Below are 56,970 nucleotides of genomic sequence, written 5' to 3' on the forward strand. Positions count from 1 at the left end.
AGGGTGTGGTCGTCGGGGGTGCGCAGCCGGTCCGGGGCGATGAGCGGGGCGAGGACGGCGGCCTGCGGGGAGGCTGTCTTCTTGTCGAGGATGTGCCGCAGGGTGTACGCGGCGTCGGCCGAGGTGAAGCTCCGCCCGTCGTGGAAGGTGACACCCCCGCGGAGGCGGAAGGTCCAGGTGCGGGCCTCGGCGTCGGACTCCCAGGACTCGGCGAGGTCGGGGGCGACGGCGCCGCCCTTGTCGACACGGACGAGCCGGTTGTAGAGGGCGCCCAGGTATTCGTACGCCGACAGCGCGCTGGCCGGATCCAGCGTCTCGGCGTCGGAGGCGGGAGGCCGGGCGATACGGAGGGTGCCGCCCCGGTCGGGCGCACCCTGCCGCGCGGCAACGGGCAGCACGGGTGCGGACGCGGCGCCCGTACAGCCGGTGAGCAGCCAGGAGGCGCCGAGCGACGCGGCACCGGCGGCGCCCGCGGCGAGGACCGACCGCCGTCCCGGGTGGTGGATGTCGGACATGACCGACCGCCCCTCCCCGCTATTCGTTCAGCGGAACGATTGAGTGAAGTCCGTGAACGATAACGAGGGGGCGGTTTCACGCCAACCCCTGGTACCGGGAGAACCAGCCAAGGGACACGTGGCCCTCACAAACACCTCGCCTCACTGACGCGTCACGCACACAGAACGCGCACAGAACGCCGTGCGCCCCGGCTGTTCGACCGGGGCGTACGGGTGAGGGATTCGGCGACGGCCGACGCGGCGGCGCGGCTAGCCGACGCGGTCCGATCGGGGCTGCTCCGGCTCCTGCGGGATCGCGTCGCCGCTCGCCGGCGTCTCCCGCCGCGTCTGCTGCTTCGTCGCCCACAGGCTGGTCACGGTCGTCACCGCGAGGACGAGGACGATGAAGCCCAGGGAGAACGGAATGCTGATCTCGGGGACGTGGACGCCGGACTCGTGCAGGGCGTGCAGCACCAGCTTGACGCCGATGAAGCCGAGGATGATCGACAGGCCGTAGGAGAGGTGGACCAGCTTCTTCAGCAGGCCGCCGATGAGGAAGTACAGCTGGCGCAGGCCCATCAGGGCGAAGGCGTTGGCCGTGAACACGATGTACGGGTCCTGGGTCAGACCGTAGATGGCGGGGATGGAGTCGAGCGCGAAGAGCACGTCCGTGGAGCCGATGGCGAGCATGACGACCAGCATCGGGGTCATGACGCGCTTGCCGTTCTGCTCGATCCACAGCTTGGTGCCGTGGTAGCGGTCGGCCACGCCGAAGCGCTTCTCGACCGCCTTGAGCAGCTTGTTCTCCTCGTACTCCTCGTCGTGGCCGCCCTTGCGCGCGTCCTGGACGAGCTTCCAGGCGGTGTAGATCAGGAAGGCTCCGAAGAGGTAGAAGACCCAGGAGAACGTGGAGATGATCGCCGCGCCGGCCGCGATGAAGATCGCCCGCAGCACGAGCGCCACGAGGACGCCGATCATCAGCACACGCTGCTGGTACTGCGAGGGCACCGCGAACTTCGCCATGATCAGCACGAAGACGAAGAGGTTGTCGACGCTGAGCGACTTCTCGGTGATGAAACCGGCGAAGAACTCACCCGCGGGCTTGCCGCCGGCGAAGGCCAGCACGCCGAGTCCGAACGCGATGGCGAGGGTGATCCAGACGGCCGACCAGATGCCGGCCTCCTTGATCGACACGTCATGGGGCTTGCGGCCGATGAAGAAGTCGACGGCGATGAGCACGCAGAGCACTGCGATGGTCAGCACCCAGACGGTAAGGGAGATGTTCACTGATCCTCCGGGGGCCTGTGGGGGCGCAGTCAGCCTTACGGCCACCCGGGGTCACTTCCACCCAGAAAAGGTAAACAACTCCTGTTGTCCTGTCATACGGCCTGTTGAGAAGTGGTGTGCGAGGTCGACATGGCGGACGGGCCGGTGGGCCGACACGCGTCGGTCGCCCTGCGCCGCACGGTGTGTGTGCGACAGGGCGACCGACTGGGCGTGCCCCTACTCGCCCGCGTACGCCTTCTCCAGGGCGGGGAGGTCGAGTTTGCCCATCGAGAGCATGGCCTTGGTCGCGCGGCCCGCCTTTTCCTGGTCCGGGTCGTTGACCATGTCGATGAGCCTGCCGGGGACGACCTGCCAGGACACCCCGTACCTGTCCTTGAGCCAACCGCAGGGGCCGCCCTCGCCGCCGCCTTCCGTGAGCTTGTTCCAGTAGTGGTCGATCTCGGCCTGGTCCTCGCAGAAGATCTGGAACGAGATCGCCTCGTTGAACTTGAACTGCGGGCCGCCGTTCAGCGCGACGAAGTGCTGGCCGTTCGCCACGAACTCCGCGGTCATCACCGATCCGGGCGTACCCATCCCGCCTTCGGTGTAGCGGCTGATCCGGCCGATGCTGGAGTTCTTGAAGACCGAGACGTAGAAGTGCGCGGCCTCCTCGGCCTGGCCGTCGAACCACAGACAGGTGGTGAATCCGTTCGCGGACATGGGTGCCTCCTCGGGCGCCAGAGTGTCGTCACCTGTGTCGACCGATCCTCGTCCGCGAACTCATCGGTGGCGCGGGCACGATTTTCCGGCGGCGCGGCGGAACTGAGGATCGTCGCGTGCCCGCCGGGCCGGCCGTGGCCGATATTCGTTCCGGGGCAGCGCCTGCCGGAACTAGCATCGCGGTACATGATCTCCATGAACGCAGACGGCACGGACACTCCGGACGGCTCCGACGCCATCCACCCGTTCCGCCTCGACATCCCCCAGGCCGATCTCGACGATCTGCACGCCCGGCTCGACCGCACCCGCTGGCCCGACGAGCTGCCCGGCGTGGGCTGGGCGTACGGCGTCCCCCGGGACCATCTGCGGGAGCTCGTACGGTACTGGCGGCACGACTACGACTGGCGGGCCGCGGAGGCACGGCTGAACGCGTGGCCGCAGTTCATGACGGAGATCGACGGCGCGACCGTGCACTTCGCCCACATCCGGTCGCCGGAGCCCGATGCGACACCCCTGGTGATCACGCACGGCTGGCCGGGCTCGATCGTCGAGTTCACGAATGTGGTGGGGCCGTTGACCGACCCTCGGGCGCACGGTGGCGACCCGGCCGACGCCTTCGACCTGGTGATCCCCAGCATCCCGGGCTTCGGTCTGTCCGGGCCGACACGGGAGCCGGGCTGGGAGTTCCGCCGGGTCGCCGCCGCGTGGGCCGAGCTGATGGAGCGGCTCGGCTACCGGCGGTACGGCACGCAGGGCGGGGACTGGGGCGCCGCGATCTCCCGCGAGCTGGGCCGGATACGGCCCGGCCACGTCATCGGCGTCCATCTCAACCTGCTCCCGGACTCCGCCGCCGTGACACCGCCCACCGAGGAGGAGTTGACGGCACTGAGCCCGAAGGAGCGCGAGCGCACGCTGGCCTCATGGGCGCGCACCGAGGAGTGGGTGCGCGAGAGGCAGGGATACGGCGTCGTCCAGTCCACCCGCCCGCAGACGCTGGCATACGCGCTGCACGATTCGCCGGTCGGTCAACTGGCCTGGATCGCCGAGAAGTTCGCGGAGTGGACCGACTCCGGGGACCGCCCCCAGGATGCCGTGGACCGCGACCTGCTGCTCACCAACGTGATGCTGTACTGGCTGACCGGCACGGCCGGCTCCTCGGCGCGCATCTACTACGAGCGCGCCCACGCGGGCGGCTGGGGCGCGCCCCCCGACCCCTCCACGACTCCGACGGCGTTGGCCGTCTTCCCGGAGGAGAACTTCATTCCGCTGCGGCACATCGCGGACCGTACGAACACCATCGTGCGGTGGACCGAGTTCGACCGGGGCGGGCACTTCGCGGCACTGGAGGTGCCGGAGCGGCTGGTGGACGATGTGCGGGCGTTCTTCCGGCAACTGCGGGAGGCCGCGTAGTCCGTTCGCCTCACCGGCGTCGGCTCACGGCGGAGCCGCGCGGGCGGCACGGTTGCCCTCGGGTCCCGCGCGGCCTGCTCCTCGTGCGACGCCTCCGTGCTCCTCTGCTCGTAGCGAATCTGCCGCGGGCAGAGAAATCCCATGTCAGGAGCCCTTCTTGGCGAGAGTGGAAGTGGCGGGTTCACCGCCGCGCACCCCTTCACGACAGGAGGACTCATGACGTCACTGATCACCGGCTGGGCGCCGGCTCTCGCTCCCCGGGCCGAGGAGGGGGACACTCCTCCGTCGCGGTTCGACGACCACCTTGCCGCGCAACTGCTCGCGCAGCGCATCGTGTTCCTCGGCACGCAGGTCGACGAGGTCTCCGCCAACCGGATCTGCTCCCAGTTGCTGATCCTGTCCGCGGAGGACCCGCGCACCGACATCAGCCTGTACATCAACAGCCCCGGCGGGTCCGTGACCGCGGGCCTCGCGATCTACGACACCATGCGGCTGATCCCGAACGACGTGTCCACGCTCGCGATGGGCTTCGCGGCGAGCATGGGCCAGTTCCTGCTCAGCGTGGGCGCGCACGGCAAGCGGTTCGCGCTGCCGAACACGCGGATCATGATGCACCAGCCGTCCGGGGGGATCGGCGGGACCACCGCCGACATCGAGATCCAGGCCGAGAACCTGGAGTTCGCGAAGCGGACCATCGAGCGGATCACCGCGGACCACACCGGCCAGACCCCGGAGACGATCTCCCGGGACGGCGACCGCGACCGCTGGTTCACGGCCGAGCAGGCGAAGGAGTACGGGATGGTCGACCAGGTGGTGGAGTCGCTCGCCGACGTCCGGCCGGCCACGACGCGACGCAGGATGGGGCTGTAGACATGGGTACGTACACGATTCCGAACGTCGTCGAGAGGACCCCGCAGGGCGAGCGGTCGTACGACGTCTTCAGCCGGCTGCTGAACGAGCGGATCATCTTCCTCGGCACCGAGATCGACGACGGCGTCGCCAATGTCGTCATCGCGCAGCTCCTCCACCTGGAGTCGTCGGCGCCGGGGAACGAGATCGCCATCTACATCAACTCGCCCGGCGGATCGTTCACCTCGCTCATGGCGATCTACGACACGATGTCGTACGTGCAGGCGCCGATCTCGACGTTCTGCGTCGGGCAGGCGGCCTCCACGGCCGCGGTGCTGCTGGCGGGCGGGAATCCGGGCCGGCGCTTCGTCCTCGAACACGCGCGGGTGCTGCTCGGCCAGCCCGCGAGCGGCGGCCGTCAGGGAACGGCCTCGGACCTGTCCCTCCAGGCCAAGGAGATGGTCCGGATCCGCTCCCAGGTCGAGGAGGTCCTCTCCCGGCACTCCCATCACGACGTCGCGACCCTCCGCGCGGACATGGACCGTGACAAGGTCTTCACCGCCGAGGAGGCCGTGGCGTACGGGCTCGCCGACGACGTGCTGAGCCGGCGGCTCGTGGAGGTCTGAGCCCTTCGAGCCGCCGGGCCACGGGGGTGTCAGGCGGCGAGGCAGAGTCCGTTGTGCTGCGATGTGGTGGCGGGCGCGGCTGCCGTCGTCGCACGCGTCGTCCGGGTGTGTCGCGCCAGTTCGCCGTGTGCCAGGGAGAGCAGGTCGCCGAGGCCCAGACCGAGGGCGTGGGCGGCGGCCGCGAGGACCTCCGAGGAGGCCTCCTTGCGGCCCCGCTCCAGCTCCGAGAGGTACGGCATCGAGATCCGCGCCGCCTCCGCGACGTCCTTCAGCGTCCGCTCCTGGGCGAGCCGTTGCCGCCTCAGCACGTCACCGACGAGGTCGCGCCAGAGGGGTTCCTTGACGGGGGCGGGTGCCTGGGGCTCTTGGAGGGGACGCGTCCGCGGGGCGAGCGCCGGGCGCTGTTGCCGCGGTGCGGCGGCCGGAGCGCGCGTGGGGGCCGGAGTGGCCGACCGCGCCGGAGTGGCCGGAGTGGCCGTCGCCGGGCGCAGCGGAATGACACGGGCTTCGTTCGACGCTTGTTTGGTCACCCCTTCAGGCTAGGAGCCGAGAGCTCCACGGGAAGGGATCGACGTTCCGCCCTCAGTGGAATCATGGCCCGATCGGGGAAGGTCTACGGCCATGCTGCGCGACACTTTCAACGAGGCGGCCGAGCTGTACGACCGGGCCCGCCCCCGCTATCCCCACGCGCTGGTGGCGGAGTTGGCCGGACAGGTGGGGCTGGATCCGGGCACCCGTGTCCTGGAGATCGGCCCGGGCACCGGCCAACTCACCGTCCCGCTCGCCGAGTCGGGCTGCGACCTCACGGCCGTCGAGCTCGGCCCGGCGCTGGCGCGGGTCGCCCGGCGCAATCTGCGCACCTTCCCGCGCGCCCACGTCGAGGTCGCGGACTTCGAGCTGTGGCCCCTGCCCGCCGAGCCGTTCGACCTCGTGGTGTGCGCCACCGCGTTCCACTGGCTCGATCCGGCCATGCGAGTCACCAAGGTGGGCCAAGCGCTTCGCCCCGGGGGCACCTTCGCGCGTGTCACCACGGAGCACGTCAAGGGCGGCACCCTCGACTTCTTCGCCCGCGCCCAGGAGTGCTACGAGCGCTGGGACCCGGCCACGCCGCCGGGCCTGCGCCTGCGGGACGAGTCGGACATCGCCACGGACACGGGCGAGTTGGCCCACTGGGACGACCTCCGCTCGCGCCGGTGGACGCGGGAGATCACGTACTCGACGCAGGAGTACATCGACGTGCTCCTGACCTACTCCGGCCACCTCGCGCTCGAAGCCTCCGCCCGGGAGGGGCTGTTGGGCTGCATCCGTGAACTGATCGACACGCGACACGGAGGCCGGGTGACCAAGTGCTGTCTGCACGAGCTGATCACGGCGCGGCGCCCCCTGACCGACGCCCGCTGACCATCGCCTACTGCCCGACCCGCCCGTCGATCCGCTCACGCAGGAAGTCCGCGTGGCCGTTGTGGCGGCCGTACTCCGCGATCATGTGGACGAGGACCTCGCGGAGGCTGATGGTCTCGTCGCCGTTGGTGCCCGTGACGCCCAGGTCGGGTGCCTCGTCCACGAAGCGTTCCGCGAAGGCGACTTCGGCGCGCCACGTCTCCCAGGCCTCGGCGACGACCTCGGGGTCGGCGACGGCGCCGTTGAAGTCGGCGTTGGGGTCCTCCTCGGTCCGGTAGTGCCGTTGGACGTCCTCGCCGGCCATGACCTTGCGGAACCAGGTTCGCTCCACGTCGGCGTGATGGCGCAGCAGCCCGAGGAGCGAGAGGTTGGACGGCGGCACCGACCGCCTGGCCATCGCCTCGGCGTCCAGTCCGGCGCACTTCAGCTCGAACGTCAGCCGCACGTCCCGCAGATAGCCGACGAGTCCGGCGCGCTCCCCCTCGTAGCCTCCGTCACTGCGTGGATCGTCGTCGGGGTGGACGAACATGTCCCACCACCCGAACGTCCGCTCCTGTGAGGTCTTCTCGTCCGCCCGCGGCTCACGGTTGTCGGTCATACCGACGAGCATCCGCGGTCGTCGCGCCGGTTCGCCACCGGTTTTCCCGCTCTGCGGGCCGTGGCGGCCCTCAACTCCTGCGGTTCGGACTGCGCGACAGCAACTGCTCCCGCAGCACGGTCAGTTGGTGCGAGGTGTCCACCGCCCGGGTCTCGTCCAGGGTCGTCAGGGCGAGGAGCGGCACGTCCGCCACGACGAGCGCGGTGAGCGCCTCCGAGGTGATGCCGGTCGGGGTGTGCGGCGCCGTGAGGACGGCGTCGACGCGGTCGCCGAACTCCTCCCCGAGTTCGTCGTTGACGAGGACGACCCGGGCGCCGACGGCCCGCGCGCTCGATGAGCACGGTGAGTTCGGTCAGCGCCCGCCAGGGCTGGAAGATCACCACGGCGTCGTCCCGGCTCAGTGCGAGGAGGTGGTCGGCGAGCGCGAAGCCGGTCGCGTCGACAAAACGGGAGCGGCGGCCGATGCGGCCCAGGGCGAGCGACAGGTGGCGGGCGGCGGGTTCGGAGGCGGCGATCCCGAAGCAGTGGATCTCCCCGGCGTCGGCCAGAGCCGTCACCGCGGCGCGCAGGGTGTCCGGCTCGGTCAGCCGTCGCGTCTGCTCCTGCCACCGGCGTCGCCCTCGTCTTCGTCAGCCACGACCTCGCCGTGGTTCAGCACGTCACCGACGAGGTGCTGGTCATGCGGCGCGGACGGGTCGTCGAGCAGGGGCCGACAGGGCAGGTGCTCAGTGAACCGGCGCACCCGTACACGCGGTTGCTGCCGGACGCCGTACCGAGGCAGGGCTGGGAACCGGACGACGCGCTCGCGGCGCGGGCGGCGCTCGCCGGCCACCAGCCCGTCCCCCGCGGCGGAAACACGCGTACAACCCTTGCACCCCACGCGGTGTCAAACAGGGCGCCGGACAAGGAACGGGCCCTTTTCCGGACACCCCCGCGCTGCCCGGCCGTTTCTCTCTGTCAGGAGCCGCCATGCGCAAGAATCGTTCGGCTGCCCTAGCGGCGGCAACTTTCCTTCTCGTCTCCGGCGCGGCCATCGCCGCCGCTCCCTCCGCGTACGCCGGTGTGCCCGGCGGAACGCGCGCGAGCGACCGCAACAGCGACTTCAACGGTGACGGTTACGAGGACGTGCTGGTGGGCGCGCCCGGTGCGACCGTCAGCGGCAAGAAGGGCGCCGGTCTCGTCACCGTGCAGTACGGCTCGTCGAGAGGCATCGGCACCTCCAACGTGGCGCGGTTCAGCCAGTCCACGGCCGGGGTCGCCGGTGCCGCCGAGACGGGTGACGGCTTCGGGAAGGCCGTCGCGACCGGCGACCTCGACGGGGACGGTTACGACGACGCCGTCGTCGGCATTCCCGGCGAGGACATCGGCACCGTCAAGGACGCGGGCGGGGTTGCCGTCCTCTGGGGGTCGAGGTCCGGGCTCACCGGAGCCGCCAGCGACTGGCTGCAGACCCAGGAGCCCACCGCGGGCGAGCAGTTCGGCGTCGGCCTGGCCGCCGCTCACTTCACGAACGACACGCCGGGTGACCTGCTGGCCGTCCTCGACGGGTACGACCTGGAACTCTTCGCGTACGACCCCGCCACGCAGAACTCGCTGAAGCAGCGCTCGACGCAGCGCCTGTCCGCGCAGGCCGCACCGCGGGACATCCTGGCCAAGTCACTGACCACGGGCGACTACGACAAGAACGGCTACGCCGACCTCGTCGTGTCCGGCGTGACGGTCGGCGACGAACCGGGCAACGGCTGGTCCGTCCTGCTGTCGGGCCACGCGGACGGTCTGTCGTACACGCGCGACTTCGAGGGCGGTCCGGTCGCCGCGTCCGGTGACATCAACAAGGACGGGTACGACGACCTGGTCACGGGTGAGCCGCACGGTCCGAACGACGTCTACGGAGAGGTGTGGGCAGGCGGTGTGATCGGCGTGCGCCTCGGCGGCCCCGACGGGCTCCTGGAGGACGCCGACTGGTGGACCCAGGACTCCACCGGCGTGCCTGGCAACGCAGAGGTCGGCGACGGCTGGGGCACGGACCTGTCGGTCGCGGACACCAACGGCGACGGGTACGCGGACGTGGCGATCGGCGCCTCGGGCGAGGACATCGGTACGGTCGCCGACGCGGGCGCGGTCTGGGTGCTGCGCGGATCCGCCGCCGGTCTCACGGCAACCGGCGCGAAGTCGTGGGACCAGAACTCGGCGAACGTGCCGGGCGTGCCCGAGAAGGGCGACAAGTGGGGCGCCCAGGTCCGTCTCACCGACCCGAACCGTGACGGCCGCTTCGGTCTGCTCGCCTCCGCACCCGGCGAGAACACCGGCGACGGCTACATCTGGGTGCTCTCGGCGGGCTCGGGGGGCGTCACGGCCTCCGGTTCGTGGACGTACGGCGCGGGGTCGCTGGGCGCTCCGTCCGCGGACGCCGCGTTCGGTGCGGCGATCGACGAGTAGGGGCAGCCCCCTGGAGGGGCTCAGACGGTTCCTCACATCCCGGGAGACGGTCCGGTTCCCGTGCCCGGGGTGCTGAGGCCGCCCGAGGCCGTTGTCGTGCCGGGTGAGCCCGCCGTGGGAGGCGACTGCTGCTGCGTCGTGGGCTTGGAGGGCGAGGTCTTCGGTGGCGAGGCGGACGGGGTGGTCGGCTTGGACGCCGAGGACGACGGCTTGGACGACGACGGGGAAGGCTTCGACGACGAAGGGGACGGCTTTGACGCCGAGGACGACGGCTTGGCGGACGAGGCGGACTCCGAGGGGGACTTACTGGTGGGTGAGCCGGTCGACGCCGACGGCGACACGATGTTCTTCGGCGGGCTCGTCTTCTTGTCCATGCCCGCGGTGTCGTCGCCCTTGTGGCGCTCGAACCACTCGCCGCTGTCGGGGTTGATGACGACGAACATGGTGACGACCGTCGCGGCCTGCTGGACGACCACGACGTTCTGCTTCCGGTACCCCGGCCACGGGTCGCCCTTCTCCTTGGGCGTGGTCTTCTGGGCGACGGGCGGGGTCAGCGGGTTGCCGCACGCGCAGCGCACCCGCGGCACCCCGCGGTCGTCGACGAGCACGGCCGTGCCGGTCTGGAGGACCGCCTGGTACGACGAGGCGCCGCCGTTCCGGAAGCCGTGGTTGGTGACACGGGTGTCGAACCGCAACTGGAGAGGGGTGAGCGAGCGGAGGTAGGCGGGAACCCCGGAGGCCTGGACGCCCGCGACGGAGGCGAACGCCCGGTTCTTGTCGGGGGCCGACTGGAGGAACCCGATCTGCTTCCCGACGTCGCAACTGGTCCTGCTGCGGGTCCCGCCGTAGAGGCCCGCCGCGTCACCGCGCGCCGAGCGCACGACGTTCGTGTCCTGTGTCTGGGTCTGCGTCCGTGTGGCCGACGGAGTCTCGGCGGGCGCTGAGCTCTCGGTGGCCGACGACGGGGTGAACGGGTCGGGGCCGGTCTCGGCGGCCGGCTGGAGGAACACCTCGCCGCTGGACGCGGTTCCGCCACCGGAGTCCGATCCGCCGCCCGAGCGACTGAAGACGACGGCCAGCACCACTGCCGCGACGACGACGGTGGTGATGACGGCGACGCGGGGCGCGGACCGCCACCAGGGCCCGGAGCCCTCACCTCCCGGGCCGGACGGGCCGCCGGGGCCGGACGGGCCGCCCGCGTCTCCTCCGCCGGGTCCGCCGGCGTCACCGCCCGACGGTCCCTGCGGGGAGCGGCCGTCCGGCTGTGTGGCGGGGGGCTGACCCGACAACGGGCCCGACGGTGGTCCTGTGGGGCTGCCGGACGAGGGCTCTTCGACGCTCACGAGCTCTTCTCCCCGCGGTAGGGGCCATTCGGAACTTTCATTAGCCTTCGGATGATTTACCACATCACGGACATGGCAGGCCTATTGTGTGCCCGGAATCCACACGGCTCGCAAGCGGACGCGCCCCGGCTTCCCGGGTGTCACTCGTCGTCCCACACGGTCGGACTGTCCCGGCGGGCGCACCGTCCTGGGCCTGCCTAGCGTGGGCACCGTGCGTCACCGGACCCTGCTCTTGCCCACCTCCTCCGACCAGGCGTCACGCGGTCGCGAGGCTGCCCGGCACGGCTGGGTGCAGGCACTGGTCACGGTCGTCGCCGGGCTGGTCGTGATGATGGTGGTCGCCGCGCTCGGGATGTGGGCAGCCGGCGCCACGGACCTCCCGGACAACGCCTACCCCCGGGTCGTCGCGGCCACCGTCACGGCGGCGGTCGGCGGCACGATCGAACTCTCGGGCAACGCCGGCGGCTTCGCCACGACCGAGGGCGGCCTGACCGTGATTCCCCTGTCGGTGACGCTCGCGGGAACCCTGGTGATCGCCACCGGGTTTCTACGGCCGCTCAGACACCGGGCGGTGGCGGGGGCACCCGAACTCGCCGGCTGGGCGGCACGCGTCGCCGCGCTGTGGCTGGTCGCTCTGGTCGTCCTGTCCCTCACGGCCCGCGAGACGTTCCCCATCTCGCTCGGCGACTCCGGCGTCGAGGTGGGGTTCACGTCCAACGTGCCGCAGACCGTGCTCTTCGGGCTGCTGTGGCTCGCGGGCGTCATCGTCCTGGCGCTGATGGTCTCGCCCGGGGCGCCGCTGCCGGCCCGGCTGGTGCGCTTCCAGGAATCGGTGCGTCCGGCTGCCTACGCGATGGTGGCGCTGCTGCTCGCGTACGTCGCCGTGGGGCTGGTGATCGCGGTGGTGGCGGCGGCGACGCGCGGGCACGCCAAGGAGACGTTCGCGGTGATCATGCTGGCGCTGCCGAACGTGGTGTGGCTCGCGTTCACGATCGGTCTCGGCGCCTCCTGGAAAGGCCACGTGCAGGGCCCGTTCGGGCTGCCCATGCCTCATGTGCTGGACGAGGTGCTGCGCACGCCGCAGGACGTCACACTGAACCTGCTGACGCTCTCCGAGCACGACGGCAGGGTGTGGTGGCTGCTGGTCGTGGACGCGGTGATGCTGCTGGCGGCGGCGTTCGTGATGGCCGCCCGTTCCCCGGCGCGTGTGCGGGGGTGGCAGCACGCCGTGCACATGGCGGTAGCCGTCGTGCTGACCGTGCTCATGATCTGCCTCGTCGCACGGATCGGCGCCCGCTACGGGCTGTCGGTGCTGGGTATCGGCCTGGGCGGCGGTCTGTCCGGAGAGCTGTACCTGCGGCCCGAGCTGTGGTCGGCGCTCGGCTTCGCCGCGCTGTGGGGGCTGGTGACCGGACTCCTCGGCGCGTTGGCGGCCAAGCGGATCCGGCGGCGGGGCGAGGTCGACGGGGGCCAGGAGACGTTGCCGGAGGCTAAGAGGGATCGGCAGGCCCTCCGCGGAAGACCGGGCGGGCCCACAACGGCGGTTCCGGCACCTCCGGCTGACGCGGTGTGGGCAGAGTGGCGGCCCGCAGTGCGGCCACGAAGGCGCGGCAGGAGTCGTACCGGTCGTCTGGGCTCTTGGCGAGGGCCTTGGCCAGGACGTCGTTGACGGCCGGGGTCAGGTCGGGCCGCTTCCCGGTGAGGGGCGGCGGCTCCTCGTTCTGGTGGGCCCACAGCACCGCCACGTCGTCGTCGCGCTCGAACGGCGGCCCGCCCAGGATGGTCTCGTGGACGACGCAGGCGAGGCTGTAGACGTCACAGCGCCCGTCGACCGGCTTGCCCGAGATCTGCTCCGGCGCCATGTAGTCGATGGTGCCGACGAACTGGCCGACCGTCGTGAACCCGGTCAGTGACAGCGACCGCTTCGTCAGTCCGAAGTCGGTGAGGTAGACGTGTTCGGGGTGGTCGCTGTCGATGCCCGGCGCGATGAGGATGTTGCCGGGTTTGACGTCCCGGTGCACCAGCCCGTGGTCGTGGGCCGCGTCCAGCGCCGAGGCCACCTGAGCGGCGATCCGGGTGGCGTCCTCGAGCGGCAACGACCCCTCACGGTCGAGTTGCTGGCGCAGGTCCCGTCCGTCGACGTACATCATGGCGATGTAGAGGACGCCGTCCGCCTCACCCGCCTCGAAGACCGGCACGATGTGCGGATGGTCGATCGCCGCGGCGACCCGTGACTCATGGGTGAAGCGACGGCGGAACGTGTCGTTGCGGGCGAGTTCCGGAGCGAGCAGCTTCAGCGCGACGCGGCGGTCCAGCCTCAGGTCCCAGGCCTTGTAGACCACGGCCATGCCGCCGTGGCCGATCTCGCTCTCGACGCGGTAGCCGGCGATCTGCCGCCCGACCAGGCCCGACGGGCCTCCCGCGTACGGCGGGATCCCGCTCATCGGGCATCACCCGGCCGGACGACACGTGTCGGTTCGCGGTCCCGCCCCCCTCCGGGCTCTTCCTCCGGCTCCCCGACCAGACGCGTCGGTTCGTGGTCCTGCCCCCGGTCGGGCGCGGATTCCGGGACGGGTTCGGGTTCGGGTTTGAGTTCGGGTTCCGGGACGGGTTCGGGTTCCGGGACGGGTCCTGGTTCCGGGACGGGGCCTGGTTCCGGGACGGGGCCTGGTTCCGGGACGGGGCCGGGCTCCGGGACGGGGCCGGGCTCCGGCGCGGGTCCCCGTTCCGATCCTGGCCCGGCCTCCGGCACGCGTCCTGGTTCTGGCACGGGTCCGGATTTCGGTATGGACCCGTCGGGGTCCTGCGCGACCCCGTGTTCCGGTACGGGCCCGCGTTCCGGCACGGATCCGGATTTCGGTAGGGGCTCACCGGGTTCCTGCCCGACCCCGGGGCCTGACACAGGCCCGCGCTCCGGCACGGGCCCGCCCTCCGGCACGGGGCCGCGTTCCGATCCTGGCCCGGGGTCCGGCATGGGGCCGCCGGGGTCCTGCGCCGGCCCGGGTTCAGGCGCAGCCCCGGGCTCCGGCACCGGCCCGCGCTCCGGCGCATCCCCGGGTTCCGTTTCCCGTACGACGCGGGTGGGCTCGGGAGGCGGAGTCGCAGCCACCGCGGCCGGCGGCGGGGTCGGCGCCGCCGGGGCGTTCGGGGTGGCGTACGTGCTCAGCCGCGCCCCGTCGCAGTACAGCCACCGTTCGTGGTCGGTGTCGTACAGCCACAGCGACTCGCCGTCGACGACGAGACCGATCCGCAGTCCCCGGGTGCCGTCCCGGAACGACTCCTGGTCGAGGCGCCCCTCCACCAGCCCCTCGATGACGCTGCGGTACCGCTCCAGTGTGTCCTCGGCGCGGGCCAGCAGCGGCCTGGGGTCCCGCGCTCGTGAGGGGGCGGCCCGGGCGGACGGTGGATCCTGCGGTACGGCGACGAGGAGACGGCCGTCCACCCAGGCCGACCAGCCGTTGGCGCACATCACGTGACCCCAGTCACCGCGCCGCTCGACGAGTTGGACCGGCAGGAGGGCGTCGAGCGGCACGGTGGGCCTGGACGGGTCGGGTGCCTCCCAGGCGGGCAGGCCGTCCTGGGGGACGACGTGCGTGGGGTGGAAGCCGCGGGCGGTCATCATGGCTACTTCCGCATGACGGCGGGTTCGTGGCGGCGCAGCAGTCGGGCGACGGCCCATCCGCAGACGACGGCCAGGACGACCAGCATTCCCATGTCGAGCAGCCACACGCCGGCCGTGTGCTCGAACAGGGGGTCGTTCCTGTCGGTCGAGATGCGGCCGAGATCGATGGTGCCCGCCATCCCGGCGAACGCCCACCGCGACGGCACGAGCCAGGCCAGCTGTTCGAGTCCGGGCACCCCTTCCACGTCCAGCAGCGCGCCGCAGAACACGACCTGGACGATGGCGAGGAGCACCAGCAGCGGCATGGTGACCTCCTCCTTGCGGACGAGCGCGGAGATGACCAGGCCGAGCATCATCGCCGTGAAGGCCAGGAGCGCCACGGCCACCGTGATCTCCACCAGAGGAGGCATGAGGACGCCTTGGCCACCGGGCGCGTTGAGGTCGACGCCGAGCAGCGCGACCAGAGTGAGCACGACGGCCTGGAGGATCGTGACGGTGCCGAGGACGACGATCTTGGACATCAGGTACGCGGATCTGGACAGGCCGACGGCCCGCTCCCGCTGGTAGATCACCCGTTCCTTGACGAGTTCGCGCACGGCGTTGGCCGCCCCGATCAGGACGCCGCCGACGCACAGGATGAGCAGGGTGTTGAGCGCGCTCTTCCGGCCGAGCTCGCTCCCGGCCAGGGCCCGCGCCATGCCGCCCATGACGAACGGCAGCGCGATCATGATGGCCAGGAAGACGCGGTCGGCGCTGAGCGCGGACGTGTACCGGCGCACCAGGGTGCCGAGCTGGGAGCCCCAGCTCTGCGGCTTGGGAGGCCTCGGAGGTGGTTCCCCCGCGACGGGTTCGGCGATCCCGGGCAGATAGGGCCGGTCCATCGACGCCTCGACGTAGTGGCGGTGGAACGGCGAGTCACGGTACTCCCCCGCCCAGTCGCGGTCGAGATCCCGGTCGAAGGCCTCGAAGGCCTCCGGCCACTGCTCGAAGCCGAAGAAGGCGAGGGCGTCGTCCGGCGGCCCGTAGTAGGCGGTCCTCCCGCCGGGTGCGAGGAAGAGGAGCCGGTCGCAGACGTCGAGGCTGAGGACGCTGTGGGTGACGACGACGACCGTTCGGCCGTCGTCGGCGAGGCCGCGCAGCATGTGCATCACCGAGCGGTCCATGCCCGGGTCGAGGCCCGAGGTCGGCTCGTCGAGGAAGAGCAGGGACGGCTTGGTGAGCAGTTCCAGGGCCACGCTGACGCGCTTGCGCTGGCCGCCGGAGAGGCTGTGGATGGGCTGCTGGGCGCGCTGCTGGAGGCCCAGCTCGCGGATCACCTCGTCGACCCGCTCCCGCCGCTCGGCCCTGGCCGTGTCCTGGGGGAAGCGTAGTTCGGCTGCGTAGGTGAGGGCTCGGCGCACGGTCAGCTGGGTGTGCAGGATGTCGTCCTGCGGGACCAGGCCTATGCGCTGGCGCAGCTCCGCGTAGTCGTGGTAAAGATCGCGGCCGTCGTACAGGACCGTGCCCGTGTCGGCGGGCCGCTGCCCGGTGAGGGCGTTCAGCAGCGTGGACTTGCCGGCGCCGCTGGGACCGACGACGGCGAGGAGACATTTCTGGCCGACGGGAAAGGTGACCCTGTCGAGCAGCGTCTTGCGGCCGCGGTCGACGGCCACCGTGAGTTCCTGGACGTCGAGCGAGATCTCGCCGGTGTCGACGTACTCCTGCAGCTGGTCGCCGACCAGACAGAACGCGGAGTGACCGATGCCGACGATGTCACCCTGTCCGATCGGGGCACGGTCGACGGGCAGGCCGTTGAGGAACGTGCCGTTGTGGCTGCCCAGGTCGACGATCTCGTACGTGCCGTCGGTGCGGGCCCGCAGCTCGGCGTGGTGCCGGGAGACGGTGAGGTCGTCGACGACCAGATCGTTGTCGGTGCCGCGCCCGAGGCGGACGGTCCGCTCGGGGAGCGGGCGCACATGGGTGGGCTGCCGGAAGGTACCGGTGGTGGCGGGCCTGAAGACGCCGGAGGGGCGTTCGGGGCCGGGGCCGGTGAGGACCGCCCGAGGGCCGTCGGAGGGATTGCCGAAGTGGATGACGCTGCCCGGGCCGACATCCCACTCGCGCACGCGATGCCCGTCGGCGTAGGTGCCGTTGGTGCTGTTCACGTCCTCGATCGTCCAGTGGTCGGCATCGGGCCGGAGCACCGCGTGGTGCCATGAGACCCGGTCGTCGTCGAGGACGACGTCGCTCAACGGGTCGCGTCCGACGCGGTACTCACGGCTCGGTCTCATCACCGTGGAGCCCGTGTCGGTCTGGATGACGAGTTCGGGCGCAGTCGGCGCGATGTGCCGTTCTGCCATGCCTGAATTCTATTCGTTGGTCCGGATATGCGCCTGAGCTCGCTCCGCCCGGAGGTCAGGCGGCAGGAGTGGCGATCACGCGACCGGTGCGCTGCATACGGAGCGCGTCGACGGACTCCGCGAGCAGCTCGTACTCGGTGGTGTCGTCACTGGTGGCGACACGCACCAGGTTCCCGGCGGCCAACTCCTCGGCCACCAGCTCCTGTTCGGCCGGGTTCCCGCTCCAGGCACGCAGGATGCCGGGCACGTCCGGGACGTTGTCGGCGACGGGCACGATGGAGTTCGGGGGGTAGGTGGGGTTGTGGGGGTGCGGGTCGAGCCGCTCGGCGATCCATAACGCGCGATCGCGCATCCACCACAGGGCCAGGGCTAAAGTGGGCGCGCGGTAGGTTCCCAGCGGAACACCCACGCGTTGTCCGCCGCATATGCCGTATGCGGTGACATGGCACAGGAATTCGTCGTGCACGCTCGCTCCCCCATCGCACCGCTGACTGCCCGGTCCGGTACCGCTCGCCTTGCGCCCAGCTGGTCGTACACGTCGGGCGATGCGCCGATCGCGCACAGTGGCGCTGTTTGTTCATGGCGCAATCAACCCTAGGAATCGAGTATCGTCACTCCTGACGCTCTGTCACCATGCCATTCCAGCCAGTCTCCTGGCATATGCGTGGCCGGAGTTGGCCGAAATGCTTCGGAACCCCGTGTCAGCAGGCCCTCGCGGGCATGACCCGAGAGGTAATCGACGCCTCCGGCCCGGCCGGGCATCGTTGCGGTACCGGATCACGCAAGCGCCGCACCCGGCCCGTGAATCCGGCTCTGACCAGTATCGACGACTGCCCTGGGGGTTGATCGACCATGTCCGCGAACACAGAGCGTCACGAGATCGCCGTCGCCCGCTACTTCGAGGCCTGGAACGCGGGCGACGCGGACGAGCTCATCAAGGCCGTGGCGGCCACCTGGACCGCCGACGGCACCTACACCGACCCCCTCGCCGACGTCCGCGGGCACGAGCGGATCGCGGCCGTGATCGCGGCGGCGCACGAGCAGTTCCCGGGGTTCTCCTTCCGGCCGACCGGAGCCGTCGACGGCCACCATGACACCGCCCGCTTCGGCTGGGAGCTTGTCAGTGAGACGGACGGGTCGGCACCGGTCGCCGGGTTCGACGTGATCACGCTCGACGACGAGGGGCTCATCCGTGGCGTGTACGGATTCCTGGACCGGGTGCCGCCCGGAGCCGCGTGAGGAACCCGGCGGGTCGTGGCGGGAGCACGCCCCCGCGATGAGTTTCTCCGCTCCCGGTGGTCCCTTGTACAGGTCACTTCTCTTGTACGGCTTCCCGAACAGGGGCCGGGAGGGCCACCGGGAGCGGAGGGCACCATGACCACGTTGCACGAACAGTTCACCGCGGAGTTGCGCAAGCGGCCGGACAAGGGCAGCTGGACCTACCTCGTGTGGCCCGAGTCCGTGGCGTACTTCGGCACCCGCGGCCTGGTGAAGGTCCGCGGGACGATCGACGGGCATCCCTTCCACAGTTCCTTCATGGCCCTGGGCGACGGCACCCACATGCTGCCGGTGAAGGCCGAGGTCCGCAGGGCGATCGGCAAGGAGGCCGGGGAGAGCGTGACCGTGCTCCTGCAGGAGCGGCTCGGTTCGTGAGGACCGCGACCGTGACCAGGAACCCGCGGAAAAGGAAAGGCGAGCGCGGGTCCCCCGTCCTACGATCACCCGCATGCTTCTTCACCGGAAGTTACGGACGCTCATGGTTCTCGCTGTGGCACTCGCCGGATTGATCGGGGGTGGCACGACAACGGCGGCGGCCGGGACGAGCCCGCCGCCGGCCGATCAGCAGTTGCTCTTCTACAACCACTCCTACGGGGTGCTCGACCGGGAAACCGCCGACGCCATCGAACACTCCGCCTATCTGCGGGACTTCGCCAACTTCCAGGTCCGCACCACGACCGGTGCCGGCGGACAGACCTGGACCGGCCGCTATCTGATGGGCCGCGAGACCTATCTCGAACTCTTCGGCGTCGGAGACCTGGCCGGCCAGGACGGCACGCTCGGCAGCGCGGGGCTGGGAGTCTCGACCGAGCGCGCCGGCGACATCGCCGCGGTGACCGAGCGGCTGCGGGACGAGGGAGTCGCCGATCCGATCGCGTTCCGCCAGACACGCGACTTCGGTGACGGTGTCCCGGTGCCCTGGTTCGACGCCGTCTTCACCACCGACCAGTACGACGCCTTCCAGGCCTGGGCGATGGAGTACCTCCCGGAGTACTTCGCCGACCCGCGCGGCAACACCGAGCCCGCCGACCATCCCGGTGACGTGGGCCGGGAGCGCTACCTGTCCGACGCCTACAGCAGCCACCTGATGCGTGACGTGACCTCCGTCCGCCTCGCGGTCACGGCACGTGATCTCGCGAGCACGGTGCCGCTGCTGCGGGCCGGCGGGTTCGCCGTCCGGTCCACGGCTGACGGGGGTGTCGTCGCGAAGGGTGGAGGCACCACGATCAGGCTCGACGCCGTCCCGCGTGACCGGGCAGGCCTCCGTCGGGTCGTTTTCGCTCTCAACCAGCCGGTTGAGTACCGGCACGAGGAACGCATCGGCCACTCGACCCTGGTCGTCGGCCCGGGCGCCCGTGCGGTGTGGACTTTCGGCGGCGCGGAGTAGAACTCGTCAGGGGTTGTCGCCCCGCTGCCCCTGCCCTCCCCCACTCTCGGCTTCGCTCGAGCGGGGGGGTAGGGGCATCGGGGGCGATCAAAAGCCCCCTCGACGGGCTCAGTCCTTGATGATCTCGTCGATCCGGGTCAGCTCCTCCGGCGTGAAGTCCAGCTTGCGGATGGCCACCACACTGTCCTCCAACTGCTGGGGACTGCTCGCACCGATGAGGGCGGAGGTGACGCGGCCGCCGCGCAGGACCCAGGCAAGGGCCATCTGGGCGAGCGACTGGCCGCGGGACTCGGCCACGTCGTTCAGGGAACGGAGCTGCTGCACGAGGTCCTCGGTGACCTTGTCGGCGTTGAGGAACGGGCTGTCGCTCGCGGCCCGGGAGTCCTCCGGGATGCCGTTGAGGTAGCGGCCGGTCAGCAGGCCCTGTTCGAGGGGCGAGTACGCGATGGAGCCGACCTGGAGCTCGTCGAGGGCGTCGAGCAGGCCCTCCTCCGGGCGTCGGTCGAGCATCGAGTAGCGCGGCTGGTGGATCAGCAGCGGGGTGCCCAGCTCCCCCAGGATGCGGGCAGCCTCAAGGGTCTGCTCCGGCGAGTAGTTGGACACGCCGACGTACAGGGCCTTGCCCTGCTGGACCGCCGAGTGCAGGGCGCCCATCGTCTCCTCGAGCGGAGTCTCCGGGTCGGGGCGGTGCGAGTAGAAGATGTCGACATAGTCGACGCCCATACGGGCAAGGCTCTGGTCCAGCGAGGACAGCAGGTACTTGCGCGAACCCCATTCACCGTACGGGCCGGGCCACATCAGGTAGCCGGCCTTGGTGGAGATGACGAGTTCGTCCCGATATCGGGCGAAATCGGCCTTCAGGGCCTCGCCGAAGGCGCTCTCCGCGGCGCCGGGCGGCGGGCCGTAGTTGTTCGCCAGGTCGAAGTGGGTGACGCCCAGGTCGAACGCGCGGCGCAGAATCGCACGCTGCGTCTGCACCGGCCGGTCGGGGCCGAAGTTGTGCCACAGGCCGAGCGAGAGCGCGGGCAGCTTCAGGCCGCTGCGTCCGGTGCGCCGGTAGGGCATGTCCGCGTAACGGTCGGGGTGTGCGGTGTACAACGCGTACTCCTGGAGAGCGGGGAAAACCTGGAAAAACGTCAAGAGCAGGTCACCACTCTCACCCGCGCATACCGTGCCGGTCCAACAGGGGTTTCGGATGGCATTCAGCGTTTAGGCTTCTCAATCATGGAACTGCGTCACCTCCAGCATTTCGTCGCGGTCGCCGAGGAGCAGCACTTCACCCGGGCGGCCGAGCGGCTGATGGTGTCGCAGTCGGGGCTGTCGGCCTCGATCCGCGCGCTGGAGCGGGAGCTGCAGGCGCCGTTGTTCGTGCGGACCACACGCCGGGTCACGCTGACGGAGGCCGGGAAAGCCCTGCTCAGCGAGGCCGAGCGCATCCTCGCGCAGGTCCGTGCGGCCCACGATGCCGTGGCGGCGGTGCGGGGCGTGGTGCGCGGCACGCTGTCGCTGGGCACCGAGCAGTGCATCGCCGGGGTGTGCGTGGCCAAGCTGCTGGCCGCGTTCCGCCGTCGCCATCCGGACGTGGAGATCCGGCTGCGGCAGGCCGGCTCCGGCGCGCTGGCGGAGGAGGTCGCCGCCGGGCGTCTCGACCTGGCGTTCGCGGTCACGACCCGCGCCGACACCGCGCAGCTGCGCTGCATCCCGCTGGCCAGTGAGCCGATGACCGTGCTGTGCCACCCCACGCACCGGCTGGCGGGCGAGGGCGCCGTCACGCCGGAGGACCTCGGTGGCGAGGCCTTCGTCGACTTCCACCCCGACTGGGGCCCGCGCCGCACCACCGACGCGGCCTTCGCCGTGGCGGACGTGCGGCGGACGGTGACCCTGGAGGTCAATGACGTGCACAGCCTCCTCGACCTCGTCCAGGAGGGTCTCGGCATCGCCGTCGTCCCCCGGCACTTCAGCCACAAACGTGAGGCCTCGTCCCTCGCCGCGCTCCCCCTGAAGGGCACCGGGGAGACGTCGTACGACACCGTCGCGATGCTCCCGCCCCCGGAGGCCACCAGCCCGGCGGCCCGGGCGCTGATGCGGCTGCTGGACGACCCGGCGGTGGATTGCGGCTAGCGCGCGGACGGTGCCACGTACAGGTCGACCTGGTGGTACCGGTGCGCGGGCCAGGTGCGGGCGTACCCGGGTGGCGCCGAGCCCGGCCGGGTGAGCACGGCGAACGGGACGCGCCGGGCGGTGCGCAGGAGCTCGGCCTTGGTGGTGTTGGCGTTGTTGCCATGGGTGTGGGCCGAGGAGCACCCGGTGTAGAAGGCGATCGGGATGGCCAGGTGGCCGGTCAGCAGGCAGGGGGGCCGTACGCCGAGGCGGTGCAGTTCGCCGGCGGTGCGCGCCCAGTCGCGACGGCTCGTGTGGGTGCGGTCCACGGTGTGCGTGAGCACCGCGAGCTGGGCCGCCAGGTGGCCGGTCAGGCCGAGCGCCACCACTGTCACGACGATGGGCCGCCACCTCCCGCTCGGCGCCGTCACCAGGTGTGCCAGGGCGTCGGCCACCGGGATCGCGAGCAGGGCGTAGGCCGGGAGCAGGAAGCGTGGGGCCGCGTATCCGATCATGAACAGGTACGGGACGGCCGCCGTGGTGGCGCAGGCCACCGGGATCAGCGTGGGTGCCGCGCGCCGCGCCCGGACCGCGACCAGCGTTCCGAAGGCGGCGAACAGCGGGAGGGCGTACCACCAGGCGGCCACCGTGATGTGGGCCGGTGGTCCGGTGCACGGGCGGCAGAGGGTGCGGCCGTCCAGGCTGCGCGCCTGGTCGTCGACGGCGATGTTCCAGCCAAGTCCGCCCTGGATCCGGGAGGCGTCGGCCAGCCGCTGCGCCAGGCCGCCGTAGTCGGTGTACGCCTCGATCACCCAGGGCGCCGCGCCGGCGACGAGCCCCGCCACGAGGGCCGCCAGGAGCCGGGGGTGCCGGGCCCACACGGAGAGGGCCAGCAGCGGGAGGGTCACCCACGCCGCGTCGGTGGGCCGCATCAATGCCATCAGCGCCACGCTCACGCCGATGCCCCACGGCGCCCACCGGTCGGCGCGGTCGGCCCAGGCGCGCAGGAAGCAGCCGACGCCGGCCAGGGCGCCGATCGCCACCCAGTGGTTGGGCATGGCCTGCGGGCCGTAGTAGAGCGTCACCCACAGTGTGGCGAAGAGCGCGCCCCCGAGGGCCACCACCCGGGTCGGGAACAGCCCCCGCCAGGCACGCAGCGCCAGGAAAAGGCCCAGCCCCGACAGCAGCGTGAGGTAGGTGCGCAGGAGCGCGGTGGACGACGACCAGACGGCGACCGGTGCGACCAGCCATGAGACACCGCGCGCACGCGGTGCGCTGAAGTACGCCGCCGGCGCGTGCGAGCTGACCTGGCTGACGTACACCGTCTCGTCCCAGCCGAGGCCCATTCCCGGGCGTACGAGGGTGAGTTGGGCCAGCGTGTACGCCCCCGCGACCGCCAGGAACCAGCCGTCACCGCGCAGTCGCCAGGACCTCCGGGCGAGCGTGGACGCCCCGGGTCGTGGCGCGCCGACCAGCGTGGCGTTCGAGCTGTTGACCATCGCCCACCCTTCATCCCGAATCAGGGACAAGAGGAATTACATGGACAAAATTAGTCAAATCAGCACGCGTGTGTGCTCCCGAGGTGGTCCATACGGTGCAGCGCCCCGCAAACAGCGCGCCGAGCGGCGCCCGGGGCTGTGCCCGGGTGCCGCTCGGCGTGGGTGGGACGCGGTCCGGCCTACTGTCGGCGGTCGCCCACGGTGATTCCCTTCGTCCTCGCGCCGGTCCCGTTGTCGTAGACGACCCGGCCGGTGGACTTCTTCCAGATCTCGACGCGGAAGGTGTCCGGGCGGCCGTCGGTGGCCGTGATCCGGAAGCCGTAGCCGCTCGTGCCGTTGACCTTTCCTGAGCCCTGGTACACGGCCGTGGAACCGGTGACCACGAGCCAGTCCGAGCCGCTGGAGCGGAACTGCAGCTTGGCCTTCGGGAAGTCGAAGGTGGCGTGTCCTGAGGGCGCCTCGGCTCCCTTCTTGTAACGGGCGTCGAAGGAGAAGGCGGCGGTCCCCGTCAGCTCGGGCTTGGCCGGGTAGGCGCCGGCGGGCGAGGACAGGAAGCCGACGCCGAGGGCCGGACCGGCGGCCCGGTCGTACACGATCACCTCGGGGAGAACCGTGCTGTCCGAGGCGCCGTCGTCGTCGGTGACGGTGATCACCGGACGCCGGATGCCCACCGTGCTGTAGGTGTGCGCGGCCCCGCAGACGGAGCCCGTGACGCTTCCGGTCGCCGGCTCGGTGCCGTCCTTCCAGTCGACCGAGCAGGTGTGCGTGTCGTCGGCGCCCGGGTCGTCGAACTCGGCGGTGACCACCGTGCGCCTGCCGGCGGGCGACGGGGACTCGGGACCCGCGGCCGAGCCGATGACCGGTGCCGCGTTGTCCACGGTGACCTTGAGGGTGTCGCTGCTGCGGCCGCCGGTGAGGGTGACCGTGTAGGTGCCGTCGTCGGCGCAGGTGATCGTGGTCGGGACGGCCTGGGGGTCGGAGAAGGTGCAGGGTGCTCCGTCCTCGACCGTCCACTTCGGCCCGTCGGCCCCGGAGACGGTGCCGGTGAGGGCTATCGCGCTGCCCTCCTTGCCGTCGGCGTCCGGACCGGCGTGGACGACGGTGACCGGGTCGATGCCGCTGAGGGTGGGCTCCACGTCCTTGATCAGGCCGTCGGAGTCGAACTCCAGCTTGTCGATGGTGGTTTCGCGGTGGGTGCCGTCACCGCCCGGGATCGCGAAGCGGTGGTAGGCGATGTACCAGTCGTCGGTGTTCGGCACATGGACCACGGAGTGGTGACCCGTGCCCTTGATACCGAGGCCGAGGCGCTTGCTGAGGATCACCCCGCGCTTGGTCCACGGGCCGGTGGGCGAGGGGCCGGTGGCGTAGGCCACGCGGTAGTTCTCGTCCCGGGTGTCGTTCTCCGACCACATGAAGTAGTAGGTGCCCTTGCGCTTGATGACGAAGGATCCCTCGTTGTAGCCGCTCGGCGTGATGTCCCTGACCTTCGACGCGTCGAACGAGATCATGTCGTCGCCCAGCGGGACGACGTATCCGTGGCCGTTGCCGAAGTAGAGATACGACTGGCCGTCGTCGTCGGTGAACACCGCCGGGTCGATCATCTGGCCGGGGTACTGCCCGGCCTTGAGCAGTGGCTTGCCCAGGGGGTCCTTGAACGGGCCCGTGGGTGAGTCGGAGACCGCGACGCCGATGTTCGCGTCGGCCGAGAAGTAGAAGTAGTACTTCCCGTCCTTCTCCGCCATCGTCGGCGCCCAGGCCCGGCTGTCCGCCCAGGAGATGTCGGGGCCGAGGTCGAGGATGACGCCGTGGTCCTTCCAGTGGACCAGGTCCTTGGAGGAGTACGCCTTGAACTGCGTGCCGCTCCAGCCCTCGAAGCCGTCGGTGGTCGGGTACAGGTAGAAGGTGTCGCCGAACCGCACGATGTTCGGGTCGGCGTTGAGACCCGGCAGGACCGGGCTGCGCATCCGCTGTGCCTCGACCGTCCAGGTGCGCTTCTTGCCGTCCGAGCCCGTGACCGCGTACGTGACCGGCTTCGTGAAGTCGTGCACCGACCCGGAGGCGGGGCTGATGGCCGCGCCGTGGGCGAGCGTGAACTCGGGGGCGAGGGACGTGATGTCGGCGTCCTCGTTCAGCGGGAGGACGATCCTGCTGTCCTTGTCATCGACGATCGCGTCGACCTTGAGGTCGGGGTGGGTGGCCGAGGCGATTCCCGTGGTGTTGCCGCTGAGTTCCAGGACCTCGGCGGGCGACAGCGCCCGGTTGTAGATCCGGAAGTCGTCCACCTCACCCCCGAAGTACGGGTCGGCGGAGTACAGGGACCGTCCGATGTAGCCGGAGTAGCCCTTCGAAGGGTCGTACAGCTCGGACGGCTTGGTGGTCACCCCGGTCGCGCGGGCCACCTGGATGCCGTCCACGTAGAGGACCGCTGTCTGCGTAGCGCCGTTCAGGGTGACGGTGACGTGCTTCCACTCGCCGACGGGCAGCTGGGGGCCCGTCAGTTTCGACTCCGCCGACCAACTGGCCTTGGTGATGGCCGAGTAGAGGCTGGAACCGCCGTTGGAGGGGGTGGCGAACAAGTACTTGTCGCTGTCGGGCCCGAGCCCGAACAGCCACTGGAAGTTGTCCCCGCCCTTCCACTTGGCGTACGTCGAGACGGTGACGCTGTCGGCGTCCTTCAGCACGCCGTTCGGGATCCTGACGTACGGCGAGGTGGTGGAACTGCTCGATCCGCCGGACATCTTGAACGAGCCGTCCTTCACGCCGGTACCGAACTCGGGCGTGTGGACGTACGTGCCGTGGTAGCCGTGGCCGCTGGAGTCGCGGGCGATGCTGCCGCCGGTCTCGTCGAAGTCGTAGCGCAGGACGAGGTCGGCCGGTACGTCGGGACCTTCCTCGGAGACCGTGACCTCGGCGCGGACCGCGAGCGCGGCGCCGTCCGGCAGGCTGCCCTTCACAGTGAAGGTGCCGGCCTGCGCGTAGGCCGAGGGCGGGACCTCGTCCCAGGTGACGGAGACGGGCCGCTTCACGCCGTCCGCGTACTCGGCGATGACCGTGGCGGGCAGGACAGGGGCGTCACCGATGCGCGTCTCGACCTTGATGTCCTCGACGCTCTCCACCAGTTGATCCGGCTGGTAAGCGCGCAGCAGCCGGTCGTACTCGGCCTGTGTCACCGGGAGCACGGTGCCGTGGCGGGGCTTGGCGGGCAGGTCGTAGCCGGTGGACGGGGTCCAGTTGCCGGAGGCGAGGTCTGTCGTCTCGAAGGGGATGTAGCCGCGGCCGCCGAACTCGTCGAGGAACGCGTACCACTTGTCCTCGGTGTTGGACTTGAAGACCAGCGGCCCCTCGGCGGCGTTCATGGCGCCCTTGCCGATACCCTCCGCGACGGCGGTCCAGGAGGTGTCGAGCAGCGAGTCGCTCTTCTCCTCGAAGATGAACTTGCTGTTGGGGGTGGAGGAGGTGTTGTTCCGCTCGTCCTTCGACAGGCGGTAGTAGGTCCCGTCATGCTTGATCACCGTGGAGTCGATGACCGAGTAGCCGCGGTCGATCCAGACCTTGGGCTCGCTGAAGGTGTAGAAGTCGCGGGTGGTCGCGTACATCATGCGGTTGTACGTGTCGCCGGAGTGCTCCGGGTTGTCGTACAGCTTCGACGCCCAGAAGACGACGTACTCGCCGCGCTGCTCGTCGTAGAACGCCTCCGGCGCCCAGGTGTTGCCGGCGCTGTCGGGCGAGACCTTGACCAGGCGCTGGTTGGTCCAGTGGACGAGGTCGGTGGATTCCCAGACCATGATGGACTTGCTGCCGGTGCGCTGGGAGGCGTCCCAGTTGCCGTTGCCGTAGATCCTGAGGTCGGTGGCGATCTGGTAGAACTTGTCGCCCTCCGGGGAGCGGATGATGAACGGGTCGCGCAGGCCCTTCTCGCCGAGCGTGGAGGTCAGCACCGGCTTGCCGTCGTTCAACTCGCGCCACTTCAGCGGATCGTCGCCCTTGCTGAGGGCCGCGTAGAGCTGTTCGCCGTCCGCGGTGCCCTCGCCGGTGAAGTAGCTGAACATGTAGCCCTTGAGGGCTTCCTTCTTCGGCAGTTCGGGCACCTTGGCGGTGAAGTCGCGGGTCGCCTTCGCGTCGCCCTTGGTGACGGTGGCGGTCAGCTTCGCGGTGGTGTCGCCGTCGCCGTGTGCCGGGCGGTGGACGGTGCCGTCGGCGGACACGACGTCCGGCTCGGCGGAGGACCAGTCGACCTTCGTGCCGTAGGCGCCGCTCGTGGGCAGGGTGAGGTTGCCGCGGGCGTCGTCGAGGTTGTTGACGGTGAGTTCCCCGGCGGCCTTCTCGGTGGCGGTGGCGTCGTCGAAGTCCGGCAGAACCGTGACGTCGAAGGTCTTGGTGGCGGTCACGGTGCCCTTCTTCAGGGTCGCCGTGAGCGTGGCGTGGCCGTTCGGTTGACCGGCGGCGGGACGGGTGACCTTGCCGGTGGCGGAGACGACGTCGGGGTCGTCCGAGGACCAGGTGATCTTCGAGCCGCCCGCGGTGCCGGTGGTCGGGAGTGTGAGGTCGTCGGTGACGGCGCTGGTGTCGCCGAGGGTGAGGGCGGCCTTGTCGTCGGCGACGCCCTGGGTGTCGACCGGGAGGGCGATCTGCTCGACCTCCGGGGAGGCGAGTGCCCGGTCATAGACGCGGAAGTCGCGGACGCTGCCCTTGAAGAGCTTGTCGCCGGGATAGACGGACTTGCCGATGTAGTTGGCGGTGGTGGTGCCCGAGCCGATGCCGCCGGGGGTGATGGAGAGCGCCGTGTTGCGGGCCACCTCGACGCCGTCCTCGTACAGCACGCCCGTGCTGCCGGTCTGGGTGTAGGCGACGTGCTTCCAGACGGAGCGCGTGAGGTTCGGGGAGGTGGACGGCCTGGTGGTCTGTTCCGTCGACCAGTTGCCGGTGGCGATGGAGGTGCGGAAGCCGTCGCCGGTGGTGAAGAGGTAGCCGTTGCCCGCGGTGCCACTGGTGTTGCCGAAGCCGTAGATGAAGTACGGCGTGGCCTGCGTGGAGTCGATCCTCACGTCCATGGAGACGGTGATCGAGTCCAGGCCGCTCATGATGTTGTTCGGCACCTTGACGTAGGTGTCGGAGCCGTTGAAGGCGAGCCCTTCGCCGCTGCCCGACCAGCCCGCGGTGCCGTTCACGGTGCCGTCACGGCCGTTGCCCGAGGAGTCGGCTGCCACGCTGCCGGAGGAGGCGTCGAGCTTGTAGCGCAGGACCAGGCCGTCGGTGATGTCAGCGGTGTCCGCGGTGTCCGCCGCCTGCGCCACGGGAACGGCGGGGCCCGCCAGACCGAGGAAGAGCGAGGTGACGGCGAGTCCGGCGAGATGGCCCGCCCAGCGTCTCGCTCGGCGCGGTCGTGCGATGTTCGTCATGTGGGGTTTTCCCTGCTGAGGCGCGGCTGGACGAAGGCGGGGGCAGGCACGGCCGACAGCGGGACCCCTGCCGTGGGAGGCCCGCCGTTTCGTCGGTGTGACGTCGTGTTGCGAGAGTGTCAACTGGTGTACATGGGGGCGTCAAGAGTTTTCGAACCATGTCCGGCCTACCGAACAGATTGGTGTCGCCGCAGCAGGAGCCGGGGGCTCACCGCACCAACAACGCGCCCCGGCGGCCGTCGTGGCGCCCCTCGCCCCGCCGGGTCAGGCGGGGCAGCCGAGGCGGCCATCTGGTCAGCCCGTCAGCCCGTCAGCCCGTCAGCCGCTGAACAGTCTTGAGCACTTGGCCCGCGCCGTCCTCCGTCGCCATGCGCTGGGCGACGGTCGCGGCGGCCCGCGCGTACGTCTGCCGCTTCGTCACGTGGCCGAGGGCTTCGGCGAGCCGTTCCGCGGTGAGGGACACGAAGGGGATCGGGGCGGGTCCGGCGCCCAGCGCGGCGAGCCGTGCCGCCCAGAACGGCTGGTCAGCCGTCACCGGCACCGCGACCGCGGGCACTCCGGCCCGCAGGGCCGCGGCCGTGGTGCCCGCCCCCGCGTGGTGGACCACGGCGGCCAGCCTCGGAAACAGCAGTTGGTGCGGTACGTCGCCGATGGTGAGGACGTCGTCCCCGTCCGCCGCGAGCCCGGCGGTGCCGGACTGGAGGATGCCGCGCAGCCCGGCTCGCCGCAGTGCCCGTACGGCGATGTCGCTGAGCCGCTCTCCTCCACCGCCCGCCATGCTGCCGAAGCCGATGAGCACCGGCCGGGGCCCGGCCCGCAGGAAGTCCTCCAGGTCCGTGGGGAGTTGCTCGGCCGGGTCGAGGTGCGGCCACCAGGTGCCCACGACGTCCAGGCCGGTAGGCCAGTCGGAGGGGCGGGGAACGATCGCGGCACTGAAACCGTGCAGGACGGGCCAGTCGGACTGCTCCTGCCGGCGGCGCATCGCGGAGGCGGTGAGGGCAGGCAGGTCAAGGCGGCGGCGCAGGTCGGCGACGGCCTGCCCGTAGACCCGGTCGGCCATGCGGAGCGCGAAGCGTCCGGCCGTACGGTTGCCGAGGCGCCCGAAGGAGCGGGTTCCCATGACGACGGGCGGGAAGTCGCCGGTCGGTGCGGTGGGCTGGAGGTACGCCCCGAGAGCCGGGATCCCGGTGGCCTCGGTGACGTGCCAGCCGAGCGGGGCCGTCGTGGCGGACAACAGGAGCAGATCCGTGCCCTGGGCGACCGCGTCGGCGAAGCCCTGACCCAGCTCGGTGACGAAGCCGGCCGCGGTGCGCATGAGTTCGCGTCGGTCCGTGGCGCCTCCGTGGGCGCCTGGCCGGGCCGGCAGACTCCGGAACTCCAGACCGGCGTTGCGTACCAGCGGTGCGAAGGCTTCCGTCACGGCGAGGGAGACGTCGTATCCGGCCTGGCTCAGTTCGGCGCCCAGTCCGGTGTACGGGGCGACGTCGCCGCGTGAACCGGCGGCGGCGATCATGATCCTCATCGGTCCTCCACCGGGTCCGGGTGGGTGCGGCGGGAGGCGTTCGCGTGAACCGCCTTGCACAGATAGGGGGCGAGGCCCGGCCGTTGCTGCGAGGGCGGTACGACGAGGGCGAACGCACGCGGGTCGGCGACGAAGTCGTCCGCGATGCGGCGGTGCATGTCGGGCGGGCAGGTGGTGAACCACCGTGTGACGTAGCGGCGGTGTTCCTCGGCGAGGTCCATGGCCCGCTCGCCGTCGCTGGGTTCCCCGGCGTCGAAGACCGCCAGCAGGTCACCGCGCCAGGCGGCGGCCTCCGCCATGAGCTGCCGCCAGTCCTCCTTGGTGTGGGCGTCGGCGCGGGCCATCGCCTCGCGTTGCCCTGCCGACTCCGCCCACTTGAGCCGCGCCTCGGTGGCGTAGCTGAGGTCGAAGGTGATCTCGCCGAAGACGTCGAAGCGTTCCTGGGGCGTGAGGGACACTCCGGTCCGCTGGACCTCGATGGCTCGTTCCGCCACGTCGGCGAGGCGCTGCAGCCGCGCGATCTCCTCGCTCAACTCGCGCTGCCGGGCCCGGAGCTGCTCCAGCGCGTTCGCCTGCGGGTCCTTGAGGATGGCGGCGATCTCGTCGAGGGAGAAGCCGAGTTCGCGGTAGAAGAGGATCTGCTGGAGACGGGCAAGGTCGACGTCGCCGTACAGCCGGTAGCCCGCGTGGCTCCGACCGCTGGGCGACAGCAGTCCCGCCCTGTCGTAGTGGTGCAGCGTCTTCACGGTCACCCCGGCGAATGCCGCGACCTGCCCCACGGAGTAGCTCATGCGCCTGCCCTTTCGTCGGGGTACAGCCTCGTGCCTGACGTAAGGGGAGGGTCAACTCCGGGGGCGGGACGGCGTCCTGGGCGGCTGGACGCGCATCCGGGGAGGCGAGCCCCGGACACGCGTCCGGACACGGATCAGCAGATGCTCTGGCTGCTGTTGACCAGCCGGTTGTTGCGGAAGGTCGTGTTCTCGCCGCAAGGGCTCTCACGGATGGCCGAGTTGGTCACCGTCAGGTTCTGGACGGTGATGTCGCGGTTGTTCGGGAACTCCGACCGTGCCGCGAGCCGGATCTCCCCACCGCCGGACACGCTGCCGCTCTGGGCGGCGAGGTTCACGTTGTAGCAGTTCTCTATCAGGATGGCGTTGTTGCCGGTGTTCGTGAGGGTCACCCGGTCGACGACGGCGCCCCCGCTCTCGGAGACGCAGAAGACGCCTCGTCCGCCACCGCGCGCGACGACTTCGCCCACGCGGATGTTGGTGGGATAGGCGCTGCCCACGCGGCCGTTGCGGTTGGCCATGCGGAAGGCCGCGTAGCCGGTGCCGGCTCCCGCGCCGTCCGCGTCGACCTTGGTGACGGTGGCGTTGATGGTCTGGTTGAGCAGCAGGCCGGACTCGCCGACGTTGCGGGCGGTGACGGTGCCGATGGTGATGCCGTCGACGCCGTACGTCTCGACCGCGTGGCTGCTCGCGCCGGAGACGTACACGTTGTCGATCCGGACGTTGCGCGTCCACTGGCTGGTGTCGCCGCGGTTGTCGATGCGGACGCCGAGACCGCGCGAGAGCCGCATGTCGATCTGGCCCAGGACGACGTTCTGGACGTTGCGCATGAAGACGCCGTAGAGCGGGGTGCCGGTCAGGTTCAGGTGCTGGACCTCGATGTCCCGGGCACCGCGTGCGTAGACCGGTGCCTGGTCGCCGGAGCCCGAACCGGTGACGTTGATCGTGCCGCACACGTCGAGCACGGTGTAGCTGGGCAGGGAGACCCGGGAGCCGGCGGCGATCGAGCCCGAGCCGCGGACGACGACCCGTTCCTTCGAAGTCCGGCCCGAGGTCAGGCTGTTGACGGCCGCCTGCATCGCGGCGCGCATGTCGCCGCCGGTGTACACGACACTGCTGCCGCGCCGGGCGGTCCAGGTGCTGCCGCTCAGCACGGCCTCCGCCTGGTAGGAGCCGTCACCGCACGCGGCGATCGCCTCCCTCGGGGCCGAGGCGGCGACCGGTTCCGGATGGGCGGGGGCTGTTTCCGGTGCCGCGTTCGCGGGAGCCGTCATCACGGCGGCACCGGTGAGCAGGGCGGTGGCGCAGGCGGCGACTGCTGGCGCGCGCTTCGTACGGGTACGGCGCGTCGTACGGGTACGGCGGTCCGGGGCGGCCTCGTCGGTGAGGTGAGCTGCGGCTCTGCGTCCCATCTCGTCTTCTCCTATGGGGGGCGATGCGCTTGCTGCCCTGTGCGTTCCTCGACGCTGTCGAAATCCGTTCGACTGAATCGATTCATGCGGCGGCCGTACCTGACCTGCGGCAACCCGGCTCCGCGGGCCCCAGGACGTACGGCGACGAGACAGCAAGCGATTTCTGTGGGGGCGGTGAGTGTGACAACGGCCTTGTGGGGGCGTCAAGGTGCGGGTCGTATGTGGCTGGTCGCGCAGTTCCCCGTGCCCCGAGCCGTTCGGGGCGCGGGGAACTGCGCGAGCAACCACGACGGCCCCGCAGCCGATCACGGACGGAACCCGGCAGACGAGACCGCATCGCGGCAGCCGTCACGCAGTCCGCGCACCGCTCGTCAGCCGCCTCCCCAGCCTCCCCAGCCTCCGCCACCCTGCCCGTAGCCATAGCCGCCGTAGCCCCCGTAGCCCCCGTAGCCGCCGTAGCCGCCGTAGCCCCCGTAGCCCCCGTAGCCCCCGTAGCCCCCGTAGCCCCCGTAGCCACCATCGCCGTAGTAGCCGTATCCATTGGGCCAGCAGGAGGAGGGCGGGCACGGGTTCGACGTCGGGTACGGCGGATACGGCTCGGAGGGCGCCGGGTTCTGGGTGGAGGACGACGCGGAGGGGCGGGGCTTCGGTGGGGGTGTCGGGGCGGGCGGAGGAACGGGCCGGGCCGGCTTCGGGGCCGCCGTCGAGGCGTCCGTCATCCGGGAGACCGACTCGATCTGCAGGGACTCGACCGAGTTGTCGAAGGTCCACCGCTGTGAGGCGTCGTCATCCGTGCGCTCCTTGAGGACCAGGACGGCGCCCTCCTCGGCGGAGGCCGGCGCCAGCGCGCGCCCCAGACCGCTCCGTGGCAGCAGGTTGCCGTCGAGGGTGAGGTCGTAACGGACGCGTCCCTGCCGGGTGGGGTCCTCGCAGGAGCCGAGCCGGGCGGGGAGCCCGAGGCGGGAGTCGAGGCACAGTTCGGTGTCCGCCAGACTCCGCAGCGAACCACCCGTCTCGTACGACCACTGCTGGCGCACCGACGACGTGCACATGGTGAGCACGACCTCCGTGCCCGCCGTCGGTCCCGTACCGTCGATGCCTGCGCAGAGACCGTTGCCCATGTTTCGCAGGCGGCCCTCCAGCGGGCCGCTCACCATGCCGCCCGCCCCGACGGCGGACGCGCCCGGTGTCCTCTCGGTGGAACTCGCCATGCCGGAGGGAGCATGGGCCACGGGGTCGCTCCCGCCTCCCGACGTCAGGGCCAGCGGAACCAGCACGCATCCGCTCACCACCAGGATCGCCAGGGCCACCCGTCGGCGCCGGACGAGGCGCCAAGGCCCGGCACCGTGCAGCACGTCGTCCGCCAGAGAGCGCAGGACGCCCCGGCGACGGAGGCCGGTGCGCACCGCGTGGCGAGGACCGGACGACGCGGCCGGCCGCCCGGCTCGCCCGGCCGGGTACCCGTCGCCCCGCCCGCCCTGCCCGGCTCGCCCGGCTCGCCCGGCTCGCTCAGCCGGAAGGTACCCGTCACCCCACCCCGCCGAACGAGCCGGAAGACGCGGGACACCGCCGTCCGTGTCCGCCGCCTCGGTGGGTCCTTCAGAGGCGCCACCCGCCGCCGGTGCCCCGCTCCCGGCCGTCCATGACTCCGCGCCCGCCACCGTCGTCGTTCCCGCCGCTCGTCCCGGCCGCGAGTCGAGATAGGCCCGCGCGCCCCAGCCCAGAACGGCCTCGGCCAGCAGGACGGCCAGGCGGGCGCCCGAGTGGTCCAACTGGTCGGCGCTGTGACGGCAGTGCGGGCAGTGCGCCAGGTGCTGCCGCAGGTCGGGGTCGAGTCCCAGGTCACCGCGGCGGAGCGACACGTCCAGCAGACGGCTGAAGCGACGGCACTCCTCGTCGGGGGCGGTCTCACGGTGTGCGCGCATGCAGGCGTCACGCAGCAGCGCCCGCGCCTGGGTCGCCTTCACTGCGGCGTCCTCGGGGGTGATCCCGAGGAGCGCGGCAGCTACGGCGAGGTCCTCCGCCTCGACCTCGGCGTGCCACAGGATGCAGCGGGCGCGTTCCGGGAGCTCGTGGAAGGCACGGGAGACGAGTTTCCTGTCGTCGGCGGGGAGGAGCCTTGCCGTTGCGCGGTCCGTGGCCGAGGGATCGGTCCTCAGGGCCGGGTGGAGCATCGCCCGGCGTCTGTCCGTGTCCCATTCCCCCGCTGTACGGCGCACCGTGACCAGCAGATGCGGCCGCCAGGCGGCTGTCGGGCCCGATTGCCGCTGCGCTTCTCCGAATACACGTGTAAAGGCCGCAGTCGCGAGCATCCCCGCATGCTGGGCGTCGCTGGTGCACAGAGTCGCGTAGGAGAAGACGGCCACCCAGTGCCGGGCCAGCAGTTCCCCGACGGGCCGGCGCGCGGGCCGCCGACCGGAATACCGTTTCAGTTCGGCTGCCAGCTCTTCGTCCATCACGCCGAACGGACGGGCAAGTCGCGGGGAATTCAAAAGGGGGGCGTCACTCACGTCCAATGTCCTCCAGGCTGTGCCGCGTACAGCACGAGGTCACCCCCTGCCTGCACACCGACAGGCGTCACCCTTGCACAGAGCGTGGTCCCGCAACAAGGGATCTCACGCCTCTCCATTCCGAAGCCCCGTAAGGGCGCTGCCTGTTCGCGCGGCCCAAGAAGAGGAGAATTCAAGGAGATTTGATGACTGTGACGCTGAGTTACCTGAAGTAAGTACCGTTTTGAAGCGGTGAATAGCCACCCACTCGGAACGGAATCGACGGTTCAGCCCAAAGGAGACCGGCCGGAAAAGAAACGCATCCGTGACTTCGGAGGCGAACTCGCCCCTCGTGCGGGAGCCTGGATGTCATGCACTCCAAAGACCTTCTGGCCGACGCGTTCGGCCGCATCAGTGAAGAGGTCCACGCCGTAGTCGAGGGCCTCTCTCCCGACGACCTCAACGCCCCGCCCCAGGACGGCGCCAATTCCATTTCCTGGCTGGTCTGGCATCTCACACGCATCCAGGACGACCACGTGGCGGGCGTGGCCGGTCAGGAGCAGGTGTGGCTGGCGGACGGCTGGGCGGACCGCTTCGGTCTGGGGCTGCCCGCCCATGACACCGGATACGGGCACACGTCCAAGAAGGTCGCCCGGGTGCAGGTGGACTCGGGCGACCTTCTGCTCGGCTACCACGACGCGGTGCACGAGCGCACGCTGGCCTTCGTGGCCGAACTCCACGACAAGGACCTCGACCGGATCGTCGACGAGAGCTGGACCCCCGCCGTCACACTCGGTGTCCGGCTGATCAGCGTCCTGGGCGACGACCTCCAGCATGTCGGGCAGGCCGCGTACGTACGAGGGCTGCTTCAGCGCGCGGACGCGTAACCGGGCAGCACCACGTCCCGGATGAGGGCGCTCCGCTCGTCGAACGGGATGAAGGCGCTCTTGAGGGCGTTCACGGTCACCGTGCGCAGGTCGTCCAGCGTCCAGCCCGCCTCCTCGACCAGCAGGCTCATCTCGCGGGTCATGGTCGTGCCCGACACCAGACGGTTGTCGGTGTTGAGGGTGACACGGAAGCCCAGGTCCTTCAGGGCCGTGATCGGGTGCTCCGCGATGGAGTCGGCCGCGCCCGTCTGGAGGTTGGAGGTGGGGCACATCTCCAGGGCGACACGGCGGTCGCGCACCCAGCCCGCGAGGCGGCCGAGCTTGCCGTCGACGATGTCGTCGGTGATGCGGACACCGTGCCCGACGCGCTGGGCGCCGCACACCTGGAGGGCCTGGTGGATGCTGGGCAACCCGTGGGCCTCACCGGCGTGGATCGTGAACGGGACGTTCTCGCCGCGCAGATACTCGAAGGCCGCCAGGTGGTCGGCGGGCGGGAACCCGTCCTCGGCACCGGCGATGTCGAAGCCGACGACGCCCGCGTCCCGGAACGCCACCGCCAGGTCGGCGACCTCACGGCTGCGGTCGAACATGCGCATCCCGCAGAGCAGGGTGCCGACGCGCACCGCGGTGCCCGCGGCCGCTGCCTTCACCATGCCCGCGGCCAGGCCCTCCTGCACGGCCTCCACGACCTCGGGGAGGGTCAGGCCGCCCTTCACCATCAGCTCGGGCGCGTAGCGGACTTCGCCGTACACGACACCGTCCTCGGCGAGGTCGAGCACGTACTCCTCGGCGGTGCGCAGCAGGCCCTCACGGGTCTGCATCACGGCGAGAGTGTGCTCGAAGGTGCCGATGTAGCGGACCAGGTCGCCGGAGCCGGCGGCCTCGACGTACCAGGCGGCCAGAGTCTCCGGGTCGGTCGTGGGCAGGGAGTGTCCGACCGCGTCGGCGAGTTCCACAAGGGTGGCCGGGCGCAGACCACCGTCGAGGTGGTCGTGCAGCACGGCCTTGGGAAGGCGGCGGACGGTGGCGGTGTCGATGCGGGTCGCGGTCATGCGTGTGGTTCCTCGGCGGGTGGTTCCCGGGCAGGGGGATCGGGTTGGTCAGGGATCGGGACCGTGGTCGAAGTACGGCGGGATCGGCTAGCTGGACGGCTGGAGCAGGTCCCAGAGGTTGCCGTACAGGTCCTGGAAGACGGCCACGGTGCCGTAGGGCTCGTGCCGCGGCTCCTCCAGGAACCGCACGCCCGCGGCGCTCATGCGCGCGTGGTCGCGGGCGAAGTCGTCGGTGTGCAGGAAGAAGCCCACGCGTCCGCCGGTCTGGTCGCCGACCCGGCCCCGCTGTGCCTCGTCCTTGGCCCGGGCCAGCAGCAGTCCGCTGCCGTGCCCGCCTTCCGTACCCGGCGCGACGACGACCCACCTCGATCCGTCGGGCCGGGGCGCGTCCTCGACGAGCCGGAACCCGAGCGCCTCCGTGTAGAAGCCGATCGCCTCGTCGTAGTCGTCGACGACGAGGGTGATCAGGGCGATACGTCTCATGGGCCTCTCGCTCACGTGGTGGTGGTGGGTGCTGGGAAGTTATACGTAACACGACGAGTACGGCAACTGGGAGGCGCCCCCACTCGGTCCCGGGACGGCGATCTGGGTTCCCGGAGAGCACCCCTGGGGCGCCAGGAGTTGTTTTCGCCCCCGCCGCCCCTACCCGTCCCATCCCCAGGGGCGCTGCCCCTTCGCCCCCGACCAAGCGGGCTGCGCCCCCTTGAACCCCCGCCCTTTCCGGGCTCCGCCCCGGACCCCGGTTCGGGGGCCGACCCCCGGGCCCCCCCGCTCCTCAAACGCCGGAGGGGCTGAATGGTGCGGGGAACCGCACGGCCTTTAGGGGCGCGGGGAACTGCGCGACCAGCCCCCACCAGGATGGGACGGGTAGCGGCGGCGGGGGCGGAACCCTGGCGCCCTCAGCAGCAGCCAACGCCTCACGAGCGGCATGAACTGCCGCCCCGTCGGCATCTGATGCGGGACGGCATCCGGGTGGTACGAGGGATTCGGCGGACGACCCGGCCCCCTCCGGCGTGTGAGGACTCAACCGGCCTTCTGCCGCAGCAGCCCGTTCAGCTGGGCGACCTCCTCGTCCGTGAGGCGGAGCGCTCCCGCGGCCACGTTCTGCACCAGGTGGTCCGGATCTCCCGTGCCGGGGATGGCGAGGACATGGGGACCCTGGTGGAGGGTCCAGGCCAGCCGGACCTGGGCCTCGGTCGCGTCATGGGCGCGGGCGATCGCGCGCACCTCGTCGTCGTGCGTGCCGTCCGGGCCGCGTGAGCCGCCGTCGCCGGCGATCGCGAAGAACGGCACGAACGCGATGCCTCGCTCGCCGCACAGCCGCAGGACCTCGTCGGACCCGGCGGCGGAAGAACCGAGTCCGTACTTGTTCTGCACGCACACCACCGGGGCGATGGCCTGTGCCTCGGCGAGGTGCCGGGGCTCGACGTCGGAGACCCCCAGGTGCCGTATCAGGCCGGCCTCCCGCAGTTCGGCGAGGGCGCCGAAGTGCTCGGCGATGGAGTCCTGCCGCATCCGCCGCAGGTTCACCACGTCGAGGTGGTTGCGGCCCAACTGTCGCAGGTTCTCCTCGACTTGGCCGCGCAGCTGGTCGGGGCGGGCCGCGGTGCCCCACTCCCCCGAGTACTCGCGGTGCGGGCCGACCTTGGTGACGATGACGAGATCGTCCGGGTAGGGGGTGAGGGCGCTGTTGATCAGTTCGTTGGCGGAGCGCAGGGACGAGAAGTAGAAGGCGGCCGTGTCGATGTGGTTGACGCCGAGGTCGATCGCCTGCCGCAGCACGGCGATCGACCGGTCACGCTCGCGCGGCTTCCCGTGGTGGAAGGCGGCGCTGCCGGTCAGCCGCATCGCTCCGAATCCGAGGCGGTTGACGGGCAGGTCGCCGAGTGTCCAGGTGCCCGCGGCCCGCGCGGTGGTCGTCTGCGAGGTCATCGTCGGAGTCTCACACGGGCCGCGGGCGTCTTCTCGTCCGTTTTACGGATACGTGTACGCCTCCATGTGCGGGCCTTACGGATACGTGTACGCGTTCAGGGCCGTCACCGCCGAGGCCGGGTTGCCCAGGTTGTAGTGGTCGACGGCGAGGAAGTTGGGCTTCTTGCGGGCGGCGGGGCGGCAGAACCGCTGGGCCCGGTCGGTGAGTTTGGTGTTGTCCGTGGTCGCCGTGGAGGTGACCGCGACGTCGCGGAAGTGGTTCATGACGAACAGCGGCCGGAAGCCGGACTCGGTGCGGGTGAGCGGAATGTTGGTGCCCGCGTCGTACCAGCGGCTGTAGCAGGACCAGTCGGAGGAGCCCACGCCCGAGCCCATGGACCAGTAGTTCTCGACCGTCCACTCGCGCTGGTACATCACGCCGAAGGTGTCCCGGGTGAGTCCGGCGGACTGGTCGGCGGAGCGGCTGTGGTCGGTGAAGATCAGCAGCCGGTCGTTCGCGGCGATCAGGTCGGCCAGCTTCGGCCAGCCGTTCTGCCGTACGCCGGTCTGGTCGGGCCGGTAGAGCACGTCCGACAGGCCGCTGACGCGGGCGAGTTCGCTGCGCAGGACGCCCGGATCGACGTAGTCCTCCAGGAAGACGGTGACGATTTCGTTCGGGTTCTGCTTGAGGAAGTCCACCATGCGCTGGATGTCGACCCACAGGGCGACCGGGTTGCTGACGAGGGTGCAGCTGTTGTGGCACAGGATGGCGCCGTCGGAGGTCTGGTGAGCGTCCAGCATGAACCCTCGTACCCCGTCCGCGAGTTGCTGGTTGATGCCGCGGGACTGGTTCGGCGCCAGGTTCACGAAGGGCGGGGCGAAGCCGCCGTCGACGCCGTTGGCGTAGGCGTTGTGGGAGGTGAGGAACGTGACCTGGTCCAGGGTGCGCTCGTTGGCGGGCGGCATGGGGCGGGTCGTCGGGGTGACCGGGGTGAGGTACCAGGCGGCGAGGCCGCCGGCCGAGCCGATGGCGAGCCCGGCGGGGTAGTTGGAGCCGGACGGCTTGGTACCGACGGTCAGGTAGCGCTCCGTGCCCGGGACCCTCAGGCGGTACTGGTCGGAGCCGAGTTCCGTGATCTCCCAGGCGGCGTCGGCGCTCGCGCAGGCGACGGTGCGCGCCTGGTCTCCGGAGCGGCCGAGGCAGCTGCCGGCGGTGTCGGTGCTCTCCAGGACGTAGGAGGATCCGTTGGCCCTGAGCGTCCACTGCTGGTGGTCCTCGTTGCCCTTGGGCCTGTGCTGCTCCACCGCTCCCCCGTTGTCGGCGGCGTTGAGTCCGGTGGTGGCGCTCTGCACGTAGTAGGCGCCGGTGGCTGGTACCGCCGCGGAGGCGGGGGGCGAGGGGGCGACGACCGCCGCGGCGAGCGCGGCGGTCGCGGTGAGCAGGGCGGTGCGGGGGGGTGGCATCTCGGTGCCCTTCATCGGGTCGGCCGGTCGACGATCAGGTGCATGACATCATGGGGCACCGAGCGCCATCAGCAGTAGAGGTTGCCGCCCGGTGAAGTCCCGAGGATCCCTGTGAACCGCTGGTAGTTGTTCACGCGGCTCTGCACCTGCGCGGGGTTCTTGCCGTCGCACTCCAGCGAACCGTTGATGCTGCGGATCGTCTGGCCGAAGCCCGCGCCGTTCACCATCGCGTTGTGGCCGGTCATCGTGCCGGGTCCGGTCTGTGTGTTCCAGTACCAGAGGGCGGTCTTCCAGGCGACGGCCGCGTCGTTCTGCACGAGCCACGGGTTGTTCAGGAGGTCGATGCCGAGCGCGTCGCCCGCGGCCTTGTAGTTGAAGTTCCAGCTGAGCTGGATGGGGCCGCGCCCGTAGTAGGCGGCCTGGCCCGCGGGGCAGCCGTACGGCCTGTTCCAGTCGCAGTAGGTCGGGTAGTTGGCGGTGTTCTCCTCCACGATGTGCACCAGCCCGCCGGTCTCGTGGCTGACGTTGGCGAGGAAGGCGGCGGCCTCCTGCTTCTTGACGGTGTCACTTCCGGTGTTGGCGAAGGCCGGGTAGGCGCTCATGGCCGCCCTCAGGCCGCTGTACGTGTAGAAGGAGTTCCGGTTCGGGAACATCTGGTTGAACTGGGCCTCACTGACGACGAATCCGGAGGGGTTCGACGGCCCGCTGTCGCAGGCGTACGGCTCCCAGTACCAGGTGCTGATCGTGGGGTCGTACCCCGGATTGTCGTGCTCGGCGATGTACGCCTTGCCGTCGGTGTAGCGAACGATGTTGCCGGTGACGTACGACCGGCCGGCCACCCAGCTCGGGTAGCTCGAACAAGGCGCGGCGGACGCGCTCTGGGCGGGCAGCAGGACGGGAGCGGCGGTTCCGACGATGAGCGCGGTCAGGACCGCGGAGATGCGGCGTCTCGACACGGAATCAACTCCTTTGCGGAACACGGCCGCGCCCGTTTCGAGGGCAGGCTGGAGCAGGGCCTCGTGCACACGCGCCGGCGAGCCGGTCACGGCGTGGGGGCGGCCGTGGTGGGGGGTTGTGGTCGCACACTCAACCGCTTTGGTCTGTACCAGTCAAGGGTGTAGACCAGTCAAGGGTGGGGATCAGTCATCGGTGGTGCGCGCGGGACGGCCACGGGGTCGGGCTGGACGTAGGTCGGCTCGGGGCATCCGTCGACGTGCGACACGCCCCCTGATCGGCACCACGCGCCACGGCACCGGGAGAATCGTCCGCATGACCACCGCGCCCCACCCGCTCGTCAGCCGCGCCCGCCAGCTCGCGGACGAGCTCCTCGCACCGCACGCCGAGCAGGTCGACCAGGAGGGCCTGCCGGAGAGCCACATCGAGGCCGTGAAACGCTCGGGCCTGCTGGGCGTGAGCGCACCGAGGCAGTACGGGGGCGCGGCAGCCCCGGCCGCGGTGGCCCGGGAGACGGCCGAGATCCTGGCCGGCGCGTGTTGCTCGACCTGGTTCGTCCAGACCCAGCACCACACACCGGTGGCGACCCTGACCCAGAGCGAGACCGTCGTACGGGAACGGCTGCTGGGCCCGATGGCCCGCGGCGAACTGCTGTCCGGGGTGGCGTACGCACACCTCCGGTCCCATCCGCGGACCCCGGTGCGCGTCACACGCGAGCGCGCCGGCTGGCGCTTCGACGGGACGGTGCCCTGGTACACCGGCTGGGGCCTGAACGACGTCATGCTGCTCGCGGGCGTCACGGAGGCCGACGAAGCACTGTTCGCCTTCACCGAGGCCCGGGAACAGCCGGGCCTGCGGGCATCGAAGCCGATGCGCCTGGCCGCGCTCACCGCGTCCCGGACCGTGTCCCTGGAACTGTCCGGCCTGTGGGTCCCGCAGGAGGCCGTGGCCCTCCACCGGCCGTACGAGGAATGGGCCGCCACCGACCGTACGAAGACGGTCATCGCCTCCCCCGCGGTCTTCGGCATCACGGAGGCGGCACTCACCCTGCTGGACACCGACATCGCGGAGCCGCTGCGGGTGCGTCTCGACCGGCTGCGCGCCAGAGCCTACGAGCTGACCGACCGTCCCGAGGCACCCGTGCACAGGAACGAACGCCTGGCCCTGCGCACCCAGTCCTTCGATCTGATGCGCACGGCCACCACTGCGGCGGTGGTGGCCGGAGGCGGCCGCTCGATGACCGTGACGAACAGGGCCCAACGCCTGGCGAGGGAGGCCCTGTTCCTCCTGGTCCAGGGCCAGACGACGGAGTCACGCAGGGCGCATCTCACCGCGCTCGCGGGCAGCGCCTCCCTTTAGGAGCGTCAGGGGCGCCAGGGGCGCGGGGAACTGGCGAACGGCACCTGCGACGACGGAACCGCGTGCGCACCGTACGGATGCCGCCACAACCCCTGCTCCGCGAGCCGGGGCAGCACTCCCTCCCCGAACCAGTACGCCTCCTCCAGGTGCGGATAGCCGGAGAGGACGAATTCCTCGATACCGAGGGCCGCGTACTCCTTGATCCGCCCGGCCACCTCCGCATGGCTGCCGACCAGCGCCGTCCCCGCGCCGCCCCGCACCAGCCCGATCCCGGCCCACAGATTGGGATGAATCTCCAGCCCGTCCCGGCCCCCGCCCCCGTGCAGGGCCAGCATGCGCTGCTGCCCTTCCGACTCGCTGCGGGCCAGTCCGGCCTGGACGGACTTCACGGTCTCGGGGTCGAAGCCGTCGAGGAGTCGGTTCGCCTCGGCCCACGCCTGCTCGGAGGTGTCACGGGTGATGACGTGCAGCCGGATGCCGAAACGGAGGGTGCGGCCCTCCTTGGCGGCCAGCCCCCGGATCCAGGCGATCTTCTCGGCGACCTTGGCGGGAGGCTCGCCCCACGTGAGGTAGACGTCGACATGCCGGGCGGCGACCTCGCCGGCGACGGGTGAGGAGCCGCCGAAGTACACCTCGGGCACGGGGTCGGGCAGGCGGGCCAGCGTGGCGTCCTCCACTTGGAGGTGCTCGCCGACCAGGTCGACGGTCTTGCCCTCCCACAGCCCCCGCACGATCTGCAGGAACTCCCCTGTACGGCGGTAGCGGTCGTCCTTGCCGAGGAAGTCGCCGTACGCCCGCTGCTCGTGGCTCTCGCCGCCGGTGACCACGTTGAGCAGGAGCCGTCCGCCGGACTGCCGCTGGAAGGTGGACGCCATCTGCGCGGCGAGCGTCGGCGAGACGAAACCGGGCCGGAAGGCGACCAGGAACTTCAGCCGCTCGGTGTTCTGGCTGACCATCGCCGTGGTCAGCCACGCGTCCTCGCACCAGGCCCCCGTGGGAGTGAGCGCCCCGACGAAACCCAGGTCCTCGGCGGCGCGGGCGATCTGGCTGAGATAGGCGACCGTCGGCGGCCGGTCCCGGCCGGAGGCGGTGGCCGGGGTGCCGTGGCCGCCGCCGACGACATGGCGGCTGTCGCCGTTGGTGGGCAGGAACCAGTGGAAGGTGAGGGACACGTGGGGTCTCCGTTCTGGAATGTCCGCTAGAGCAGGCCGTGCCGGGGCGGCCGTGTGCCGTTGAGCACGTACCGGCCGATGTGCTGGATCTTCCATCGGGACGGATCGTGCAACGTGTGGGTGCGGGCGTCGCGCCAGTGCCGGTGCAGGCCCAGGGAGTCGAGCGCCGAGCGGGTTCCCGACACCTCGAACAGGGAGCTCGCGACCTCGACGGCGGCCTGGGCGGCCTGCACCTTGGCGGAGGCCACGGCGATGGACGCCTCGGCCGCCGAGTTGTCGGTGAGGTCGGCGCGTGCGGCGTCCACCGTGCGTGCGGCGTCGCGGAGCAGCGCCTCGGACGCCCTCACCTGGAGGGCGAGTTCGCCGAAGCGCTGGATCAGCAGGGGGTCCTCCGCCGCCGTCTCCGCCCCGCTCTCGAACCAGGGGCGGCTCTTTGCCCGGACGAACTCGACGGCCTCGGCCAGCGCCCCTCCCGCGATCCCGGTGTCGATCGCCGCGTGCAGCAACTGGGCGACAGCACCATGGAGTTGAGGCCCCTGGAAAGTGAGGTGGTGCGGCAGGACCCGGTCGGCGGGTACATGGACGGCGTCCAGCCGTACCGTGCCGCTGGCCGTCGTGCGCTGGCCCATGCCGTCCCAGTCGTCGACGACCGTGACGCCCTCCGCGTCCCTCGGGACGTACGCGACCTGGAGGTTGTCGTCCTCGGCGCGGGCCAGGACCGGGATCCAGTGGGCGAAGAGCGCGCCCGTGGCGTACTGCTTGACGCCGGTCAGGACGTACGACCCGTCGGGCCGGGGCTTCAGGCGGGTGCGGATGTCCTGGACGTGCCGGGTGCCGGCCTCGGACTGGGCGTTGCCGAATCGCCGCCCGGCGAGCACCTCGCCGAAGAAGAACTCCTTTTGTTCGTCGGTTCCCTGACGCCGTATCACGTTGACGTACACGAAGTGGCTCTGCGGTATCTGGGCGAGACTGGCGTCGGCCGACGCCAGTAGCCGGAAGATCTCGGCCAGCGTCTCCTGCCGTACGTCCGCTCCCCCGTGTGCGGCGGGCACGGTGACGGCGAGCAGTCCGGAGGCCGAGAGCCGGTCCAGCTCGGGTCCGGGCAGGCGCCGTTCGGCGTCCCGCTCGGGGGCGCCGACGCGGAACTCCTCGGCCAGTGCGGCCGCGACGGACAGCGCCTCGACGTCGTCGGTGATGACTTTGGCGGTCACGTCGTCGGTAACGGCTTTGGCGGTCACGTGTCAGCTCGCCGCGGCCAGGAGCGGGGCACGGCCCAGCGCGGCGGAGAACTGGTCGACGACCTGGGTGAGTGCCTCGGTCGCGGTCGGGGCGACGGTCAGGGAGCCGTCCTCGGCCGTGGCGATGTCCTTGTCGAGGGTGAACCAGCCCTGGACGATGTGCGCGGCGCCCATGGAGTTCAGCACCGGGCGCAGCGCGTAGTCGATGGCCAGTACGTGGGCGGTGGTACCGCCGGTGGCCAGCGGCAGCACGGTCTTGCCGGTGAGGGCGTACTGCGGGAGCAGGTCGAGGAGTGCCTTGAGGACGCCGGAGTAGGAGGCCTTGTACACGGGGGTGGCGATGACGACGCCGTCGACGCGCTCGAAGAGCTCCGTGGCCTCGACGATGGCGGGATGCCTGAAGTCGGCGCCCAGCAGGGCCTCGGCGGGGATCGTGCGGACGTCGAGCGGGATCACCTCGTGGCCCTGGGCGATGAGCCGCGTGTCGAGGTGGCGGAGCAGCTTCGCGGTGCGGGAGGAGACGGACGGGCTGCCGGAGACGGACAGGACGGTGGCCATGGGCCCTCATTTCTTGAGGTGCGCGCCTCTTCGCGTGAGGTGCGCGAGCGGAGTTCAGGTGGTCCGGGGCGTCCGCCGGACGGCGGGTGCGGTCAGGCGTGGGCGGCGACGGTCGCGGCCTCGGAGTCGGGGAGCGCGGCCTCCAGTTCACGGACCAGGGGGAGCACGCGGCGGCCGAAGTACTCGACCTCCTCGTGGTAGTGCAGGAAGCCGAGGAGGAACAGGTCGACGCCGAGCTTCTTGCAGGCGACGATCCTCCCCCAGCCTTCGGCCGAGGGACCCCCACGGCGATCTGCTCGGGGGTGCCGATCAGCCCCGTGCGGAAGCCGTCGTTGTACTGGACGAGGTCCTCGAAGCCGGAGTCCTGCCACATGCCCTTGCCGTCCGAGGTGGACCGGCCGGCCTGCTGGACCGCGTCACGGAAGCCGTGGACGGCCTCGGTGTCGGCCTGGGTGACGATCTCGCGGAGCGTCTCGCGGGCCTCGGCCTGCGTGTCGCGGGCGATGAGGAAGCCGTTGAGGCCGAACTTCGGCGGTGTACGTCCCACCTGGGCGGCGGAGGAGCGGACGTCGGCGATCTGCTCGGTCACCCCGTCGAAGTCCTTGCCGTTGGAGAAGTACCAGTCGGAGACGCGACCGGCCATGGCGCGGGCGGCCGTGGAGTTGCCGCCCTGGAAGATCTCCGGGTGCGGGCGCTCGGGGGTGTTCAGCGGCTTGGGCTTGAGGGAGAAGTCGCGCAACCGGTAGAAGTCGCCTGCGAGTTCCGTGTGGTCCTCGGTCCAGATCTGACGCAGGGCGCGGATGAACTCCTCGGAGCGGCGGTACCGCTCGTCGTGCTCCAGCCAGGGCTCACCGAGGGCGGTGAACTCGCCCTTGAACCAGCCGCTGACGACGTTGACCGCGAAGCGGCCGTTCGACAGGTGGTCGGCCGTGGCGCCCAGCTTGGCGAGGACGCCGGGGTGCCACAGGCCGGGGTGGACGGCGGCGATGACCTTCAGCCGCTGGGTGGCGAGCAGCAGGGCGAGGCTGAAGCTGGTCGACTCGTGCTGGAACTCGGCGCCGTAGCCGGCCATGTAGCGGACCTGGCTGAGGGCGTAGTCGAATCCGTTGTTCTCGGCGAGGACGGCGAGTTCGCGGTTGTAGTCGTAACCCCAGTCGGTGCGCTGTTCGATCCTGCTGGTGACGAGGCCTCCGCTGACGTTGGGCACCCAGTAGGCGAACTTCACGGGTTCGGTGGGCATGGGAAAACTCCTGTTGCGGTAATTCGGGCACGCCGAATGCGCGCGGCAGGAATGGCCCGCGCATTCGGTAGTTCAGGTGACGGATCGCTGGATCAGCGGATCAATAAATGTCGCCACGTGAACCGCGGCCGCGCGACTGCGGCGGGCGGGCACCGGCGCACGCCACTGCGGGCGGGCGGGAACGGGACGGACGCGGCGGAGCCGGGGGGATTCGGCGACTCAGGCCGCGGGGCAACAGGAGGCGCTGGAGACGCGCGCGAGGTCGACATGGCGTCGCCGCGTGAGGTCCAGTCGCATCTTCATGTCCTCGATCGTGGCAGCCGGCGGTGAGGATGGTCAAGGAAAACCCGACCGGTCTCGTATCGCGGACCACCGAACTTCACGAACGTGTGACAGGGAAACCCTTGAACGGTTCGCGCGCACCCTCGCATTCTGCGGGAGTGCGAATAGAGCAGCTGGAATACATCGCGGCGGTCACACGCCTGGGTTCGCACCGGCGCGCGGCCGAGGAACTCCACGTGTCGCAGCCCGCGTTGAGCGAGACCGTGCGCAACGTGGAGCGCGAGTTGGGCGTCGACCTACTGGAGCGCAAGCGGTCGGGTGCCAGGATGAGCGCCGAGGGCCGCGAGTTGCTGCCTCACATCGTCAACGTGCCTGACGCGGTCGACCGGTTGCGCGGGGCGGCGGGCGGCGGGCGGCGGGCGGCGGGCGGCGGGCGAACAGCACCGCATCAGCCGCATGGTGCGCGTCGGCGCGGTGAACGCGGCGACGGTGCCGCTGCTGATCCCCGCCGTCCGGGGGTTCCGCGCGGCGCATCCGCTGACGCAGGTGGAGGTGGTGGGCGCCCAGCGTCGGTCCCCGACCTCCTGGACGGACAGGAGGCGCTGATCGCGATGCGCTCCGGGTACTTCATGCACCGGTACGTCCATCGGTTGCAGGGGGGTCACGCCCCGGCCTTCTCCTACTCCACCGACGGCGCCGAGATGGGCAAGCTCATGGTCGCCGAGGGGCTGGGCGTCACGGTGCTGCCCGACTTCGGCGTGATCGGCGATCCTTCCGCAACCTTCGGCCGGGGGACCCTCATTCGCTGCGCTCGCGACGGGGCTCGATCACCCACCGCCCGCTGGCGGACGACACGACCAGGGTCCTGCTCATGCTCCAGCGCCGTCACGCTGACACCCACCGACTGATGTCCGGTCACCCACGGCACGCACGTTTGAAGCCGATGAGCGTCCGGTAGCGGTCACGTTCCCCGAAGTCGGCCATGGTCCACACCGCCGGGCGCCCCGCCTCGGCGCTGAGGTGAAGTACCCGCCCCTCCCCCACGACCACACCGACATGGGCACCCCAGGCGTCGTCGGTGGCGTTGAACAGGGCCAGGTCCAGGGGTTCGCCGTCGGCCACGCGGACGGTGCGCCGGGTGTCGTGCCAGAGCTCGCTCGACCGCCATGCGGGGAGGTCGATCCCGTGCAGCCGGAGCACCTCGTAGGCGAAGAACTGGCAGTTGGCGCCCTCGGAGAGGCCGGGATTCTCCTTGACGGACGGCGAACCGGGGAAGCGGGCACCGACGTACGGGGTCGACCACCAGGTCCCGGGGATGCTTGCCAGAAGCCGTGCCTCGTTCAGCTCTCCCACCCCACCCTGACCGAACCCACCCACCACTACACATAAAGAAGAAATAAGAGCAGAATGAAGACACGCGGCGCTCTCCGCATACCCCGCGGTCGGACCCGCTGAGAACAAAGGAGACGACTCATGGCCAACGTCTCACACCGGGGTGACATAACCAGCCATCCTGACGTGACCGAAATGCGGGAGAGGTACGCCCGCATGATCGGTGGTCGCGATGTGGCGCTCGTGGACGGGCCGGTGTTCCTGCTCGGTCTGTACTGCGCCGTATCCCCGTGGATACTGCACTTCACGGCCAACCAGCCCGCTCTTGTCCCGCACAACCTGATCATCGGCATCGCCATCGGCCTGCTGGCCCTCGGCTTCACCGCCGCACCCGCGAGGATGTACGGCCTGAGCTGGGCCGCGTGCGCCATCGGGATCTGGATGATCGTCTCGCCGTGGGTCGTCGGCACGGATCCGGACGCCGGCGTCATCGTCAACAACGTCATCATCGGCGGTCTGGCCGTGATGCTGGGGCTGCTGTGCGCGGCCGAGGCAGCCAGGGCCACATCGCGGAGCATGACTCCTCCGATGTGACAGAAGCGCCCGCGAGGGAAACCGACGGCCGGACCGCCTCGGCGGTCCGGCCGTCGCCGGTCCGCCGCCGGACGAGTGGCGCCGGGTGAGGGGGATCACCGGCTCGGCATCAGCCACGGCTGCTCGGGCAGCGGACTGCCGGTCTCCAGCAGCGACTTCAGGTTGGACAGCACGGCGGGCCAGCCGGACGACACATCGGCCTGCGCCGCCTCGTCGGCCAGGTTCTCCTCGGTGACCGTGAGACGGACGATGTCTCCGTGCTGCTGGATGTCGAAGGTGATCCGCGAGTACTTCTCCTCCCGGCCCTCGTCCTCGGGGGCGACCCCGGTCAGCACCAGACGCGTCGGCCGCTCGCTCTCCACGACGGCGCCGACCGCGTCGGCGATGCCCGAGCCGTCCGTACGGCGGTGTTCCCATCGGGAGCCCGGCCTCCAGTCGGAGACATTGCTGTGCCCCCAGTACACGGCCGTCAGGTCCGCGTCGGTGAGCGCGTCCCAGACCTTCTCGGGCGTGCTCTCGATGTAGGTGACGTACACGAATGCCGGCTTGTCGGTCATGGCTTCCTCCGCTCGTCGCTTCACGGCGCCGAGCGCGCGCAGCCGCGGGCGCTCGAACTTGTCGATCCACCGCTCCTGGATCTCGTGGAGCGGGACGGGATTGAGGTAGTGCAGCCTCTCCCGCCCCCGCCGCACCGCGCTGACCAGGTTGGCGGCTTCCAGGACGGCCAGGTGCTGGGTCACCGACTGGCGGGCCATGTCGATGCGGGCGCACAGCTCACCCAGCGTCTGACCGTTGTGTTCGTGCAGCCGGTCGAGCAGCCGCCGCCGCGTCGGGTCGGCCAGCGCCTTGAACGCCAGATCCATGGAGGAATCGCTCTCTGATCGCACACTCAACGTTATGCAGGCAATTACCTGCATGTCAACCGTGCGTCCCGACCAGCACACTGGCGCGGTGAGTCGAACCGTCAGCGCGTGGGTGACGTCGGGTGAGGAAGTCCTCGGCGCGATCGGCCCCCTTTCCGTGGACGTCCCGTGGTGGGCCGAGGTCGAACCGGTCGTGGTCCGGTTGCGGGGCGCACTCCGGGTGCCGGTGGTCGTCCTGCGGCTCTTGACCGTGGAGGGAGGTGAGGGCGGGCGCGACGGCCATGTGACGTATCACGTGGAGGCGTTGGAGCGGCCCGCACGCGGCGTCCTCGAACAACGGCCGGTCCCTCAGGACCTGTCGAACGGGCACGAGCCGTTCCGCTCGCCCTGGGCGCGGGCCGAGGGACTGCGGGAGCTGCTCGACTGGGCGTCCCGGACCCTCGCCGCCGCGGGACGTCCGGTGACCGGTCCGGTCGAGCAGCGAAGGACCTGGAACCTGGCCGGTCTCTTCCGGCTGCCCACCGCCCGCGGACCGGTCTGGCTGAAGGCGACACCCCACTTCGCCGCCGACGAGGCCGCCGTCATCGGCCTGTTCGCCGAGGTCGCTCCCTCTCTGGTGCCGGCCGTCCTCGGTGCCGGCGAACACCGCGTCCTCTTGGAGCACATTCCCGGCGAGGACTGCTGGGGAGCCTCCCCCGACACGGCACGAGCCGGTGTCCACCGTTTCGTCGCGGCACAGGCGCGGCTGGCGTCCCACCGTCCCGGGTGGCTGCGGGACGGCCGCGACGAGCGGCTGGCCGCCCACGTACGGGACCTGCTCGACGGCGCCGTCCCCCTGGACATCACCGCCGAAGAGCGCTCCGCGGCACAGGAGTTGACGGATCACTGGCCGGTGCTCGCCGAGTGCGGTCTGCCGGACACGGTGGTCCACGGCGACTTCCATCCGGGCAACTGGCGCGCCCACGGCGGCCCGCCCGTCGTCGTGGACTTCGCCGACGCCCACTGGGGCAACCCCGTCCTGGACGGCCTGCGGCTCCTGGACTTCCTCTCCGAACCGGCGCGCTCCGCGGCCGCGGGCGCCTGGGTGGACGCTTGGAAGGCACATGCCCCGGCCAGTGACCCGGCCCGCGCCCTCGCGCTCGCCGAGCCACTGGCGCAGCTCGCCCACGCCGTCCGCTACCAGGAGTTCCTGGACGGGATCGAGCCGTCCGAGCGGCCGTACCACGAGGGTGATCCGACGGCAGTGATCCGTGAGGCGGTACGGCGCGCGGGGAACCCCAGCCTGTACGTGCCCTGCCAGGGCACCCCGTACATGCCCCGCCGGGCACCCTTGGCCGCCCACCCGGACCCGCGACAGGATCACCTCATGGACGCCCACGAACCTCTCCCTCTCCCGTCGCCCCTCCAACTGCGCGGCTTCGGCCTGCGTCTGCGCGAGTGGCGCGACGACGACGCGCCGGCCCTCGTGGCGCTGTACGACGACCCCGAGATGGCCCGCTGGACTCCCGTCCCCTCCCCCTTCGACGCGGAAGCGGCCCAGGCCTACCTCGCCGCCGCCGGCCAGAAGCGGATCGAGGGCCGGGGCGTCCACCTGGCCATCACCACCGACGGCAGGCATCCCCTGGGCGAGGTCCTGTTGTTCCGCAGCGCCACCGACCCCCGGGACGCCGAACTCGCCTACGCCGTCGGGCCGGCCCACCGTGGCCGTGGCCTCGCCGCCAAAGCGGTCCGCCTCGTCACCGAGTACGCCACCCGGCAACTGCGCCCGCGTCGTGTGCTGTTGTGCATCGAGAAGGACAACGTGGCGAGCGAGGCCGTCGCCAAGTCGACCGGTTTCGAACTCGCCGACGACGAACCCGTCCTGCGCGGGCACAACGACCGCGAGGTCGCCCTGCGGACGTGGCGCCACCGCGCCGGGTGAAGTGGACCGGACTGCTCCAGCCTTCCGCGGGAACACCCATAGGGCGAGGGATTCCGACGAAATGGGGTGGAGATGGAGATCTCCGGCATCATCAGTGCCATAGTCATCGGCATCATCATCGGCGTACTGGGACGGCTCGTCGTTCCAGGACGCCAGCGCATCGGCATCCTGTTGACGATCCTCGTCGGCATCGTGGCCGCGCTCATCGGGTCCGCGATCGCCGCCGGATTCGGCGTGGCGGACACCGACGGCCCCGACTGGATCGAGTGGCTCATCCAGATCGGGCTGGCGGCGCTGGGCGTCGCGGCTCTCGACCGCACGCGGTCACGACGCTGAGAGCTCCATGGCGGCGAGACCGTCACGTGCGGAGGGGAAGGACGGCGTCCAGCCCAACTCGCGTCGCGCCGTTGCCGTGGAGACGCGCAGCGTGCTCGACATCACGGCGTGGGCGTACGACATCGGCTTCATGAACCACAGCGGGACGGTCATCGGCCGCGGCAGCCCGAACCGCTCGGCCACGGCGCGGACGTGGTCGCCGAAGCCCAGCGGTGTGTCGTCCGCGATGTTGTACGCCCTGCCGGGGCGCCCGCGCTCGACGGCGGCGACCACCGCGCGGGCCGCGTCGGTGAGCTCGACCCACGGCAGGACCCGCCCGTGGTCGCGGGGCACGGGGAGTCTGCGGCCGCGCAGGAGCGGCAGCAGGGCCTCGGTGCCGCCGGGGCCGTAGAACGCTCCGAAGCGCAGCGCGACGCCGTCCAGTCCCGGTGTGCCGAAGGTGAGTTGTTCCTTGACGCGCATGCCGGCGAGGTGCCGCTCCAGTTCGGCGGTGCGGCCGGGCGGGGCGAAGGTGTCCTCCTCGGCGAGGGCGTGCCCGGCGTGGTCGCCGTAGCCGTACCCGAAGACCATCGACTCGGCGACGAACCGTCGCGCTCCGGTGGCCTGTGCGGCCTCGATCAGGTGGGCCGTGCCCTCGGTGCGCAGGGCGTCGGTGGCGTACATGTCGCGGTGGCGCAGCGGTGGCCTGCTCAGGGCGGTGGCGGCGTGGACGACCACGTCGAAACTGTGCCCGTCGACGGCGCGCAGCAGCGCGTCGCGGTCCATCAGGTCGGCCCGGATGCCGTTGGCCGGGCCGCGGCCGAGCCCGGTGACCTTGTGGCCGGCCTCCGTGAGGGCGCGGGTGACGTGCGTGCCGAGGACGCCGCTCGCGCCCGCCAGGAGGACGCTCCGATTCTCGTGCCGGTCCTGCTGCTGGTGCTGGTCATGGTTCGTGTTCGTCGTCATGACCGTGCGACGGATCGGGACCGCCGGAATGTGACACTTGTGCGGAAAGTGTCACGCGGGCGGCGCGGGCGGCCTGATAGCTCGGCCTCACGGCCCCACGGGCACGGTCGGCGACACGTACGGCGTTGTCGTGGTCAGCGGTTCGAAGCCCAGGCGTTCCAGGATGGGGCGGCTCTGGCTGGTGGCGTCCACCTGGAGGTAGCGGTAGCCGTGCTCCGCGGCGACGCGGGCGCGGTGGGCCACGAGGGCGCGGTAGATGCCGCGGCCGCGCCAGCCCTCCACGGTGCCGCCGCCCCACAGGCCGGCGAAGCGGGTGCCTGGCAGCATCTCCATGCGTGCGGCGCTGATCGGGCGGTCCCCGGCGAGGGCCACGACCGCGACGACGGTGTCGGGATCGGCGGTGAGCTGGGCGAGCAGCTGTTCGCGCATACGGGAGCTGTCGCGTCCGAAGGCCTGCGCGTGGACGTCCGCCACCATGTCGACGCCCGTCTCGTCGGTCACCGGGAGCAGCCGTACGCCCTCCGGCACCTCGGCGTCGAGGATCATCTGCCCGAACTCGGCGATCATCAAGGTCTCCTCGGGCTCGGGCGTGAAACCGGCGGCGCGGAGCCGTTTGCCCAGGTCGACGGGGAGATCATGGCCGTACAGCTTCCATTCGAACTCGCGGCCGAGCCCAGCGAAGTACCTCACCTGCGCGGCGATCGCCTCGTCGGCGGTCGCCTCGTCCAGATCCGACCAGAGCACCGCGCTCCAGCCGTGCTCGGCACCGACCTGCCGCACCACCCCGTCCGCGCGCTCGATCCGCGCACCGGGCGCGTCGGGGCGCGCCCCTTCCCGCATGTCCCGGTCGAAGAGGGCCAACACCCCAGCGTGACGCATATGCCCACTCCATCACCCACAGCCCCGGCGGGCAACGGAATTCACCCGCTTCTCACCCTGCTCCGCTGAGGCGGCCGGCCGCCTCAGCGGAGCAGGGTGAGCGCGGCAGACTCTCCCGGGGCCACGGACACGGCACGGCCGCCCGCGACGGCCACGCTGATCGGGGGCTCGTCGGAGTCGGGCACGGTGATGTGCAGCCGTCCCTGCTGCAGACGCAGCCGTACGCCCCAGTGGCCGCGGTAGCGGATCGAGAAGCCGTACTCGGACAGCTCCGGCAGCGGCACGGGATCGAAGCAGAGCGCGCCGTCACGGACCTCCAGGCCGGTCAGGCCCCGCTGGACGAGGTCGAGGGTGCCGGCCATGGCGCCGAGGTGGATGCCCTCGCCGGTGGTCCCGTCCTGCAGATCGGCGATGTCCCCGGCCAGCGCCTCCTGTACGAAGGCCCAGGCGCCGGAGCGCCGGGTCCTCGCCAGTACCCAGCCGTGGACGAGGCTGCTGAGGGTGGAGCCGTGGCTGGTGCGGGCCAGGTAGTGGTCGACGGTGCGCCGCCAGGTCTCGTCGTCCAGGTCGTACCCCAACTGCCCGAACAATGCCCTCAGTTCGGTGGGCGGGAAGAGGTAACCGAGCATCAGGGCGTCGGCCTGCTTGGACGCCTGGTAGTGGTTGACGGAGTCGTCCTCGGCCTCCAGGATCCGGTCGAGGCGCCGGATGTCGCCGTAGCGTCTGCGGTACCCCTCCCAGTCGAGCTCCGCGAGGTCCCCGTAGCCGGCGAACTGGCTGATGACACCGGCGTGGAAGGGCACGTACAGCTTGTGGGAGATGTCCTCCCAGGCCTCGAGTTCGGCGCGGTCCAGGCCGATGCGTTCGAACAGGTCGCGGCGGCGTGTCACGGGCAGGGTCCGCGCCACGTCGAGCGCCCGGGCGAGAACCCACGCGGCCGTGACGTTGGTGTACGCGTTGTCGTCGAGGCCCGGACCGGCCGCGCCCGGGTAGGCCTCGTGGTACTCGTCGGGGCCCACGACCCCGCGGATCCGGTAGCGGCCCAGCGTCTCGTCGTACGAGGCGACGTCGGCCCAGAATCGGGCGATCTGGATCACCGTCTCGGCGCCCTTGGTGTGCAGGAACTCCATGTCCCCGGTCGCCTCGCAGTACCGCCACACGTTGTACGCGACCGCCGAGCCCACGTGGTGCTGGAGCCGGGAGTGGTCGGGCAGCCAGCGTCCCGAGCGCGGGTTGAGGTGCAGCCACTGGGTCTCCTCGCGGCCGTCGCTGCCGCTCTGCCAGGGGTACATCGCGCCGCGGTGCCCGGCGTCGGCGGCGGCGAAGCAGGCCCGCTCCAGCCGCCGGTGACGGTAGGTCAGCAGGGCCCGGGACACCTCGGGGAAGTGCAGGTTCAGATACGGCAGCACGAACAGCTCGTCCCAGAAGACGTGCCCGCGGTACGCCTCGCCGTGCAGGCCGCGCGCGGGCACGCCCACGTCGAGTTCGGCGGTGTGCGGGGACAGCGTCTGGAGCACGTGGAAGAGGTGCAGGCGCAGCACCTCGCCCGCGCCGCCCGGCACATCCGCCTCGGCGTTGCGCCACAGCTGCTGCCAGGCCGTGCGGTGGGAGACCAGCAGGGCGTCCACGTCGGGGGCGCGGCGCACGCGGTCGACGGCGGCGTAGAGCGGATCGCTGATCGCCGGGTCGCGGGAGGTGTGCAGGGCGACGGTCTTGTCGACGGTCACCGTGCGGCCGTCGGTCACCGGGATCCGGAACGCGCGGGCGATCCGCCCGTTCTCCTTGACACTGCCGCTCTCGGCCGGGGCGTCCACCGTGGTCCGCGCGGCGAGGCCGATGCGGATGTCGGAGGTACGGGTCCGGCAGCGCAGCCAGATCGAGCGCTGCGGGGAGGTGCCGGTGTGGACGTGCGTGAGGTGCCGGGAGGTCAGCGCGCGGTACCGCTCCACCCCGCTGTTGGTGACCGTGCCGTCCAGACCGGACTCCACCTCCAGCTCCCCCGACCACCCGAGGGGGGTCAACTCGGTGCGCAGAATGGCCAGATGGGGATCTGCCATGTGGATCAGCCGGAGCTGCCGCACGGCCAGGCGCCGGCCCGCGGTGTCCTCGTAGCGCACCGTGCGCTCCAGGGTTCCCTCTCTCAGGTCCAGTCTCAGGCGGTGGCCGAGGACCTTGTCGGTGTCCGGGGACAGCCAGTCGCCGGAGGAGGCGGCGCGGAAACGCAGGGGCAGCCAGTTGGGCAGGTTGACCATGTCCTCGTTCTCGACGCGGCGCCCGCCGACCTGCGAGGTGAGCCGGTTGTAGCAGCCCGCCGCGTACGTGCCCGGGTAGTGCACGGCGTCGGCGGTGCACTCGGGTGCGGCTCCGCGGCTCGCGAAGTAGCCGTTGCCGAGCGTGCACAGTGACTCGCGCAGTCGCTCCTGCGCCGGGTCGTAGCCCTCGTACTCCCAGATCCAGTCGCCCATTCCGGCCCTCCGGCACCCGTGGTTCCGCATCGGCGCGGACCAGTGGAACCACGCCGTGATCAGCAGTTCACCATGGGTGACCGTGATGCGGGCCGGGCCCACGCCGATCCGGCGCGTCGCGCGTAGGCTGCCTCGCGAAGATCGCGGTGCGGGCCGGAGCCGTCCGCACGGCGGGACGGCCTCGCGAGAAGGGTGCGTGCACAGATGGTGGACGATTCCGAGCTGCGTCACTTACGGCGGTGCGTGGAGCTGGCGGCTCAGGCGCTGGAGGTGGGGGACGAGCCGTTCGGCTCGGTGCTCGTCGGCGCCGACGGGACGGTGCTGGCGGAGGACCACAACCGGGTGGCCTCCGGTGACCGCACCCGTCACCCGGAGTTCGAGCTGGCCCGCTGGTCGGCGGCGCACCTCACCCCCGGGGAGCGGGCGGCGGCGACGGTGTACACCTCCGGCGAGCACTGTCCGATGTGCGCGGCCGCCCACGCGTGGGTGGGCCTCGGGCGTATCGTGTACGTCGCCTCGTCCGAGCAACTTGCCTGC

46 protein-coding genes and 5 pseudogenes (2 of these 51 running past the window's edge) are annotated in these 56,970 nt (G+C 70.8%); 18 read left to right on the plus strand and 33 right to left on the minus strand.

Annotated elements, in window-relative coordinates:
* From AB0959_RS23640 to AB0959_RS23650, 3 genes are all read right to left on the minus strand, one after another.
* Window positions 1-515: the 5' end (the start) of an ABC transporter substrate-binding protein gene (locus AB0959_RS23640; RefSeq protein WP_366828464.1), read on the minus strand. Its footprint begins 1,069 nt before the window's first position; only the first 515 of its 1,584 coding nucleotides appear in the window; the start codon lies at window positions 513-515; its stop codon lies off the left edge, out of view.
* Between the two features lie 249 nt (window positions 516-764).
* Entirely contained in the window at window positions 765-1,781 is a 1,017-nt protein-coding gene (locus tag AB0959_RS23645) for a TerC family protein (RefSeq protein ID WP_366828465.1), read from the minus strand.
* 216 nt (window positions 1,782-1,997) lie between these two features.
* Window positions 1,998-2,480: a VOC family protein gene (locus AB0959_RS23650; protein WP_366828466.1), complete on the minus strand. Its 483-nt coding sequence runs from the start codon at window positions 2,478-2,480 to the stop codon at window positions 1,998-2,000.
* A 195-nt stretch (window positions 2,481-2,675) separates the two neighbouring features.
* Between AB0959_RS23650 and AB0959_RS23655 the strand changes: the two genes are divergently transcribed.
* The 3 genes from AB0959_RS23655 (at window position 2,676) to AB0959_RS23665 (ending at window position 5,365) form a co-directional block, all read left to right on the plus strand.
* Entirely contained in the window at window positions 2,676-3,890 is a 1,215-nt protein-coding gene (locus tag AB0959_RS23655; RefSeq protein WP_366828569.1) for an epoxide hydrolase, read from the plus strand.
* A gap of 216 nt (window positions 3,891-4,106) precedes the next feature.
* Entirely contained in the window at window positions 4,107-4,760 is a 654-nt protein-coding gene (locus AB0959_RS23660; protein WP_366828467.1) for an ATP-dependent Clp protease proteolytic subunit, read from the plus strand.
* Window positions 4,761-4,762: 2 nt separating this feature from the next.
* Window positions 4,763-5,365: an ATP-dependent Clp protease proteolytic subunit gene (locus AB0959_RS23665; RefSeq protein ID WP_366828468.1), complete on the plus strand. Its 603-nt coding sequence runs from the start codon at window positions 4,763-4,765 to the stop codon at window positions 5,363-5,365.
* A 29-nt stretch (window positions 5,366-5,394) separates the two neighbouring features.
* Here AB0959_RS23665 and AB0959_RS23670 read toward each other — a convergent pair whose 3' ends face one another.
* On the minus strand, window positions 5,395-5,895 hold the full coding sequence (locus AB0959_RS23670; protein ID WP_366828469.1) for a helix-turn-helix transcriptional regulator: 501 nt from the start codon (window positions 5,893-5,895) through the stop codon (window positions 5,395-5,397).
* A 91-nt stretch (window positions 5,896-5,986) separates the two neighbouring features.
* Between AB0959_RS23670 and AB0959_RS23675 the strand changes: the two genes are divergently transcribed.
* Window positions 5,987-6,766, plus strand: a complete 780-nt coding sequence (locus AB0959_RS23675) for a class I SAM-dependent methyltransferase (RefSeq protein WP_366828470.1) — start codon at window positions 5,987-5,989, stop codon at window positions 6,764-6,766.
* A gap of 7 nt (window positions 6,767-6,773) precedes the next feature.
* On the opposite strand, the gene AB0959_RS23680 is transcribed toward AB0959_RS23675, so the two are convergent.
* Together AB0959_RS23680 and AB0959_RS23685 are read right to left on the minus strand one after the other, a co-directional pair.
* A complete protein-coding gene (locus AB0959_RS23680; RefSeq protein ID WP_366828570.1) occupies window positions 6,774-7,295 on the minus strand; it encodes a DinB family protein in 522 nt (173 codons plus the stop codon).
* Between the two features lie 139 nt (window positions 7,296-7,434).
* Window positions 7,435-7,557 carry a hypothetical protein gene (locus tag AB0959_RS23685; protein ID WP_366828471.1) on the minus strand — a complete coding sequence of 41 codons (123 nt, stop codon included), beginning with the start codon at window positions 7,555-7,557 and terminating at the stop codon, window positions 7,435-7,437.
* Window positions 7,558-7,971: 414 nt separating this feature from the next.
* On the opposite strand from AB0959_RS23685, the pseudogene AB0959_RS23690 reads away from it, so the two are divergent.
* Together AB0959_RS23690 and AB0959_RS23695 are read left to right on the plus strand one after the other, a co-directional pair.
* Window positions 7,972-8,190, plus strand: a pseudogene (locus tag AB0959_RS23690) (ABC transporter ATP-binding protein); the annotation flags it as partial.
* A 143-nt stretch (window positions 8,191-8,333) separates the two neighbouring features.
* Complete coding sequence (locus AB0959_RS23695) at window positions 8,334-9,803, plus strand: esterase (protein WP_366828472.1); 1,470 nt, start codon at window positions 8,334-8,336, stop codon at window positions 9,801-9,803.
* A 32-nt stretch (window positions 9,804-9,835) separates the two neighbouring features.
* On the opposite strand, the gene AB0959_RS23700 is transcribed toward AB0959_RS23695, so the two are convergent.
* Window positions 9,836-11,146 carry a DUF6777 domain-containing protein gene (locus AB0959_RS23700; protein WP_366828473.1) on the minus strand — a complete coding sequence of 437 codons (1,311 nt, stop codon included), beginning with the start codon at window positions 11,144-11,146 and terminating at the stop codon, window positions 9,836-9,838.
* Window positions 11,147-11,372: 226 nt separating this feature from the next.
* Between AB0959_RS23700 and AB0959_RS23705 the strand changes: the two are divergent.
* Window positions 11,373-12,608, plus strand: a pseudogene (locus AB0959_RS23705) (streptophobe family protein); the annotation flags it as partial.
* 28 nt (window positions 12,609-12,636) lie between these two features.
* Here the strand turns inward: AB0959_RS23705 and AB0959_RS23710 are convergent.
* The 4 genes and pseudogenes from AB0959_RS23710 to AB0959_RS23725 all read right to left on the minus strand — a co-directional run bounded on the left by AB0959_RS23710 (window position 12,637) and on the right by AB0959_RS23725 (window position 17,573).
* Window positions 12,637-13,590: a serine/threonine-protein kinase gene (locus tag AB0959_RS23710; RefSeq protein ID WP_366828474.1), complete on the minus strand. Its 954-nt coding sequence runs from the start codon at window positions 13,588-13,590 to the stop codon at window positions 12,637-12,639.
* Between the two features lie 617 nt (window positions 13,591-14,207).
* Window positions 14,208-14,765: pseudogene (locus AB0959_RS23715) on the minus strand (hypothetical protein); the annotation flags it as partial.
* A 5-nt stretch (window positions 14,766-14,770) separates the two neighbouring features.
* Window positions 14,771-17,107, minus strand: a complete 2,337-nt coding sequence (locus AB0959_RS23720) for an FHA domain-containing protein (protein WP_366828475.1) — start codon at window positions 17,105-17,107, stop codon at window positions 14,771-14,773.
* Window positions 17,108-17,162: 55 nt separating this feature from the next.
* Window positions 17,163-17,573: a hypothetical protein gene (locus AB0959_RS23725; protein WP_366828476.1), complete on the minus strand. Its 411-nt coding sequence runs from the start codon at window positions 17,571-17,573 to the stop codon at window positions 17,163-17,165.
* A gap of 386 nt (window positions 17,574-17,959) precedes the next feature.
* On the opposite strand from AB0959_RS23725, the gene AB0959_RS23730 reads away from it, so the two are divergent.
* The 3 genes from AB0959_RS23730 to AB0959_RS23740 all read left to right on the plus strand — a co-directional run bounded on the left by AB0959_RS23730 (window position 17,960) and on the right by AB0959_RS23740 (window position 19,772).
* Window positions 17,960-18,346, plus strand: a complete 387-nt coding sequence (locus AB0959_RS23730) for a nuclear transport factor 2 family protein (protein ID WP_366828477.1) — start codon at window positions 17,960-17,962, stop codon at window positions 18,344-18,346.
* A gap of 135 nt (window positions 18,347-18,481) precedes the next feature.
* Window positions 18,482-18,760, plus strand: a complete 279-nt coding sequence (locus AB0959_RS23735; protein WP_366828478.1) for a DUF1905 domain-containing protein — start codon at window positions 18,482-18,484, stop codon at window positions 18,758-18,760.
* A 73-nt stretch (window positions 18,761-18,833) separates the two neighbouring features.
* On the plus strand, window positions 18,834-19,772 hold the full coding sequence (locus AB0959_RS23740; RefSeq protein ID WP_366828479.1) for a DUF5829 family protein: 939 nt from the start codon (window positions 18,834-18,836) through the stop codon (window positions 19,770-19,772).
* 108 nt (window positions 19,773-19,880) lie between these two features.
* Here AB0959_RS23740 and mgrA read toward each other — a convergent pair whose 3' ends face one another.
* On the minus strand, window positions 19,881-20,870 hold the full coding sequence (gene mgrA, locus AB0959_RS23745) for an L-glyceraldehyde 3-phosphate reductase (RefSeq protein ID WP_366828480.1): 990 nt from the start codon (window positions 20,868-20,870) through the stop codon (window positions 19,881-19,883).
* 126 nt (window positions 20,871-20,996) lie between these two features.
* Here mgrA and AB0959_RS23750 point away from each other — a divergent pair, with 126 nt between their 5' ends.
* A complete protein-coding gene (locus tag AB0959_RS23750) occupies window positions 20,997-21,893 on the plus strand; it encodes a LysR family transcriptional regulator (RefSeq protein ID WP_366828482.1) in 897 nt (298 codons plus the stop codon).
* Here AB0959_RS23750 and AB0959_RS23755 read toward each other — a convergent pair.
* The 6 genes from AB0959_RS23755 to AB0959_RS23780 all read right to left on the minus strand — a co-directional run bounded on the left by AB0959_RS23755 (window position 21,890) and on the right by AB0959_RS23780 (window position 34,948).
* The gene (locus tag AB0959_RS23755; RefSeq protein WP_366828483.1) at window positions 21,890-23,371 is read right to left on the minus strand and encodes a hypothetical protein; all 1,482 of its coding nucleotides are present in this window, start codon (window positions 23,369-23,371) and stop codon (window positions 21,890-21,892) included. The genes AB0959_RS23750 and AB0959_RS23755 overlap by 4 nt on opposite strands.
* Before the next feature lie 179 nt (window positions 23,372-23,550).
* Entirely contained in the window at window positions 23,551-28,770 is a 5,220-nt protein-coding gene (locus AB0959_RS23760; protein WP_366828484.1) for a family 43 glycosylhydrolase, read from the minus strand.
* Window positions 28,771-29,080: 310 nt separating this feature from the next.
* Window positions 29,081-30,292, minus strand: a complete 1,212-nt coding sequence (locus AB0959_RS23765) for a glycosyltransferase (protein WP_366828485.1) — start codon at window positions 30,290-30,292, stop codon at window positions 29,081-29,083.
* Window positions 30,289-31,083 (minus strand): MerR family transcriptional regulator, encoded by a 795-nt coding sequence (locus AB0959_RS23770; RefSeq protein WP_366828486.1) that lies wholly within the window; start codon window positions 31,081-31,083, stop codon window positions 30,289-30,291. Before AB0959_RS23770 ends, AB0959_RS23765 begins: the two co-directional genes overlap by 4 nt.
* 134 nt (window positions 31,084-31,217) lie before the next feature.
* Entirely contained in the window at window positions 31,218-32,492 is a 1,275-nt protein-coding gene (locus AB0959_RS23775; protein WP_366828487.1) for a hypothetical protein, read from the minus strand.
* 371 nt (window positions 32,493-32,863) lie between these two features.
* The gene (locus AB0959_RS23780) at window positions 32,864-34,948 is read right to left on the minus strand and encodes a ricin-type beta-trefoil lectin domain protein (RefSeq protein ID WP_366828488.1); all 2,085 of its coding nucleotides are present in this window, start codon (window positions 34,946-34,948) and stop codon (window positions 32,864-32,866) included.
* A gap of 404 nt (window positions 34,949-35,352) precedes the next feature.
* Here AB0959_RS23780 and AB0959_RS23785 point away from each other — a divergent pair, with 404 nt between their 5' ends.
* Window positions 35,353-35,868: a DinB family protein gene (locus AB0959_RS23785; RefSeq protein WP_366828489.1), complete on the plus strand. Its 516-nt coding sequence runs from the start codon at window positions 35,353-35,355 to the stop codon at window positions 35,866-35,868.
* Here AB0959_RS23785 and AB0959_RS23790 read toward each other — a convergent pair.
* From AB0959_RS23790 to AB0959_RS23810, 5 genes are all read right to left on the minus strand, one after another.
* Window positions 35,850-36,920 (minus strand): adenosine deaminase, encoded by a 1,071-nt coding sequence (locus AB0959_RS23790; protein WP_366828490.1) that lies wholly within the window; start codon window positions 36,918-36,920, stop codon window positions 35,850-35,852. The genes AB0959_RS23785 and AB0959_RS23790 overlap by 19 nt on opposite strands.
* An 87-nt stretch (window positions 36,921-37,007) precedes the next feature.
* Window positions 37,008-37,403: a VOC family protein gene (locus tag AB0959_RS23795; protein ID WP_366828491.1), complete on the minus strand. Its 396-nt coding sequence runs from the start codon at window positions 37,401-37,403 to the stop codon at window positions 37,008-37,010.
* Window positions 37,404-37,943: 540 nt separating this feature from the next.
* Window positions 37,944-38,852: an oxidoreductase gene (locus AB0959_RS23800; protein WP_366828492.1), complete on the minus strand. Its 909-nt coding sequence runs from the start codon at window positions 38,850-38,852 to the stop codon at window positions 37,944-37,946.
* A gap of 75 nt (window positions 38,853-38,927) precedes the next feature.
* On the minus strand, window positions 38,928-40,295 hold the full coding sequence (locus tag AB0959_RS23805; RefSeq protein WP_366828493.1) for a phospholipase: 1,368 nt from the start codon (window positions 40,293-40,295) through the stop codon (window positions 38,928-38,930).
* Between the two features lie 68 nt (window positions 40,296-40,363).
* Window positions 40,364-41,251, minus strand: a complete 888-nt coding sequence (locus AB0959_RS23810) for a glycoside hydrolase family 19 protein (RefSeq protein ID WP_366828494.1) — start codon at window positions 41,249-41,251, stop codon at window positions 40,364-40,366.
* Window positions 41,252-41,564: 313 nt separating this feature from the next.
* Between AB0959_RS23810 and AB0959_RS23815 the strand changes: the two genes are divergently transcribed.
* The gene (locus AB0959_RS23815; RefSeq protein WP_366828495.1) at window positions 41,565-42,608 is read left to right on the plus strand and encodes an acyl-CoA dehydrogenase family protein; all 1,044 of its coding nucleotides are present in this window, start codon (window positions 41,565-41,567) and stop codon (window positions 42,606-42,608) included.
* A 5-nt stretch (window positions 42,609-42,613) separates the two neighbouring features.
* Here AB0959_RS23815 and AB0959_RS23820 read toward each other — a convergent pair whose 3' ends face one another.
* The 5 genes and pseudogenes from AB0959_RS23820 to AB0959_RS23840 form a co-directional block, all read right to left on the minus strand.
* The gene (locus tag AB0959_RS23820; RefSeq protein WP_366828496.1) at window positions 42,614-43,780 is read right to left on the minus strand and encodes an LLM class flavin-dependent oxidoreductase; all 1,167 of its coding nucleotides are present in this window, start codon (window positions 43,778-43,780) and stop codon (window positions 42,614-42,616) included.
* A 26-nt stretch (window positions 43,781-43,806) separates the two neighbouring features.
* A complete protein-coding gene (locus tag AB0959_RS23825) occupies window positions 43,807-44,991 on the minus strand; it encodes an SfnB family sulfur acquisition oxidoreductase (protein WP_366828497.1) in 1,185 nt (394 codons plus the stop codon).
* Window positions 44,992-45,021: 30 nt separating this feature from the next.
* The gene (gene ssuE / locus AB0959_RS23830) at window positions 45,022-45,576 is read right to left on the minus strand and encodes an NADPH-dependent FMN reductase (protein ID WP_366828498.1); all 555 of its coding nucleotides are present in this window, start codon (window positions 45,574-45,576) and stop codon (window positions 45,022-45,024) included.
* 92 nt (window positions 45,577-45,668) lie between these two features.
* A pseudogene (gene sfnG / locus AB0959_RS23835) lies at window positions 45,669-46,816 on the minus strand (dimethylsulfone monooxygenase SfnG).
* 219 nt (window positions 46,817-47,035) lie between these two features.
* Window positions 47,036-47,119 carry a putative leader peptide gene (locus AB0959_RS23840; protein ID WP_356352894.1) on the minus strand — a complete coding sequence of 28 codons (84 nt, stop codon included), beginning with the start codon at window positions 47,117-47,119 and terminating at the stop codon, window positions 47,036-47,038.
* A gap of 137 nt (window positions 47,120-47,256) precedes the next feature.
* Between AB0959_RS23840 and AB0959_RS23845 the strand changes: the two are divergent.
* Window positions 47,257-48,056, plus strand: a pseudogene (locus AB0959_RS23845) (LysR family transcriptional regulator).
* Here the strand turns inward: AB0959_RS23845 and AB0959_RS23850 are convergent.
* Complete coding sequence (locus AB0959_RS23850) at window positions 48,014-48,451, minus strand: hydrolase (RefSeq protein ID WP_366828499.1); 438 nt, start codon at window positions 48,449-48,451, stop codon at window positions 48,014-48,016. The pseudogene AB0959_RS23845 and the gene AB0959_RS23850 overlap by 43 nt on opposite strands.
* Window positions 48,452-48,571: 120 nt before the next feature.
* Here AB0959_RS23850 and AB0959_RS23855 point away from each other — a divergent pair, with 120 nt between their 5' ends.
* Entirely contained in the window at window positions 48,572-49,024 is a 453-nt protein-coding gene (locus tag AB0959_RS23855; protein ID WP_366828500.1) for an SPW repeat protein, read from the plus strand.
* Window positions 49,025-49,119: 95 nt separating this feature from the next.
* Here AB0959_RS23855 and AB0959_RS23860 read toward each other — a convergent pair whose 3' ends face one another.
* Complete coding sequence (locus AB0959_RS23860; protein WP_366828501.1) at window positions 49,120-49,887, minus strand: metalloregulator ArsR/SmtB family transcription factor; 768 nt, start codon at window positions 49,885-49,887, stop codon at window positions 49,120-49,122.
* A gap of 88 nt (window positions 49,888-49,975) precedes the next feature.
* Between AB0959_RS23860 and AB0959_RS23865 the strand changes: the two genes are divergently transcribed.
* Both AB0959_RS23865 and AB0959_RS23870 read left to right on the plus strand, forming a co-directional pair.
* Window positions 49,976-51,808 (plus strand): GNAT family N-acetyltransferase, encoded by a 1,833-nt coding sequence (locus AB0959_RS23865; protein ID WP_366828502.1) that lies wholly within the window; start codon window positions 49,976-49,978, stop codon window positions 51,806-51,808.
* A 72-nt stretch (window positions 51,809-51,880) separates the two neighbouring features.
* A complete protein-coding gene (locus AB0959_RS23870; RefSeq protein WP_366828503.1) occupies window positions 51,881-52,144 on the plus strand; it encodes a GlsB/YeaQ/YmgE family stress response membrane protein in 264 nt (87 codons plus the stop codon).
* On the opposite strand, the gene AB0959_RS23875 is transcribed toward AB0959_RS23870, so the two are convergent.
* The 3 genes from AB0959_RS23875 to AB0959_RS23885 form a co-directional block, all read right to left on the minus strand.
* Entirely contained in the window at window positions 52,133-53,089 is a 957-nt protein-coding gene (locus AB0959_RS23875; protein ID WP_366828504.1) for an NAD(P)-dependent oxidoreductase, read from the minus strand. The two genes, AB0959_RS23870 and AB0959_RS23875, sit on opposite strands and share 12 nt — an antisense overlap.
* A gap of 87 nt (window positions 53,090-53,176) precedes the next feature.
* The gene (locus tag AB0959_RS23880) at window positions 53,177-53,968 is read right to left on the minus strand and encodes a GNAT family N-acetyltransferase (RefSeq protein ID WP_366828505.1); all 792 of its coding nucleotides are present in this window, start codon (window positions 53,966-53,968) and stop codon (window positions 53,177-53,179) included.
* A gap of 83 nt (window positions 53,969-54,051) precedes the next feature.
* On the minus strand, window positions 54,052-56,433 hold the full coding sequence (locus AB0959_RS23885) for a glycosyl hydrolase family 65 protein (RefSeq protein WP_366828506.1): 2,382 nt from the start codon (window positions 56,431-56,433) through the stop codon (window positions 54,052-54,054).
* A 204-nt stretch (window positions 56,434-56,637) separates the two neighbouring features.
* Here AB0959_RS23885 and AB0959_RS23890 point away from each other — a divergent pair, with 204 nt between their 5' ends.
* Window positions 56,638-56,970, plus strand: partial view of a nucleoside deaminase gene (locus AB0959_RS23890; RefSeq protein ID WP_366828507.1) — the 5' portion only. It continues 159 nt past the right edge of the window; only the first 333 of its 492 coding nucleotides appear in the window; the start codon lies at window positions 56,638-56,640; its stop codon lies off the right edge, out of view.

This window comes from Streptomyces sp. NPDC046862 (assembly GCF_040704615.1).
In the GTDB taxonomy this organism is placed as follows: Bacteria; Actinomycetota; Actinomycetes; order Streptomycetales; family Streptomycetaceae; genus Streptomyces.

Bases quoted from the DNA above. Each gene is read 5' to 3' on its own strand.
- AB0959_RS23650 (WP_366828466.1), bottom strand. From the start codon at position 2,480: ATGTCCGCGAACGGATTCACCACCTGTCTGTGGTTCGACGGCCAGGCC.
- AB0959_RS23655 (WP_366828569.1), top strand. From the start codon at position 2,676: ATGAACGCAGACGGCACGGACACTCCGGACGGCTCCGACGCCATCCAC.
- AB0959_RS23660 (WP_366828467.1), top strand. From the start codon at position 4,107: ATGACGTCACTGATCACCGGCTGGGCGCCGGCTCTCGCTCCCCGGGCC.
- AB0959_RS23665 (WP_366828468.1), top strand. From the start codon at position 4,763: ATGGGTACGTACACGATTCCGAACGTCGTCGAGAGGACCCCGCAGGGC.
- AB0959_RS23675 (WP_366828470.1), top strand. From the start codon at position 5,987: ATGCTGCGCGACACTTTCAACGAGGCGGCCGAGCTGTACGACCGGGCC.
- AB0959_RS23680 (WP_366828570.1), bottom strand. From the start codon at position 7,295: ATGTTCGTCCACCCCGACGACGATCCACGCAGTGACGGAGGCTACGAG.
- AB0959_RS23695 (WP_366828472.1), top strand. From the start codon at position 8,334: ATGCGCAAGAATCGTTCGGCTGCCCTAGCGGCGGCAACTTTCCTTCTC.
- AB0959_RS23710 (WP_366828474.1), bottom strand. From the start codon at position 13,590: ATGAGCGGGATCCCGCCGTACGCGGGAGGCCCGTCGGGCCTGGTCGGG.
- AB0959_RS23720 (WP_366828475.1), bottom strand. From the start codon at position 17,107: ATGGCAGAACGGCACATCGCGCCGACTGCGCCCGAACTCGTCATCCAG.
- AB0959_RS23730 (WP_366828477.1), top strand. From the start codon at position 17,960: ATGTCCGCGAACACAGAGCGTCACGAGATCGCCGTCGCCCGCTACTTC.
- AB0959_RS23735 (WP_366828478.1), top strand. From the start codon at position 18,482: ATGACCACGTTGCACGAACAGTTCACCGCGGAGTTGCGCAAGCGGCCG.
- AB0959_RS23740 (WP_366828479.1), top strand. From the start codon at position 18,834: ATGCTTCTTCACCGGAAGTTACGGACGCTCATGGTTCTCGCTGTGGCA.
- AB0959_RS23750 (WP_366828482.1), top strand. From the start codon at position 20,997: ATGGAACTGCGTCACCTCCAGCATTTCGTCGCGGTCGCCGAGGAGCAG.
- AB0959_RS23755 (WP_366828483.1), bottom strand. From the start codon at position 23,371: ATGGTCAACAGCTCGAACGCCACGCTGGTCGGCGCGCCACGACCCGGG.
- AB0959_RS23760 (WP_366828484.1), bottom strand. From the start codon at position 28,770: ATGACGAACATCGCACGACCGCGCCGAGCGAGACGCTGGGCGGGCCAT.
- AB0959_RS23765 (WP_366828485.1), bottom strand. From the start codon at position 30,292: ATGAGGATCATGATCGCCGCCGCCGGTTCACGCGGCGACGTCGCCCCG.
- AB0959_RS23770 (WP_366828486.1), bottom strand. From the start codon at position 31,083: ATGAGCTACTCCGTGGGGCAGGTCGCGGCATTCGCCGGGGTGACCGTG.
- AB0959_RS23775 (WP_366828487.1), bottom strand. From the start codon at position 32,492: ATGGGACGCAGAGCCGCAGCTCACCTCACCGACGAGGCCGCCCCGGAC.
- AB0959_RS23780 (WP_366828488.1), bottom strand. From the start codon at position 34,948: ATGGACGAAGAGCTGGCAGCCGAACTGAAACGGTATTCCGGTCGGCGG.
- AB0959_RS23785 (WP_366828489.1), top strand. From the start codon at position 35,353: ATGCACTCCAAAGACCTTCTGGCCGACGCGTTCGGCCGCATCAGTGAA.
- AB0959_RS23790 (WP_366828490.1), bottom strand. From the start codon at position 36,920: ATGACCGCGACCCGCATCGACACCGCCACCGTCCGCCGCCTTCCCAAG.
- AB0959_RS23795 (WP_366828491.1), bottom strand. From the start codon at position 37,403: ATGAGACGTATCGCCCTGATCACCCTCGTCGTCGACGACTACGACGAG.
- AB0959_RS23800 (WP_366828492.1), bottom strand. From the start codon at position 38,852: ATGACCTCGCAGACGACCACCGCGCGGGCCGCGGGCACCTGGACACTC.
- AB0959_RS23805 (WP_366828493.1), bottom strand. From the start codon at position 40,295: ATGCCACCCCCCCGCACCGCCCTGCTCACCGCGACCGCCGCGCTCGCC.
- AB0959_RS23815 (WP_366828495.1), top strand. From the start codon at position 41,565: ATGACCACCGCGCCCCACCCGCTCGTCAGCCGCGCCCGCCAGCTCGCG.
- ssuE (WP_366828498.1), bottom strand. From the start codon at position 45,576: ATGGCCACCGTCCTGTCCGTCTCCGGCAGCCCGTCCGTCTCCTCCCGC.
- AB0959_RS23840 (WP_356352894.1), bottom strand. From the start codon at position 47,119: ATGAAGATGCGACTGGACCTCACGCGGCGACGCCATGTCGACCTCGCG.
- AB0959_RS23855 (WP_366828500.1), top strand. From the start codon at position 48,572: ATGGCCAACGTCTCACACCGGGGTGACATAACCAGCCATCCTGACGTG.
- AB0959_RS23860 (WP_366828501.1), bottom strand. From the start codon at position 49,887: ATGGATCTGGCGTTCAAGGCGCTGGCCGACCCGACGCGGCGGCGGCTG.
- AB0959_RS23870 (WP_366828503.1), top strand. From the start codon at position 51,881: ATGGAGATCTCCGGCATCATCAGTGCCATAGTCATCGGCATCATCATC.
- AB0959_RS23875 (WP_366828504.1), bottom strand. From the start codon at position 53,089: ATGACGACGAACACGAACCATGACCAGCACCAGCAGCAGGACCGGCAC.
- AB0959_RS23880 (WP_366828505.1), bottom strand. From the start codon at position 53,968: ATGCGTCACGCTGGGGTGTTGGCCCTCTTCGACCGGGACATGCGGGAA.
- AB0959_RS23885 (WP_366828506.1), bottom strand. From the start codon at position 56,433: ATGGGCGACTGGATCTGGGAGTACGAGGGCTACGACCCGGCGCAGGAG.